Consider the following 55,277-nt stretch of genomic DNA (forward strand, 5'->3'; position numbering starts at 1 on the left):
CGCGGTGCGCTGGAGGTTCCGGGCACCGCGCGGATGGTCCCGCCCGCCGCCGATGCACGACAATGACCAGCGTGACCGTACCGACCAGACCGAGCCTCCGCGAGCGCAAGAAGATCCGGACCCGGCGGGCCATCCGCCGGGCCGCCTACCGGCTCTTCGAGGCGCAGGGGTACGACGGCACCACCGTCGAGCAGATCGCGGACGCGGCCGAGGTCTCGGCCAGCACGGTCTTCCGGTACTTCCCCACCAAGGAGGACATCGTCCTCTCCGACGAATACGACCCCGTCATGGTGGCCGAACTGCGCGCCCGTCCGGCACAGGAGCCCATCGTCGCCTCGCTGCGGCACGCCCTGCTGGGCCCGCTGCGCGAGATGCTCGCCGACGAGGGCGAGTTCGAGGAGATGCGGCAGCGGCTCCGGCTGGTGCGCTCGGTGCCCGCCGTCCGCGCCCGCATGGGCGAGAACATCCAGGAGTCCAGCCGGCTGCTGGCCTCCGTCACCGCCGAGCGCCTCGGGCGCCCCGAGGACGACTTCGAGATCCGGGTCGTCGTCGGGGCGCTGATCGGGGCCTGGTCCGAGGCCATCTTCCACTGGCTCGACGCGGACGGCGGCGCGGACCTCGCCGCCGTCCTCGACCGCTCGCTGGAACTGCTCGCGGCCAACCTCTGCCGTCCGCCCGCCTGACTCACCGGCGGCTCACCCCCTGGTCCCCGTGGACACAGGCCCGGCCGTCGTGGTCGGTGTCCAGCCGCAGCGGGTCCCGCGTCCGGTTCGCCCTCAGCGGCAACGGGTAGGCCCTGCGCGCCGAGCCGGCGGCCCGGGCGGCGCAGGAGGTGCGGGCGACCGCCCCCGGGAAGGCGGCCGGCACGCAGACGCCCGCCGTGCCGTAACCGGCCGCGCCCGGAGACGTTCACCGCGACCGGCGCCGACGACCACGCGGACGGGGCCCCGGCGGCGTGCACGCACCGTCCCCGCCGCCGGGGTCCGGAAGGCATCCGCCACCCCCGCACCGATCGGACGCGCGCAACGGCGCTCCCGACGGGGCCGCTTCACCGGCCGGCCGGCTCGCGCCGGACACGCGGCCGGGGGCAGCCCGGTGGCGTCGTGGCCGCCCCGGGCCGCGGGCGGCGAGCGCCCCTGCCGGAGTGCCTCAGCGCGTGCCGAGTCGCTCCGCCAGGGCCTGCGGGTCCGCGGTCGGGGCCGCGCACACGAAGTGCCGGCAGACGTAGGCCGCGGGGCGGCCGCCGAGCAGCGGGCGGTCGGCCAGGAGCACGAACTCCTCGGTGCCGGGCTCCCCCACCGCCACCACCGCGCCCGGGGCGGTGCCCAGCAGCGCGGCACGGTGCAGCGCCGCCGTACCCGCGTCGCCCGCCGGGCCGACCACGGCGACCTCGCGCGGGCCGTCGAGCGCCGCCTCCGCGACGGCCAGCCCCCAGCCGATGAACCGCGGCACCCGGCCGCCGAGGGCCCCCACGACGCCCAGCGCCCGCTCGGCGGCCTCGCGGTGGCGGGACGAGCCGGTGTACGCGGCGTACGACAGCAGCGCGCCGGCCGCGGCCGTCCAGCCCGAGGGGGCGGCGTTGTCGGTCGGGTCCTGGGGCCGGCGGATCAGCGTCTCGGCGTCGTCGGCGGTGTCGTAGAGGGCGCCGTCCTCCCCGGTGAAGTGCCGCAGCACGGAGTCGAGCAGGAGCCCCGCGAGGTCCAGCCACACGCCCTCGCCGGTCACCGCGCCGAGCGCGAGGAAGCCCTCCGCGACGTCGGCGTAGTCCTCCAGCACGCCGGCGTTGCCGCCCACCGTGCCCTCCCGCGAGGTCCGGGCGAGCCGACCGTGCTCGTCCATGTGGACCCGCACCAGCAGGTCGGCGGCCTCGACGGCGGCCGCGACCAGGTCCGGCCGCTCGAAGTACGCGCCGGTCTCGGCCAGCGCGGCGATCGCCAGGCCGTTCCAGGCGGCGACGACCTTGTCGTCCCGGCCGGGGCGGGGCCGCCCCTCCCGGGCGGCGAACAGCCGCTCGCGCACCGAGGCGATCCGCCCGGCATCCACCAGGCCCCCGTCGGCGGGCAGTTGGAGCACGGAGGCGCCCTCCTCGAAGGTGCCGTCCTCGGTCACCCCGAAGAACTCGGCCGCCAGCGCCGCGTCCTCCTTGCCGAGGACCTCCTCCAGTTCCGCCGGCGTCCAGACGTAGAAGGCGCCCTCACCGTGACCGCCGCCCGGCCTGTCGCTGTCGGCGTCGAGCGCGGAGGCGAAGCCGCCCTCGTGGGTGCGCAGCTCGCGGACGAGGAAGTCGGCGGTCTCCAGGGCGACCCGGCCGGCCAGGTCGGAGCCGGTGGCGCGCCACAGGTGGGCGTAGACCCGGCACAGCAGGGCGTTGTCGTAGAGCATCTTCTCGAAGTGCGGCACGACCCACTTGCGGTCCACGGAGTAGCGCGCGAAGCCGCCGCCGAGCTGGTCGTAGATGCCGCCGCGGGCCATCGCCTCGCAGGTGTCGCGCACCATCTGCAGCGCGCCCTCGGAGCCGGTGCGGGCGTGGTGCCGCAGCAGGAACTCCAGGGCCATCGACGGCGGGAACTTGGGCGCCCCGCCGAACCCGCCGTACGAGGGGTCGTAGTCCCGGGTCAGCCCCAGCAGTGCCGCCGCGAGCTGCTCCTTTCCGGGGGCGGCCGTACCGCCGAGGGCCGGCGAGCGTCCGCCCAGGTCCTTCACGATGCTCGCCGCGACCGCCCCGACCTCCTCCCGCCGCTCGCGCCAGGCCGCCTCCACGCCTTCCAGCACCTGCCGGAAGGAGGGCATGCCGTGCCGCGGGGCGGGCGGGAAGTAGGTGCCGAAGTAGAACGGCTCGCCCTCGGGCGTCAGGAAGACCGTCATCGGCCAGCCGCCGTGCCCGGTCGCCGCCTGCACGGCCTCCATGTAGACGGCGTCGACGTCGGGGCGCTCCTCGCGGTCGACCTTCACCGACACGAAGTGCTCGTTGAGGTACGCGGCGGTCGCCTCGTCCTCGAAGGACTCGCCGGCCATGACATGGCACCAGTGACAAGACGAATACCCGACGCTGAGCAGCACCGGCACGTCCCGCTGCCGCGCCTCCTCAAACGCCTCCGGCGACCATGGCCACCAGTCGACGGGGTTGTCGGCGTGCTGCAGCAGGTACGGCGACCGGGAACCAGCCAGTCGATTCATGCTTCCACTCTGCCATGCCGGTAGCGCCGGCCCGGCCACTGCCGCCCCGCTGCCCGGGTCCGGCGGGTGTCTCGTCAACGCGCCATGGCCCGGTCGATTTCCCGCACTCGTTCACGCAGCCGCCTGCCCTGCGCGTCGCCACGGTCGACCAGGTCGGGGAGCGCGGAGACCTGGACATCCCGCTCGCCTTGCGCCGCGACACCCGAATCCGTCCAGTCCAGTTCGATGGCTGCCCGTTCCGCGAGAGCGAGCACCGTGACGACAAAACGTCGGAAAGTGCCCGGATGACGGCGTGCCTGGTGCGCCGGTGCCGTGTCAGAAGAGCGGAGGCGAAGACCGCGAACGCTACGGGTTCGACCTGGCACTCATCGTTCTCCATCGGCCCGATCCCCGAGGCAAGACCCAGCTCCGCCTCAGCCCGCCGCCTCGAACTGTAATAGTTCTTGTCGTACACTGGCCTCATGCAGACGAACCGATCCGGGACGACCGAGAACATCTCCGTGTCCTTGCCTTCGGAACTGGTCGGAGCATTGCGCGAGCGCGCCGGCCGACGTGGCGTGTCCGCCTACATCACCGCAGCGGTCCGGCACCAGCTCGCCATGGACGGACTGGCCGAGATCGTCGCCGACCACGAGGCCGAGCACGGCGCCCTCACCGATCAGGAGATCGAGGCGGCACACCGTGAACTCTTCGGCGACGAAGAGCAGTCCCATGGAACCGGACAGAGCGCCGCGTGAAGGAACCCACGGCCCGATCCCTGGTGCTCGACTCCCAGGCGCTGTCCCTCCTGCTCGGCAATGACCGGCGGATGGTCACCCGCATCGAGGCATCCCGCCGGGCCGGTGTGCCGGTCCTCGTCTCCGTTCTCACCGTGGTCGAGGCTGTCCACGGCAAAACGGATGTCGCCCGGCTCAGCTGGGTCCTCTCCCGGCTCCAGGTCGAGCCGGTCAGCCAAGCCGACTCGATGACCGCCGTGCGCCTGCTGCTGGACGCGGGTGGTCTCCACGGACACAAGTACGCGATCGACGCTCTCGTCGCGGCGATGGCTCTGCGCTCCCCGACCCCCGTTCTGGTCCTCACCTCGGACCGTGACGACTGGTCGAAACTGTGCGGCGATCGCGTAGGCGTCGTCAATGTCTGAGGGGCCCGGACTACTGCCTTTACGCAGTCACTGGCACCAGTGACAAGACGAATACCCGACGCTGAGCAGCACCGGCACGTCCCGCTGCCGCGCCTCCTCGAACGCCTCCGGCGACCATGGCCACCAGTCGACGGGGTTGTCCGCGTGCTGGAGGAGGTACGGGGACGTGGCCTGCGCAGGTCGGTTCGGCATACCCGCATCCTTGCGCACCCGGCCTCCGCCCCGCCCATGCGCCACAGGGGCGGCGCACGTACGGGGCGGAAGGGCGTCGGCTCAGTGCTCGCGCGGCCGGACCGGCTGGCGAGTGGCCGCACTGACCGCCAGGCCGAGGAGGAAGAGACCGCCGCTCCCCCGCACCACGGCACCGCCTTGGGGCCGGCCCCCGTCAGGGGGTTCCCCATCGCCGTCACAGCGCGGCGAGCCCGGTTGCCCGCGGCAACGGACGTTGTCCAGGGCCGGTCATGCTGATGGAATCGACGGCTGGACGGTGCTGGGAGAGGGACAACATGCTGGAGACGGTCGGCCTCACGGCCCCCGAGGGCGACGTGTACCGCCTGCTGCTCGTCGCCGAGTCGGCGTCCGCCGGGGAGATCTCCGGCCGTACGGGCCTCGACGCCCCGGTGGTCCTGCGCCTGCTGGGCGCGCTGGAGGCCAAGGGGCTGGCGTACGCGGTGGAGGAGAGCCCGGGCTGGTACGCGGCCATCCCGCCGGAGGTCGCCCTCGTGCCGCGGCTCCAGCGCCACGCGGAGGCCCTGGACCAGACCCGGGCGGCCGTGTTCGACATGGTGGAGACGTACCGCCGCGTCGCACGGGCCCGGGGCGTGGGCCAGACCGTCGAGATCATCGACGGCGCCGCCGCGCTGCGGCAGCGCCTTCGTCAGCTCCAGGACGGCGCCCGCCGCGAGATGCTGTGCTTCTGCAAGGCCGGTTACGTGGCGATGTCCCCGGAGAGCAACCAGGAGCAGTTCGCCGCGCACGACCGGGGCGTGCTCTACCGGGTCCTGTACGAGCAGGCGTACTTCGACGACCCCGGCTCCGTCGACAACGTCGTCACGGGGGTGCGCGCCGGGGAGGTCGCCCGCGCGGTGCCCCGGCTGCCCCTGCGGTTGGCGATCGCCGACCGGTCGGTGGCCGTCCTGCCGCTGGCCCCCTCCGGCGCTCCCGGCGGCAGCCCCCGGGAGCTGAAGGCGGCGCTGGTACGGGACAGCAGCCTGCTGGAGGCGCTCATCGACCTGTTCGAGCACTACTGGGAGGTCGGCGCCCCGCTGCGGGTGACCGACGAGGGGCGGATCGGCGGCGCGGGGCCGGAGGACCCGGCGTCGCCGGCCGCGGAGGACCGGCACCTGCTCTCCCTGATGGTCGCCGGCATGACCGACGAGGCGATCGCCGGGCAGTTGCGGGTGAGCAAGCGCACCGTCCAACGGCGCATCCAGGGCCTGATGAACCTCGCGGGTGTCGTCACCCGCATGCAGCTGGGCTGGCACGCGGCGCGCCGCGACTGGCTCTGAGGCGGCGGAGACGACGGCGGGGCCCGCCGGGCTGATCCGGCGGGGCCCTGCCGTGCCGTTACGCGGCTACTTGAGGAGGTACGCCTTGAGGACGGTCTGCTCGAAGGAGTTGCCGGCGGCGTCCTTGACGTAGGTGCGCACGCTGACCGAGCCGCCCGAGGCGTTGCGCGGATGGCGCACGGTCACGGTGCGCTTGGTGCCGGAGCCGCGGACCTCGGCGGGGTGCCAGGTCCTGCCCTCGTCGTAGGAGACCTCGGTGGTGAAGGTGCGGATGGCCTGCTCGGAGGCGCCCTGGGCGCGCTGGATCAGCACCGGGATGTCGAGCCGGTGTCCGGCCCGGGCCCGGTTCCGGTCGTCGAGCTCCGGCGCCATGCGCACCGCGTACAGCGGCAGCGCCTGACGCGTCGCCGTGGTCGCGGACCGGAACCGCCATTCGGCGCGTGTGCTCGTGGACACGAGGCTGGGGCCGAGGTCGCGCTCCTGCTCGACCGTCAGACGGTAGTCGGCCGGGGTGGCGTCGGCCGGTACCTCGGTCCCGCTCATCTCCTGCGAGACCAGAACGCCGTTGCGCCGCAGTTCCGTCCTGGGCAGGCTGGCCTGGCTGTCGGCGAGGTAGTCGAGGTTCCCGTTGGCCGCGTACTGGAGGATGTACGTCATGGTGTCGCCCTCGCGGTGGATGTTCGTCTCACCGGGTACGAAGCCGATGGCCTGGACCGCGCCGTTCCAGCGCTCCTCGACCTTGGAGCCGGGGCGGTAGGTGTGCACGGTGCTCAGGTAGCTCTGGCCGCGGATGCTCTCCGGGTCGAGGAAGTTCCACTGGTCGAAGGCGGTCCGCCAGCGCACCCCGTCGCGCGCCGAGAAGTAGTCCACGCGGTGGCCGGGGACGGGGAGTCCCTGCATGTACATCCCGCCGAGCTCGTAGCCGTCGACCCATGTCCACACCAGGCGGACGGCGTCGAGTCCCGGTGCCGTGGCGGCGAAGGTGGTGTTCACCGTGGCCAGCTCGGACTTGCGGGGGTGGTAGCCGGGGTCCTCGGGGATGCCGCCGTGCACCGGCCGGGTGAGGTAGTACACCGAGGAGGGGTTGCCGTCGGCGGCGACGGGCTCGCCCCACACGCCGCTGACGATGTAGGTGAACGCCGAGTCCTTCACCCGTGCGGTCGGCGTGGCGTAGAGGTGCTCGATGTGGTCGTCGCCGACCGCGTCGTTCATGGTGACGGACAGGAGCTCGTCGGCCAGGCTCAGGGTGCCGATCTCGGCCGACATGATGCGGGCGGTGCGGCTGGGGGCGGAGATCGTGACGGGCCTGGCGGTGCGTGCGTCGATGGTGACCGACCGGTCGGCGGTGGTGACGACCTCCGGGGCACCGACCGCGACGGCCTCGGTGAAGTCGGCGTCGAAGAAGAAGCCGCTCACGGAGTAGGTGTCGTTCGGCAGTCGCAGGGTGGTGCCGTCCTTGCCGAGCAGTTCCTGCTCGTAGGTCCTGCCGCCGGCGGATTGGATCAGCAGGTAGGCGTACTCGGGGGCCTTGCCCGCGCGGTCCTTCAGGGTCAGGCGCAGCTCGTGGGAGGGCTGTTCCAGGTCCACGCCGAAGGGGACGCGGACCGAGACCTTCCCGTCGGTGGAGGTGGCCCTGACCACGCCGCTGTAGGCCGCGTACTGGGTGGTGGCCTGCGGGGCGACGGTGAGGGTGACGTCCGCGGAGCCGCCGGCGGGCACGGTGACCTGATCGGCGCCGAGCGTGAACAGGCCCTGGGGAGCGGGCTCGTCGAGCCTGCCTCGGCCGGCGGTGTGCGTCAGGCGCAGGGTGACCGGTGTGGTGCCGGGGTTGCGGTAGGTGAGGGTCTTGGTCACCGGGGGCCGGTTGCCGTCGGCCCACTGGATCAGCCCGAAGTCCAGGGCGGTGGGCTCGGCGGCCACCTGCTGGTCGACGGCGCGGGCGATGTCGACGCGTCCGGCGCCCTGGTAGTAGGCGCCGTGCTCCTTGGCGCCGGCCGTGGTCTGCATCAGCCGGCTCTTGACCTGCTCCGGGGTCCATTCAGGGTGCTGCTGGAACATGATGGCGGCGGCGCCGGCGACGTGCGGGGTGGCCATCGAGGTGCCGCTCATCGCGATGTAGCCGTCCTCGGCGGTGGTCCCGCCGGCCATGGCGGCGGTGACGTTCACGCCGGGTGCGATCAGGTCCGGCTTCAGGCCGGAGTCACCGATGCGCGGGCCGACCGAGCTGAAGTCGGCGCGGTCGTCGTCGGCCTCGGCGGCGCCGACGGCCAGTGCCCGGTCGGCGGAGGCCGGCGAGGAGACCCTGCTGCCGGACCCGTTGTTGCCGGCCGCGGCCACCACCAGGGTGCCGTAGTCACGGGTGACGGTGTCGACCATCGCCTCGATCGCGTCGGTCTCGGGGGTGTCGGTGTCACCCAGGCTCAGGTTGATCACCTTGGCGCCGTGCCGGGCGGCCCAGGCCAGCCCCTCGATGATCGCGGAGTTGTCGCAGTTGCCGTCCGCGGTGCACACCTTGCCCGCGAGGATCCGCGCGCCCGGCGCCACGCCCTTGTACCGGCCACCGGAGGCGGCGCCGGAACCGGCCACCGTCGAGGTCACATGGGTGCCGTGACCGTTGAGGTCGGCGGCGTCGGGTTCGCCGGTGAAGTTCGCCGACTCCACCACCAGGCCCTTCAGATCCGGGTGGTTCGGGTCGTAACCGGTGTCCAGCACCGCGACCTTGACCCCGTCCCCGGTCAGGCCCTTCTCCCACGCGTGCGGCGCGCCGATGCGCGGCACCGTCGTGTCCAGCTGCACCTTCGCCGTGCCGTCGAGCCACACCCGGCGCACACCGGCGCCGAAGGCCGTCGCGCCGGCCTTGCCGGGGGCGATGCCCTTCCAGAACGCGCCCGCGTCCTCGCGGCGTTCGGACAGCGTGGCGAAGGAGGTGCCGGCGACGGTGCCGACGTCGGCGGCGCCGGCCGCGGTCAGCCGGCGCTCGGCGGCACCCGCGTCACCGGCGTACTGGACGATCAGCGGCAGGGCCGACCGCTCCGCGTACTTCCCCTTCGCCAGGGCCGAGACGTTGAACAGCGCGCGGTCCACACGGTCCGCCGCGAGCAGCGGCAGCGCGTCGACGGGGATGACCGTCCACTGTCCGCCGTCCTGACGCTTGACGAACCTCATGCCCTCGCGGCCCTCGGCGGGCTCGACCGACACGCTCTGCTTGCCGGACGGGCCCGTCAGCAGCGTCACGCGGTCGCCCGTGACCAGGGTGACGTGCTGCCGGGTCAGGCCGTGCGTGCCGGACGCAGCCGTTCCCCGCGAGTCCGCGCCGGCCCGCCGGGTGTCCGGGCCGGTGCCCTGGGCGGCACCGGGGGTCGCGGTCAGACCGGCCAGAAGCGCGGCGAGGGCGGCGGCCGCCACGTACCGCGTCCGAGGGCTTCCGCCTTCCGGCCGCCATCTGCTGTTCATGTGTCTCATGACGCGACAGCGTGACGCCGGCGCCTCCCAGGGGTCAGCACTTTCGCCTGTCGGTCAGAGGACAAGTCACCTTTGCGCCACGGCACGGGAGCCGCAAAGGAGCCCAAACGGCGATGAAGCCGCGGCCCGGCGCGGCCCCTTCAGTGGTGCCCGGGCGTGCCCGTCCGCGGACGCGGTGTCGCGATGTGGCGCGTTCGGCAGGACACTTGGGGACCGGCGGCTACCGAGGGGGCCAGTGGTGACGAAGCAGACGCCGCAACGGCAGACGCAACTGAGCACGTCCGACCGGGCCGAGGTGTTACGGCTGCTGGAACGCGCCGTCGCCGGTGAGCTGCGGGACGGGCACTCCGGGGAGGAGGCGCTGCGGCAGGCACGGGCGGCGGTCGACGCGATCGCGGCCGAGACGTCGGCCGAGTACGCCGCCTACACCGCCGCGCTGGCGGCGGAACGCGCCGGCCGCCGGTCGTCGTTGGTCACCCCGGCGCTGGTGACCGCGGTCGCCGCCGTCGCGGCGTGCGTGGCGGACCTCGGCTGGGGCACGCCGACATCCACGGCGCTGGGCGTGGGCGGCGTGGTGGCGCTCGCCGGGGCGGCCGTGACGGCCGCGCTGACGACGGGCGGCGGCGGCGCCCGGCCGCAGGATCTGCGGCGGGCCTGGCTGGAGGCCGTGGAACAGCGCGGTGTACGGCCGTTCCTGGAACGCCGGCGCGCCGTACCGGCCCCGGCGAAGGTGCCGGCGCAGCGCCGCACCGACCGCAGCGCCGCCGCGCGGGGGCGCAGCGTCCTGGAGCAGTCCTTCGCCCAGCTCCCCGCCACCGAGGGGCCGTTCGCCGGCCGCCGGGACCAGCTGCGGCAGATCGCCCAGTGGGTGCACCAGGCGCGGGTCTCCCCCGCCTCGGAGCCCGTCGTGGTCGTCCTGCACGGCCAGGCCGGTTCGGGGCGCACCACGCTCGCGGTGCGCGCCGCCCAGCAGCTCAAGGACCAGTTCCGCGGCGCCTGCGTGGTCGACCTGCGCGGCGCCGCGCCCGGGGAGCGCCCGCTGCCCGTACGGGACGCGCTGCTGCACCTGCTCAACCGGCTGGGCGCGCCCCGCGAACAGCTCCTGTTCCGCGAACGCACCTCCCAGGAGCAGCATCTGCGGCGCCTGACCGACCAGTACCAGAAGCACCTCACCGACGTTCCGGTCGTCATCGTCCTCGACGACGCCGCCGGGCCCGAGCAGATCCGCGCCCTGGTCCCGGAGCGCTCCGACAGCCTCGTCCTGGTCACATCGGCCGAACCGATCGACCTCGACGTGCCGGCGGCCCGCGTGTACGCCCTCCCGGTCGATCCGCTCGGGGCGGCGGCGTCGCGGGAGCTGCTGGCCGGGCTGACGCCTGAGGCCGGCACGGCGGCGGACGGGGAGGGCGCAACCGACGCCGTACGGCGGCTGTGCGGTGGTCTGCCGCTCGCGCTGCGCATCGCGGGCAGTTCGCTGCCCGACCGGGGCGCGGAGCGGCTGGCGGCCGATCTGGCGGCGTACGGCCCGGTGGGCCCGGTCGACCGGGCGCTGGCACTGGGTTACCACGACCAGCCCGAGCCGGCCCGCCGGCTGCTGCGGCGGCTCGCGCTCGCCGGACGGACGAGCCTCGGCGCGGCGGCCGCCGCGGCCCTGCTGGGGGCGGAGGAGCAGGAGGCGGCCCGGCGGCTGGGCGAACTGGCCTCGGCCGGTCTGATCGAGCACGTGCGCGGCAGCCGCTACCGGTTGCACGACCTCGTACGGCGCTTCGCGCACGCGCGCCTGCTGGACGAGGAGGAGCCGGCCGAGCGGGCGGCCGCCCAGGAGCGCCTCATCCGCAGCTACTCCGAGCTGGCCGACGCGGTGATCCGGCTCGTCGACGGCCGGACCTCGACCCGCGCCGACCGCTTCGGCCCGCAGGGCTTCCCCTCCCTGGACCAGGCGCTGCGCTGGCTGGACGAGGAGTCGAGCTTCATCACCGCGGCGCTGCGGCACTCCGAAGGCGTCGACCAGCGGGTGGTGCAGCACCTGCTCGGCGCGCTGTGCGACTACTGCCTGCTCCGCGGCGACCTGTACCGGCTGGGCGAGATCAGCGAGCTGGCCCAGGCGCACCAGCGGGAGGCCGACCAGTCGGTGCTGGTCCGCTCGGTGCAGTGGCGCACCGGCATCGCCGCGCGGCAGCTCGGCGAGCTGGACAAGGCCCGCTCGACGCTGTCGTCGGTGGTCGACCTGTACTTCGAGGCGCAGCACCCGGCGGGCGCCGCCCGCGCCCTGTGCAGCCTGGGCATCACGCTCCACCAACAGGGCAGCCTGCGGGAGGCGGAGGTCAAGCTGCGGGAGGCCCTGGAGCTGCAGGCCGGCGACGAGCTGCGGGCCGACCGGGCCTGGACGCAGCACGCGCTGGCGGCGGTGCTGCGCGACGCGGGCCGGCCGGCGCAGGCGTACGAGCTGCTGACCGAGTCGCTGGCCCTGCACCGGGAGAGCGAGAGCGTGCACGGCGAGGCCTGGGCGCACCTGCAGCTGGGCCAGCTGCTGCTGCGGCTCGGCGACGCCGAGCGCGGCGAGACGGAGCTGCGGACCGCGGGCGAGTGCTACGCCGCGACCCGCGACCCCCGCGGCGAGGCCTGGACCACCACCCAGCTCGGCCGCGCCCGCCTGCTGCGCGGGGACGCCGGCGCCGCCCAGCACCTGCTGCGCGAGGCCCTGGCCCGCCACCGCGCGAACGAGGACGCCCGCGGCGAGGCGTGGTCGCTGTACTACCTCGGCCAGGCGCTGGAGGACGGCGGCGAGCTGGACGCCGCCCTGCGGGCCCTGGAGCGCTCCCGCACCATGTTCAGCCGGATGCGGGACGTCTACGGGCTGGCCTGCGCCCGCCACCATTCCGCCCGGGTCACCCGCGACCAGCGGGCGGCGCTCACCGGCAACCTGCGCAACAGCGGTTTCGCGCGCCAGCTCCTGCAGGACGCCCGGGCCGACTTCCACCGCGCCGGGGTGCCGCACGGCGAGGGCTGGTCCTGTGTGGAGCTCGCCGTCATCGACGCCGGCAACGGCCGCGTCCCGGCGGCCCTGGACCTGGTCCGGGAGGCGGAGCGGCTCTTCGCCGGTATGGGCGACCGGCGCGGCCTGGCGTGGGCACACTTCCTGCAGTGCACGCTGTTGCCGCTGCTCTCGCGCGAAGGGGCCGTCGAGGCCCGCGAGCGGCTCGCCCGGCTGACGGACGACCTGCACGAGGGCCGCGACCTGGACCTGCGGGAGTACGCGGAGACCTACGCCCTGCTGCTGGAGCGCGGTGTCGAGCCGGGCACGCCATGGGAGGCGTGGCGGCTGGGCATGGTGCCGTCGCGGGGTGCCCGGATGGTGATGGCCGTGCCGGTGGACCGGGCGGTGGAGGGCTGAGCGCCCGGCCCGGCGCGTCACCGGCTCCGCGGCGTCCCGCGGATGACCGTCGCGACGGGACCCGGCCGCCCAAGGACGAACCATGGGCCGGCTGCCCGCAGCGCTCCGGCCCATCCGCGACCGGGATCGGGCACTGCCGCGCGAGGCCGGCGTCCATCACGAGAGCCCGGAGCGGCACACGATCACCTTCGCGCGGGACGCGCCGGAGGGCGCCGACGACGGCCTCGCCGTGATCGTCTCCAGCGGCGCGCTGCCCGTGCCGGCCGTCGGCGGGCACGTCGCCGTGCACGACCACGAGGTGCGGGTGGTCGCGGTGCGGACCCCGTACACCCGCTCCGGCGACGAGGGCGTCCCGCTGCTCTTCACGCGGGTCACGGTCGCCGCGCCGGAGTGAGCGTGCCGGGCATCCCTCCCGGGCAGGGGAGCGGGTGCCCGGCGTGCCTCAGCCCTTTCGGCCGGGGCCCTCGGCGCCGGAGGCGGCGGATGCCTCGAGCGACTCCGACGGCTGCTCCGCCTGCTGCGGCTGGTCCTCGAAGTCGATCTTCTTGAACTGCTTGTTCATGTTCTTCATCAGCCACCACAGGGAGAGGCCGATGAGGGCGAAGATGACGAAGCCGAGGAGGCCGGGCGTCACCTTGTTCTCGTCCAGGTCCTTGACGGCGAGGGGGACGAGCTGGGCTGCGGCCGTGCCGAATGTCGCGTTCACGCGCTCAATTCTTCCGGATGCCCGCGAAGAGGTCGTCCTCGGGGAGGGAGGTGTCCACCCGGGACTTCGCGAGCTCGTAGTCCTCGGTGGGCCAGACCTCCCTCTGCAGCTCCATCGGGACGTGGAACCAGGCGCCGTCGGGGTCGATCTGGGTGGCGTGGGCGAGCAGGGCCTTGTCCCGGATCTCGAAGAAGTCGGCGCACGGCACGTGCGTGGTGATGTTGCGCTCCGGCCGGTCGGCGGTCTGCCAGCGCTCCAGCCACTCGCCGTACGGGGACTCCAGCCCACGGGCGAGCAGCGCCTCGTGCAGGGCGACGGTGCGCTGCCGGTTGAAGCCCTGGTTGTAGTAGAGCTTCAGCGGCGTCCACGGCTCGCCGGCCTCGGGGTAGCGCTCGGGGTCGCCGGCGGCTTCGAAGGCGACCATCGAGATCTTGTGGGTCATGATGTGGTCGGGGTGCGGGTAGCCACCGTTCTCGTCGTACGTGGTGATCACGTGCGGGCGGAACTCGCGGATGAGCTTCACCAGGGTGCCCGCGGCCTCGTCCACGTCCTGGAGGGCGAAGCAGCCCTCGGGCAGCGGGGGCAGCGGGTCGCCCTCGGGGAGCCCGGAGTCGACGTAGCCGAGCCAGGACTGCTCGACGCCGAGAATCTCTCGCGCCTCGTCCATCTCCTTGGCGCGGACCTCGTGGATGTGCTCCTCGATGTACTTGTCGCCCTGCAGTTTGGGGTTGAGCACGGAACCACGCTCGCCACCGGTGCAGGTGGCGACCAGGACGTCGACGCCCTCGGCTACGTACTTGGCCATGGTGGCCGCGCCCTTGCTGGACTCGTCGTCGGGGTGTGCGTGCACGGCCATCAGTCGCAGCTGCTCGGTCAAGGTCGGATCCTCAGTCATGGGTCGTAGGTAGCGGCTTCTATAGTGACCGAAGCGAGGGGCTGTTTGATTCCAAGGCGGGATTCCCCGGGCCCCGGGAGGACTGATTCATGAGCGCGGTGCGCGACGGACTGCCCGAGGGACGGTACGGGCGGGGTACCGACGACGACGCGCGCGCGGACCGAAGGCTGCGGCTCGTGGGCTCGGTGCTCGGTGTGGTCCTGCTGCTGTTCCTCGGCTGGATCGGCTGGGACAAGCTCGCCGGCACCGAGGTCAGCGCCGAGGTCATCAAGTTCCAGGTCGTCTCCGACCAGGAGGTCCAGGTCCACATCGAGGTACGCAAGGACGCCGGGGTCACGGCGGTGTGCACCCTGCGCTCGCTCGCCGAGGACCACAGCGAGGTCGGCCGTAAGGACGTTCGCCTCAAACAGCACACCGGTCGCATCGACACCGTCGTCACCATTCGCACCACGAGTCACGGCGCTTCTGCGGAACTGGTCGGCTGCCAGCCGGCCGGCTGATCCGACCTGCCCGGCCATTCACCCCTTGACCTGGGTCTATGGCTTCCCGATGATTTCCCTCTCGCCGTTTGTCGGGGGGAATTGTTACGCTCGTGGTTTCGCCCTCCCGCGAAGACGCATCTTTCTGGGTAGGGCGATCATTTGTAAGCAAGCGAGTTCGAGTACGACGAGGAGCACCTGTGACCCAGACCAGCGAGAACGTCACCTGGCTGACCCAGGAGGCGTACGACCAGCTCAAGGCCGAGCTGGAGCACCTGTCGGGTCCCGCACGCGCCGAGATCGTCGCCAAGATCGAGGAAGCCCGCCAGGAAGGCGATCTCAAGGAGAACGCCGGGTATCACGCGGCGCGTGAGGACCAGGGCAAGCTGGAGCTCCGGATCCGCCAGCTGACGCAGCTCCTGCAGCACGCGAAGGTGGGAGAGGCCCCGGCGGACAACGGCGTGGTGGCGCCCGGCATGGTCGTGACGATCGCCTTCGACGGCGACCCTGACGACACCCTGACCTTCCTGCTCGGCTCGCGTGAGTACGTGTCCTCCGAGCTGGAGACCTACTCGCCGCAGTCTCCGCTCGGCTCGGGCGTGAACGGCAAGAAGATCGGCGAGGACGCCTCGTACGAGCTCCCGAACGGCAAGAAGGCCTCGGTGAAGATCCTCGACGCCAAGCCGCACAGCGGCTGACGGCCGCCGCGCCCTGGAGCTCCAGGCTCCCGGCGTCGCCCCGCAGACGCAGGCGAGCCCCCGGCCTTCCGGCCGGGGGCTCGTCCGCGTCCCGCGGGAATGCGCCCGCGGGAGGGGGGTCAGGCGGTCGCCGAGCGGTACTTGCGCACCGCGAGGGTGCGGAAGATGGCGATGATGACGATCGACCACAGCACCGAGGCGAGCACCGGGTGCTGCATCGGCCAGACGTCCGGGGTCCGGTAGCCGGGCGGCAGGTTGCCGAACAGCTCCCGGCAGGCCAGCACGGTGGCGCTGAACGGGTTCCACTCGGCGATGTGCCGCAGCCAGGGGGTCATCTGGTTGGAGTCCACGAAGGCGTTCGAGATGAACGTCAGCGGGAACAGCCAGATCAGACCGCCGGAGGTGGCCGCCTCCGGGGTGCGGACGGACAGGCCGATCAGGGCGCCGATCCAGGAGAAGGCGTAGCCGAGCAGGAGCAGCAGGCCGAACGCCGCGAGCGCCTTGGGCAGGCCCTCGTGGACGCGCCAGCCGACGAGCACGGCGACGATCGCGAGCACCACGACCGTGAGGGCCGTCTGCACCAGGTCCGCCAGGGTGCGGCCGGTGAGCACCGCGCCGCGGGCCATGGGCAGCGAGCGGAAGCGGTCGATGAGGCCCTTGTGCATGTCGTCCGCGATGCCCGCGCCGGCGCCGGCGGTGGCGAAGGTCACGGTCTGGGCGAAGATGCCGGCCATCAGGAACTCGCGGTAGAGCGCGGGGCTGGTGGAGCCGCCGACGTTCATGGAGCCGCCGAAGACGTAGCTGAACAGCACCACGAACATGATCGGCTGCACGAGGCCGAAGATCACGACCTCGGGGATGCGCAGCATACGGATCAGGTTGCGCCGGGCGACCACCAGCGAGTCGCGTACGGACTGCACGATGGGGTTGGGGGTGCGCGGCGCGCTGGTGGAGACCGCGTCGGTCACCGTGGTCACTGGGACTCCTCTTCCTTCTCCTCGGCGGCGTGGCCGGTGAGGGACATGAACACGTCGTCGAGCGTGGGCCGGCGCAGACCGATGTCGTCGATCTCGATGCCGCGGGTGTCGAGCTCGCGGATGACCTCGGCGAGCAGCTTGGCGCCGCCCGTGACCGGAACGGTGATCCGCCGGGTGTGGTTGTCCACGGCGGTCTCGCCCTTGCCGAAGCCGTTCAGCACCTCGGTGGCGGTCACCAGGTGCTCGCGGTCGTGGACGACGACCTCGACGCGCTCGCCGCCGGTCCGCGCCTTCAGCTCGTCGGAGGTGCCGCGGGCGATGACCTTGCCGTGGTCGATCACGCAGATGTCGTGGGCGAGGTGGTCGGCCTCCTCCAGGTACTGCGTGGTGAGCAGCAGCGTGGTGCCGCCGGCGACCAGGTCCTGGATGACCTCCCACAGCGCGAGGCGGTTGCGGGGGTCGAGGCCGGTGGTCGGCTCGTCCATGAACATCACCGGCGGCCTGACGACCAGTGCGGCCGCCAGGTCGAGCCGGCGCCGCATGCCGCCGGAGTAGGTCTTGGCCGTGCGGTCGGCCGCCTCGGCGAGGTTGAAGCGGTCGAGCAGCTCCGTCGCGCGGGCCTTCGCGTCCCGAGCGCTCATCTGGTAGAGCTGGCCGACCATCTGCAGGTTCTCGCGGCCGGTGAGGTACTCGTCGACCGCCGCGAACTGACCGGAAAGGCCGATCTGCCGGCGCACTTCGTTGGGGTGCTTCAGCACGTCTATCCCGGCCACGACGGCCTTGCCGCTGTCGGGCTGCAGCAGGGTGGTCAGGACGCGCACGGCGGTCGTCTTCCCGGCCCCGTTGGGGCCGAGGAGGCCCAGGACGGTCCCCTCAGGGACGTCGAGGTCCACTCCGTCCAGTGCCCGTACGTCGCCGAAGGTCTTCACCAGACCTTCGGCATGGATGGCGCCTGGCATGCGATGTCTCCGATTCGGGGCTTGGGGTGCATGGGGACTGGGGCGCGCGGCCGCACGGCAGCGCACCACGATGTGTCGCGAGCATCCCAGACGCGATATATCGCGTCAAGCGGATTTACCGCACTCCGCCCTCGCGCGCCGTCCCGCGTCCACGACACCCGATTCCACCATGCCGCACGCCACTGACAATGCGGACCGAACGGGCTCAGAGCAGCGCGTATCCCGCCGTACGCAGCGCCTCCGCCACGGCGGCCCGGTGCTCGGGACCGCGGGTCTCCAGCTGCAGCTCGACCTCCGCCTCGGTCAGTCCCAGCCGAGGATCCGTGCGGACGTGCGCGATGTCCAGCACGTTCGCGTCACTCGCGGAAAGGATCTCCAGCAGGGCCGCCAGCGCTCCCGGCCGGTCCGTGAGCCGCAGCCGGAAGGACATGTAGCGCCCGGCGGCCGCCATGCCGTGCCGCAGGATGCGCTCCATCAGCAGCGGGTCGACGTTGCCGCCGGACAGCACGGCGACCACCGGCCCGTCGAAGGACTCCGGCCGCGACAGCAGCGCCGCCACCGGGCTCGCCCCGGCCGGCTCGACCACCAGCTTCGCCCGCTCCAGGCAGAGCAGCAGCGCGCTCGACAGCTCGTCCTCGCTGACCGTGCGCACCTCGTCCACCAGTTCCCGGACGATGGCGAACGGCACGTCCCCCGGGCAGCTCACCTTGATGCCGTCCGCCATGGTGGCCACCGAGTCCAGCCCCACCGGCCGCCCCGCCGCCAGCGACGGCGGGTACGCGGCCGCGCCCGCCGCCTGCACCCCGATGACCCGCACGTCCGGACGCACCGACTTCACCGCCACCGCCACACCGGCCGCGAGCCCGCCGCCGCCCATCCCCATGACGATCGTGCGCACCTCCGGGCACTGGTCCAGGATCTCCAGGCCCACCGTGCCCTGCCCGGCGACGATGTCCGCGTGGTCGAAGGGGTGGATGAAGACCGCCCCCGTCTCCTGCGCGTACTCCCGTGCGGCGCGCAGCGTCTCGTCCAACGCATGCCCGTGCAACCGCACCTCGGCCCCGTAGTCGCGGGTCGCCGCGACCTTCGGCAGCGGGGCCCCGGCCGGCATGAAGACGGTGGAGCGCACCCCGAGCAGCGACGCGGCCAGCGCCACGCCCTGCGCATGGTTGCCGGCGCTCGCCGCCACCACGCCCGCCGCACGCTCCTCCTGCCGCAGACCGGCGATCCGCACATAGGCGCCGCGCACCTTGAACGAGCCCGTGCGCTGCAGGTTCTCGCACTTCAGGTGCACCGGCGCGGCCACCAGACGGGACAGGTAACGGCTGCCCTCCATGGGTGTCACACGCGCGACACCCGACAGCATCTTGTGCGCGCCGCGCACATCGTCGATGGTGACGGGACACGGCCGCGCGGTCACCATCGCGCGACCCGTGGAACGTGCCGGACTTGCGGGGCTTTCCATGGTCCCCAGTCTTGCAGCAGTGGCCACCGCCCGGACGGACCGAGCAGTTTTCCGCGGCGGGGTCCCCGGGTGACGCTCTCCGCGTACTCTTCTCCCAACCTTCGCAGGACCGACAGAACGCGAGCTTCCGGCCATGCCCATTCCCCCCTCGGAGATCACGACCGACCTCCTGGAGCGCCTGCAGCACGAGGTGGCGCTCTTCGCCCGCCGCGCGGAACAGACGCGCCTCGGTGGCGTCGGCAAGGCCCGCAACTCCATGGACCGGGCCGCTTACCTGCTGCTCCACCGCCTGGACGACGAGGGCCCGATGGGCGTCAAGGCGCTCGCGGAGGGCATGGGCATCGACTCCTCCACCGTCACGCGGCAGGTCGCCCCGCTCGTGGACAGCGGACTGGTCAAGCGCACCTCCCACCCCGAGGACGGGCGGGCGGTCGTGCTCGCGCTCTCCCCCCGCGGGCGTTCGCGTCTGGAGGAGGTCCGCAGCTCGCGACAGCGGCTCATGGAGGTCGTGACGGAGGACTGGACGCCGCAGGAGCGCGAGTCCTTCACCGATCTCCTCGGCCGGTTCAACACCGCGCTCGCGCGGTACCACTCCTCCGTCACACAGGGAGACGAGCAGAACTCTTGACCTGAGGTCGCCGTCTGCCGTCCCATGTCGCTGTGGGAGAGCGCCGGGAGGCAGCGGAGCGCCTGCGCGAGGCCGAGTTCGAGGCGTTCGCGGCAGGCGCGGCAGGGCGTTTGCTGCATGTCGCCGTCCTGCTCACGGGGGACCGGACGGAGGGGACCGAGCTGCTCTGCGCCGCCCTGTCGCGCACCTACGCGGACTGGTTCCGGATGCGCGGCGAGGACCCGTACGCCTGCGCCCGCGCCGAGATGGTCCGCCGCTTCGCCCACCGGCCCTGGTGGCGCCGCCCGCGCGGCGGGGTGCTCGGGCCGCTCAACGTGCGGGAGCGGCTGGTGATCGTACTGCGGCTGTACGAGGGCATCGCCGAGGAACAGGCCGCCGCGCAGCTCGGCATGCCGTCGGAACGCGTACGGACGATCACCCTGCGGGCCACCGCGGTCCTGCGCAGCCGGCCCGTCCGCGGCGGCGCGGCCCCCCGGGTGCGGGAGGCCGCGTCGTGAGCGCGTACGACCGCAAGCAGGAGGAGGTCCGCCGGCTGCTCGACGGGCCGCACCCCGCCGTACCGGTGGACCTCGCCCCGCGCGCCGCCGAGCGCGGCCGCCGCGTCCTGGCCCGTCGCCGCGTGCTGCACGCGGCCCTGTGGACGCTGCTCGTCGTGGGGATCGCCGTCGGGCTCGTCCTGGCGGCACTGTGGTGGCCGTCCGCGGAACCGCTCGACACGACGCCGGGCATCGGCGACTGGTAGCGGCCGACCGGAGGGGGAACCCCCGCCCGTCGGCCGCGTGCGGCCCTACGCGCCCAGCGCCTGGCGCAGGTCCTCCAGCAGGTCGTCCACCGACTCGATGCCGACCGACAGCCGCACCAGATCCGCCGGCACCTCCAGCGCGGAACCCGCGACCGAGGCGTGCGTCATGCGGCCCGGGTGCTCGATGAGGGACTCGACGCCGCCCAGGGACTCGCCCAGCGTGAACAGCCGCGCCCGGTTGCACACCTCGACCGCCGCCTCCTCGCCGCCCGCGACGCGGAAGGAGACCATGCCGCCGAACCGCTTCATCTGCTTGGCAGCGACATCGTGCCCCGCGTGCTCGGGCAAGCCCGGGTAGAAGACCTGGGTGACCTTCGGGTGCAGCGACAGCAACTCCGCGACCCGGGCCGCGTTCTCGCTGTGCCGGTCCATGCGCACCGCCAGCGTCTTGATGCCCCGCATCACCAGCCACGCGTCGAACGGACCGGCGACCGCGCCCATCGCGTTCTGGTGGTACGCCAGTTCCTCGCCGAGCCCCGCGTCGGCCGCGACCAGCGCGCCGCCGACCACGTCCGAGTGCCCGCCCATGTACTTGGTGGTGGAGTGCACGACCACGTCGGCGCCGAGCGCCAGCGGCTGCTGCAGGTAGGGGCTGGCGAAGGTGTTGTCCACGACGAGCCGGGCGTCCGCGCCGCGCGCGATGTCCGCCAGCGCCGCGATGTCGGTGATCCCGAGCAGGGGGTTGCTGGGCGTCTCGACCCAGATCAGTCTGGTCTCCGGCCGCAGCGCGGCCCGGACCGCCGCCGGGTCGGAGGTGTCGGCGACCGACCACCGCACGCCCCAGCGCTCGACGACCTTCGCGAACAGCCGGAAGGTGCCGCCGTACGCGTCGTTGGGGATGACGACGTGGTCGCCGGGCTTCAGGACCGTGCGCAGCAGGCAGTCCTCGGCGGCCAGGCCGGACGCGAACGCCAGGCCGCGGCGGCCGCCCTCGAGCGCCGCGAGGTTCTCCTCCAGCGCGGTGCGGGTGGGGTTGGCGGAGCGGCTGTACTCGTAGCCGCCCCGCAGGCCGCCGACCCCGTCCTGCTTGTACGTGGAGACCTGGTAGATCGGCGTGACCACGGCCCCGGTCCGGGTGTCGGCCGGCTGACCCGCGTGGATCGCGAGGGTCTCGAAGTTCTGGTGCTGCTGCTCGCTCATACCGCCGAGCGTAGTGCGCGCCGCGGGCCGGGACGTGCCGGGCGGGCCCGCGTAGGCTTGCTCATCATGGAATTCCTGTGGGTGCTGTACGGCGTTCTGCTGATCTCCGCGATCGTGCTGGTGCCCCGCATGCTGCGCGGCCGCGGTGTGCGGGCCGTGGCCACGGTCGATCCCGCCCGGTACGGCCTCGTGCCGCGGGAGGAGATCGACATCCGGCTGCCGGGACCGGACGACGAGCTGACGCAGGCGCTGACCGTGACCCAGCGCACCCAGGACTGGCGCGCGGTCGCCGCCCTCCTCAAGGGCACCCCGGCCGAGGGCGAGCTCCGCTGGCAGCGGGTGCAGACCCTGGCCGGCGCCGCGGCGGTCGAGCTGGCGCAGGCCGCCGGTACGGGCGCGGCGTGGCTGCGCACCTGGCGGGTCGAGGACGCCAAGGACGCCGGCGGGGCGGCCGTCCACGCGGCGTTCCTGGTGCAGCGGGCCCGGCGCGAGCCGGCCGGCTCCCCGGACGTGGCGATGATCCTGGAGGAGGCCCGCACGGTCGCCGACCAGGCCGCGCTGCTCGCGCCGGGCGACCCCGTCCCGTACATCGTCGCGCTCGCCGCCGACGGGGACTTCGACCCGGCCTGGGAGAAGATCACCTCCCGCGCCCCGCACCACATGGGTGCCCACCTGGCCGCCCTCGCCCGCCTCCCGGAGGACGCCGCACGCGACTTCGCCGAGCGGGCCGCCTCCTCCGCTCCCGAGGGCAGCCTGCTGCCGGCGCTGCCGCTCTTCGAGGTCTTCGCGCACCAGCCGGACGTCATCCTCGTCCGCGGCTTCTACGAGAGCGAGGTCGTCTCCCGAGCCATCGGCGGCGCCCTCTACGCCACCGAGCACGCCTCCCCCTCCGACCCGGTGCTGCCCGTGGTTCGGCACCTGCTGGCGGCCTTCCTGCTGCGCGCGGAGCGCTTCTTCGAGGCGGTCGAGCAGTTCCGCGCCGTCGACGGCTACGCGGGCGCGGCCCCCTGGGCCTACGACCCCGACCCGGCCGCGGCGTACACCGCCCACCGCGCGCAGGCGCTCGCCGGGCTGGAGTGGAACTCCGAGCGCGGGCACACCCGTTGACGCACGCCACGCCTGCCCTCCCGTGAGGAGGCGATACTCAGGAGTTGTGGACTGGCCGGAGCGCTGATGCCGTCCTGCGCTCCAGCAGCGTGACCGAGACACCGGGCACGATCCGGCGCTCGACGACAGGGACGAATCCGCGCCGACGATAGAGCGCGAGTGCGGGCAGGTTGGCGGTTCCGGTGGAGACGACGGTCAGTTCCGCGGGCTCGATCGAGTCCAGGGCGTCGAGCAGTGCCGTTGCGACACCGCGACGGTGCGCGACGGGATGGACCACGAGCCGGCAGATGTCCAGAGCACCGTTCGGCAAGCGGGCCCAGGCGACCGCTCCGACAAGTCCCGACTCATCGCGAACGCCGAGGAAGGACTCGTCACATGCCCGCAACTGCTCAAGGGACTCGTGCAGGGGCGGGATGCCGTCGAAGCCGATGAGCCGGGCTTCGACCGCGTAGGAGGCCCGCTGAAGGTCCCACAGTTGACGCAGGGTGTCGGGATCGGACAGGTCGAGCCGGACCGCTTCGGCAAAGGGCCGGTGGGGTTCGGTGACGGCGTGGTGTTGGCCGGTCATGCCAAGATCCTCTCACCCCGCGGACGGCGCTGGGCCGCTGCTCGCGCGGGCGGTGAGTTCGGGGCCGAGGAGGCGTACCTCCTCCGTCGGGCTGCCGTTGAGCTTGGCGATGACGAGTTCGACCGCGTGCCGGCCCATCTGCTGCGCGGGGATGGCGACCGAGGTGAGCTGGGGGGCGGCCTGGGTGGCCACCTGGTCGGGGCAGACGGCGACGACGGAGAGGTCCTCCGGCACGGCGCGGCCCTGCTGGCGCAGGAGCGCGAGAAGGGGGGCGATGGCGGACTCGTTCTGGACGACGAGGGCGGTGGTGTCGGGCCGTTCCTCGAAGATGCGGGAGAGGGTGCCCGCGGTGGACTCGTAGCTTCCCTCGCAGGGGCGGTGGATGAGCCGCAGTCCGCGTTCGGCGGCGCGGGAGCGCAGGCCCTGGAGGGTGCGTTCGGCGAAGCCCGTGTGGCGCCGGTAGACCGCGGCGGCCTCGCCGACGACGGCGACGGAGCGGTGGCCGAGGTCCGCGAGGTGGTCGGCGCAGAGCGCGCCGGTGGCGACGAAGTCGAGGTCGACGCAGGTGAGTCCGGCGGTGTCGGCGGGCAGTCCGACGAGCACGGCGGGCCGTTTCCCGGCACGCAGCAGCGGGATGCGCTCGTCCTCCAGCTCGACGTCCATGAGGATCATCGCGTCGGCGAGTCCGCTGGCCGCGACCCGGCGGACGGCGGTGGGGCCCTCCTCGCCGGTGAGCAGGAGTACGTCGTGGCCGTGCTGACGGGCCGTCGTGGCGACCGCCATCGCGATCTCCATCATGACGGGGACGTACATGTCTGTACGGAGCGGCACCATGAGGGCGATGATGTTCGAGCGGCTGCTGGCCAGCGCCCGCGCGCCGGCGTGCGGGTGGTAGCCGAGTTCCTGGATGCTCCGTTCGACCCGCCGACGCGTGCCCTCGGAGATCGACCGCTTGCCGCTCAGGACGTACGAGACGGTGCTGGCGGAAACCCCGGCGTGCCGGGCTACCTCGGCGAGTGTGGCCATCGCGTGTCTCCGTCCCCCAAGAAGTGTCGAGGCGCGTGCCGAAAGCGTTGAAGCGCTTCGACACAGACGGTATCCGGACCCCCACATCCCTGTCCAGACAGGAGTCGAAGCGCTTCGACACCCTCATGGCCGAATCCGGCTTGGCGTTCGATGTGACGCTTGAGCTGTCCGCGACAGGCGGCACATACTGCGTATGCAAGGCGGGGGCTTCACCGGGGGGAACGCCGTGGGGGAACATCGCGTGCGCGCGCCCGGGAACGAGCGCTCCCGCGTGTCATGACGCAGACACAAGGGGATACGTTGCACCGACGATGGAAGAAGGCGCGCGCGGCAGCGCTCGCGACGGGGGTCGTGGCGGCGCTGACCGCCGGCGCCGCCGTACCGGCCTCGGCGGCCGGTCCGTCGGCCGCGGAGCCGGCCGGCTCCGCGTCCGCCACGGCGGTCAGGGACCGCGTGTGGATCACGCTGATCACGGGCGACCGGGTCGCCGTGGACTCGCAGGGCAGGCCTGTCGCCCTCAAACGCGCCAAGGGGCGCGAGAACATACCGGTGCAGATACGCCGGCAGCACGGCCATGTCTACGTCGTCCCGCAGGACGCGGTGCAGCTGATCGCGCAGGGCCGGGTCGACCGCCGGCTCTTCGACGTGACCACGCTGCGCCGGGCCGAGTACCGCAAGGCCGCCGAGCGGCACGGCCTCGGACTGATCGTCACCTACCGGGGCAGCAGGCCCGAGGCGCGGACCGAACTGCACCGCGCCCAGGGCACCGAGGTGACCCACACCTTCGCGCCGCTGGGCGGCGAGGCCGTCACCGCGCCCGAGGACTGCGCTTCCGGCGTCTGGACGGCGCTGACCGACGCCCCGCAGGGCTCCCCGTACGCCACCGCCGAGTCCGGCCTGCGCACGGTCTGGCTGAACGCGATCCAGAAGGCCGCGGCCGAACCGAGCTGGAACACCCGGCAGATCCACGCGCCGGACGCCTGGGACGCGGGCTACGACGGAACCGGCGTCACGATCGCGGTGCTGGACACCGGCGTCGACAAGAGCCACCCGGACCTGACCAGTCAGGTGGTCGCCGAGAAGAACTTCTCCACCGCGGACAACCTGCTCGACCACTTCGGCCACGGCACCCACGTCGCCTCCATCGCCGCCGGCACCGGCGAGAAGTCGGCCGGTGCCTACAAAGGCGTGGCCTCGGGCGCGCGGATCATCAGCGGCAAGGTGCTGGACGACGACGGCTTCGGCGACGACGCCGGGATCATCGCGGGCCTGGAGTGGGCCGCCGCCTCCGGCGCCAAGGTGGCCAACCTGAGCCTCGGCGGGACCGACACCCCGGGCGTCGACCCGATCGAGGAGGCGGTCAACCGCCTGTCGGCCGACACCGGCACGCTGTTCGTCATCGCGGCGGGCAACGAGGGCGACGGCGACTCCACCGTCGGCTCCCCCGGCAGCGCGGACGCCGCGCTGACCGTCGGCGCGGTCGACAAGGACTCCAAGCTCGCCGACTTCTCCTCACGCGGCCCGCGCGTGGGCGACGGAGCGATCAAGCCCGATGCCACCGCCCCCGGCGTGGACATCACCGCGGCCGCGGCCGCGGGCAGTGTCATCGACACCGACCCCGAGGTCCCGCACACCCCGGACGGGAGCTACCTGACCATCTCCGGCACCTCCATGGCCACTCCGCACGTGGCGGGCGCCGCGGCGATCCTCGCCCAGGAGCACCCGGACTGGACGGGCCGGCAGATCAAGGCCGCGCTGGTCGGCTCCACGACGGACGGCGGCTACACCGCCTTCCAGCAGGGTTCCGGCCAGATCGACCTGGCCGGGGCGATCCACCAGGACGTGGTCGCAGAACCGGTCTCGCTGAGCTTCGGCGTCGCCCGGTGGCCGCACGCCGACGACACCCAGCAGTCCAGGACGATCACGTACCGGAACTCCGGTGACTCCGACGTCACCTTGCACCTGTCGGTCACCGGCAAGGACCCGGCCGGTGCCGCGGCGCCGGCCGGCTTCTTCACCCTCGACAAGCAGCAGCTGACCGTGCCCGCCGGCGGCACCGCGCAGGCCACGCTGACCGTCGACACCACCCTCGGCGGCAGCCTCGACGGCGCCTACAGCGCGGCCGTGGTGGCCGGCGACGGGACGCGGTCGGTGCGCACCGCCGCGGGCGTGGTGCGCGAGGCCGAGTCGTACGACCTGCGGATCAACAACCTGGACCGCGACGGACGGCCGGCCGCGGCCTACGACACGCTCGTCCTCGGACTGGACGGCGACACCTTCGAGGAGGTCACCAACGACAGCGGCAGCACGGTGCTGCGCCTGCCCAAGGGCAGCTACGCCGTGGACAGCCTCATCGTGAGGCTCGCCGCCGACGGCCAGACGATCAAGAGCGCGAACTGGGTGAACCGCCCGCTGGTCAAGCTCACCAAGGACACCGAGCTGACGCTCGACGCGAGCAAGGCCAAGCCGTTCGTGTTCACGCTGCCGGACCGGGCGGCCAGGCAGTCGGACCTCATGGTCGGCTACAACCTGAACTACGGCGCCGCCGGCGCGGGCCTCAGCTTCAACGCCGGCACGCTGCGGGACTTCCGTACCGCGCACTCCGGCCCCGCGCTGACCGCCGCCCAGTATCAGGCGACCGTGGCCGGGCTGTTCGAGCACGGCTCGAAGGTCTACACGGTGGCGTACGGCCGCACGAAGTCGTTCTACACGGGCTACACCAGGACCGTGCGGAGCGCCGACCTGGCGAGGATCACCACCACCGGCGGCTCCTCGGTGAAGCGCAAGCTCGGCGCGGTCTTCACCACCCCGTTCGTGAACCGGGCCATGGTGACGCCGAGCGGCTTCCTCACCGGGCTGCCCTTCACCAAGGCCGTGTACGTCAACGCCTCCGGCGTCTCCTGGGCGCAGGACTTCCTGCAGACCGACGCCTCGGGCGAGATGTCCGAGGGGTACTACGAGGCGCCGGCCCGGACCTTCACCAAGGGCAAGAGCTACAGCCGCAGCTTCAACGTCGGCGTCTTCGGCCCGAAGCTGGACCGCCACTCCGGCATCGTGCGCTCCGGTGACGAGATCTCGGGCACGGTAGGCCTCTTCACCGACGGTCAGGGCCACAGCGGCTTCTCGTCGTACGACAGGGCCACCACGATCCTGTACCGGGGCGGGACGAAGGTCGGGAGTTACAACGGCACGCTCGACGACGGCGCCGTCTTCACCGTCCCGGGCGCCAAGGCCGGCTACCGGCTGACCACTTCGGTGACCCGCGCCTCGACCGCGGCGGTCAGCACCCGCATCACCGCGTCCTGGACGTTCTCCTCCAGGCACGTCGGCGGTGACGTCCCGGCCGCTCTGCCGGTCTCCGTGGTGCGCTTCACCCCGTCCCTGTCCGCCATGAGCACCTCCAAGGCGAAGGCCACGGTCAAGATGCCAGTGACCGTCCAGGGCGCGGCCGCGGGCCGCGACCTGAAGTCTTTGAAGGTGTACGTCTCCACCGACGGCGGCGCCCACTGGTCGAAGCTGACGGTCAGGAGCGGCAAGGTGACGCTGAAGAACCCCACGGCGGGCAGGGGTGTCTCCTTCAAGGCCCTGGTCAGCGACAAGAAGGGCAACACCCTGTCCCAGGTGATCTACAACGCGTATCTCGCGAAGTAGGTCGAAGCGTAGGACGGCAGGCGACCCGCCCGGAACGGAATCCGCCGTTCCGGGCGGGTCGACCGCCCTTGTGCCCTCCACGGGCCCGTGCCCGATCTCTGCCGCGCCCGCAACGGCCGCACGGCAGTCGGCGTCCTGCTCCGCAGCGGCTCGGAGGACGCGCGCAGCACCGACGCCACCAGGATGCCGAACCACGCGTTCGACGGGAGTAGTTGCTCCACCGCAGTCACCGTGACCCTGCGTGAGCTCCCGGCCGGCGCGCAGCGCCACTGACCGGCCGTCTCTTGCGCCGTCCCGCCGGGCGGGATAGGAAGCGAACCATGAATGCCACGCTCGGCGCGATGATCACTGCTGTCGTCGGAGTGCTCGGCACCCTGTTCGCCCCCGTGCTCGCCCAGCGCGGCACGGACCGGCGCCGCCTGGCGGAGGCCGCCGAGGCGGAGCGGCTGCGCCGGTTCGAGGAACGGCGGACGGCCTACACGGCGATGAACCGGGCCTCGCGGCAGTTCCACACGCTGCTCAAGGACGCCCTGCACCGGATCAGGGACGGGGTCTACTCCGCCGAGGAGCGGGACCAGGTCGAGGAATCCCGCCGTGAGTACCGGGACCGGTACGCCGAGGCGCAGATGATCGTCCCGGAACGCGTCCTGGCGGCCTCGCGAGACGTCAACCAAGTCCTCGCGGCGGCGGACGCCGCGGCCAAGCGGCTCGACCGCGGCCTCGCCCGGGACGGCGAGAGCCCGCACAGCGCGCTGGAGGCCCTGCGGGACGCGGAACCGCTGCTGCGGACGCTGCAGCGCCTGATGCGCGAGGACCTGGGCGTCACGGACTGAACGCCTCACGGCCCCCGGCGACGCGCGCCGGAGGCCGCGGGGCCGCGGGGCCGCGGGGCCGCAGGTGCGGCGGCGGCCTCAGGCCGCGGGGGTCCGCTCGGTGACGGTGACCCGGCCCTTCTCGATGGTGGCGACCCGAGTGGCGCGCCGGGCGATGGCGGAGTCGTGGGTGACCATGACGAAGGTCAGCCCGTACTCCTTCCACAACCCCTCCAGCAGGGCGAGGATCTCGTCGCGGGTGCCCTCGTCCAGGGCACCGGTGGGCTCGTCCGCGAGCAGCACCTTGGGGCGCTTCACCAGCGCCCGGGCGATCGCCACGCGCTGCTGCTGACCGCCCGACAACTCGCCGGGCAGGTGGTGCAGTCGGTCGCCGAGACCGACGGATGCGAGGGCCTCGGCGGCGCGGGTACGGCGTTCGGAGGCCTTCACGCCCAGCGGGACGAGGGCGGTCTCGACGTTCTCCTGGGCGGTCAGGGTCGGGATCAGGTTGAAACTCTGGAAGATGATGCCGATGTTCTGCGACCTGACCTTGGTCAGCCGGGCCTCGCTCAGCCGGGCCAGGTCGACGCCGTCCAGCTCCACCGAACCCTCCGTCGGGCGGTCGAGACCCCCGAGCATCTGCAGCAGCGTCGACTTGCCGCCGCCGGTCGGGCCCTGGACGACGAGCTGGTCACCGTCCTCGATCACCAGGTCGACGCCGCGCAGCGCGTCCACGACGTCCTTGCCACGCGAGTAGCGCTTGGTCACGCCGCTCAGCTTGTACATGAGGTGACTCCTGAAGTCCTGAAGGGGAAGGGCGGGGGCCGCGCCACGCCGGGGGGAAGGTGCGGAACGCGGCCCCCGGTCTCGTGGGGCGGGTACGGGCTACTCGACGCGGCGCAGGGCGTCCGCCGGGCGCAGCCGCGAGGCCCGCCAGCCGCCGAATAGTCCGGCGACCAGACCGCCCGCGACCGCCAGGACCACCGCGAGGACGATGGTGTCGACCTCGACCGGCGCCTCGAGGGCGATCTTCAGGGCGCCGGAGGCCGCGCGCCGGGCCGGCCCGCCCGGCCCGAAGCCGCCGCCCGGTCCCTCGGCACCGCCGCCGGCCCCGCCCACGGTCGCCTCCAGGGTGGGGCTGATCGCGGTGATGAGGTACGCGCAGCCGAGGCCCAGGGCGATGCCGAGCCCGCCGCCGACCAGGCCGTTGACGATCGCCTCGCCCATGACCTGCCGGGTCACCCGGCCGCTCTTCCAGCCCAGCGCCTTGAGGGTGCCGAACTCGCGCACCCTGCGGCTGACGGCGGAGGAGGTCAGCAGGCCCGCGACGAGGAAGGCCGCGACGAGCACCGCGATCGACAGCCACCTGCCCACGTTGGTCGCCAGGTCGGAGGCGGTGCTCAGCGAGCCGGAGACCGTGGATGCCAGGTCGGAGGAGGTGGTCACCGTCGTTCCGGAGATGTTCTTCTGGATCGCGGACTTGACGGAGTCGATCTTCTTGGAGTCACTGGCCTGGACGTAGATCGTGGTGACTTTGTCCTTGGCGTCCGCGAGCGTCTGCGCCTGCTTCAGCGGGATGTAGACGTTGGCGGAGGAGGAACCGCTGTCGGCGGTCGCGATGCCGATGACCTCGAACTTGGTGCCGGAGATGGTGAGCGTCTTGCCCACGGTCAGCTTCTTCTGCTTCGCGTAGGCGCTGTCGAGCACGGCCACCTTGGCGTTGCCCTGCGCGCTGGTGAAGGTCTTCCCCGAGGTGATCTTCGACGAGGTCAGCGGGCCGAGGTCGAGGTGGCCGACGTCCGTCCCGTAGACCGTGAAGTTGTTGATGTCGAAGTCGGCGCCGCCGCCGCGCACCGTGCCCTGCGGCTGGCCGCTGCCGCCTTGGCCGCGCGGCCGGGTGCCGCTGCCCGGCGCCTGCTGGAACTCGCCGCGCTGGAACTGGCCGTTGACCTTGATGACGACCAGGCTCAGCCCGCCGACCGCCGCCTTGACCCCGCTCTGCCCGGCGACCTGGTCGACGACCGACGACTGCAGCGACTCGAAGCCCTGCACCATGACGTGGTCGCTGCTCTGCTCCTTGTCGTCGCCGCGCGCGTCGAACCGGAAGCGCGGCCTTTCCGAGGAGGAGCCGGGGTCGGCGGCCTTGGTGACGGTCATGTCGGTGCCCAGGCCGTACAGCGACTCCAGCACCTTGCCCTGGGCCTGCTGCATGCCGGCCGACACCGAGTTGACGGTGATCACCAGGGCGATGCCCAGTGCGAGGCCCGTCGCGATGACGAGCGCCGCCTTTCTGCGGCGTCGGAGTTCGCGCCGAAGATACGTGAAGAACATGCGATTCCTCGCCGAGTCAGGAAAACGGGAAGCGGGGGGAGGTCAGTGCTCCTTCTCCGCTGCCGCGACGCTAGGAACCGGCCGTGATGAGAGCCTGAGCGGTGGATGAGAGGCGCATGAGAAACCCCTCCCCCAGGAGCCGCGCGGCGGCTGCAGTACCTTGCCCTGGCCCTCCCGCACCCCGCCGGGCCGGGCCGGCGGCGGATTCGCGGAAGGCCGGGCGGGAACGCGGACCGGATGAGAAGGTCGGCGCCTGACGGGACATCATGACGGGGAACGTCCCGACGGGGACATCGGTGGGGGCCCGGGTGGCCGCACGAGGTGGGGAGACGCGGAGATGACGGACGGAACGCCGTTGGGCGGCGGCGGTTGGGGCCCCGGTCACGGGACCGGCGGCGGCACGGGGGGCGGCGGCTTCGGACCGCCGCCCCCGCCGGCGCCGCCGTACCCGCCGCAGCCGCAGGCCCACCGCGGAGCGCCCTGGTACCCGCCGCACCCCGGTTACCCCACACCGCCGCCCCGGCGGCGCGGCCCCCTGCTGGCCGTGGCGGGCCTCGCCACCGCGGCCCTGGTCGCCGGCCTGCTCATCTGGGCGCCCTGGAGCGGTGACGGCTCCGGCGACGGCAAGGGCCCGTCGGCGACCGCGCGCAAGGACCCGGCGGCGGAGGCCGAGCGCATGCTCCGGGAGGCGGCGGACACCATGGACAACGCCCAAGTGGTTTCCTACCGCGGCGACTTCGCGCTCGACAGCGGGGCGAGCACCCCGTTCGACCTGCAGACCACGCCCGGCGGCTGGGGCCGCGGCTCGCTGCGGGACGAGGGTGCCACCGTACGGCTGCTCACCACCGACGACCACCGCCTGACCAAGGCCGGCCGTGCCTACTGGAAGGATCGCGGCTACGCGGGCGACCTCCTCGACCGGATCGACGGCCGCTGGCTGGACTCCTCCGCCGACCTGCCCGAGATCGACGATCTGACGACCCCGCTGGACCCGGCCAACGTCTCGGCCCTGCTCCGTGACGCCGCCGGCCGCGGCCGCCCGGACGCCGTCTCCTCCTCCACGGTCGCCGGACACCCCGTCAAGGTGCTGACCACGACCGGCGGCCGCTTCTGGATCAGCGACTCCACCCCGCGCACCCTGCTGCGCCTGGCCGCGGGCGACTCCCCCGCCGCCTCGGGGCCGCTGCCCCTGCCGGACGGTCTGGACACCACGGTGGCCGCCCTCACCGGCGCCGACCGCGAGACCTTCGCCACCGCCTACGACCGGGACCTCGCCGCCCTGAAGTCCGCCGTCGACCCCGCGGTCAGCTTCAGCAGCACCGGGAAGGCCCGCTTCTCGCCCTGCGGCAACAGCAGTTGCACCGCCCGATTCACCATCCAGAACTCCGTGTACGACGGCCTCGGCGACGAGGAGGCGTCCGACGACCCCGTCTACGCGGAGATCAGCATCGCCATCACCCTCGACGGCCGCAAGGTGAAGACCTGCGACTTCCACCGGAAGATGAAGCCCGCCGACACCGTGTCACTCACCTGCACGGCCACCTACAGTGCCGCGACCTCCCGGGACCACACCGTCCGCGGACTCCCCGACGCCTGGGCACGCGCGGTGCCGGACGACGAACTCTCCCGGCTGCGCGCGGACTTCGCCAAGGGCGTCGTGGACGGTCAGGCCGCCTGAGCGGGCCGGCTTCGCGAGAGCGGTGCGCGCTTAACGGCGCGGCCGCCGGTCCGTCTCGCCTGTGGGTGCGCCGCCGTAGAGCCGGGGCCGACTCCACCGGATGCCGGGGCACCGGGGGCCGGTGGTCCGGCACGGCGTGGTGATGGCCGGGGGCCGGTCGCGCAGCGGACCCCTCAAGGACCTTTCTCGTAAGGACGAAGACTCCCCCCTCCCCTCCCAACCCATCACGCGATCGGGTGATTTGAGCGGAAGCGGTGAGTACAGGGCGGTATGGTCGCCGCAGACAACACCACACAGACGACGGCCCCGGCGGGGACGGCAATCCCGGCCGGGGCCTGACCAATCAAGGAAGCAAGGCCCTTCCCCATGGCTGACACCCAGTCTAGTGCGCCCTCGCACGCCCGCGCCGGGACTCCGACGACCGGCGTCGTCCACGTACGCCGCCGCCTTACGGCGGACTTCACCATCCTCTCCAACCGCCTCGCCCAGCGCCCCGGCAGCGCGGTCACGGTGGGCGTCGGCGCGTATCTGCTCTCCGTCCCGGACGGCGTGCCCGTCAGCATCGACGCGCTGCGTGCGCACTTCACCGAGAGCCGGGAGCGGCTGGCCCGGGCGCTGAACGAGCTGGAGGCGGAGGGATTCCTGGAGCGGGTCGTGGTCCGCGAGGGCAACGGGCGAATCCGTACCCGGACCTATGCCCACGACGCGCCGCGGGCGGACGCGCCGACGGCGCCGGAAGCCCCCGCGCCCGAACCCACCCCGGCCGTGGACTGCGACAAAGCCCCCGACGAAGCTCCCGCCACCGTCCGGGAAGCCGCCCCGGGCGCCACCCTCGGTGCGGACGCCCTCGCCGGGGCCGCCGAGGCCGTCCTCGCGTCCCTCCGCGTACGCGACTCCCGCCTGCTGCTCTCCCAGCGCGACATCGCCCGCCTGGCGCCCGGTGTCGCCGCGTGGCTCCGCCTCGGTGCCGAGCCCCGGCGCATCGCCGAGGCCCTCGCCGCGGACCTGCCCTCCGTCCTGACCCACCGTCCGGCCGGCCTGCTCGCCCACCGCCTGCGCGTATGGGAGCCGCCCGCGGCCACGCCGCCGCCCCGAGCGGCCGTCCCCTGGCAGTCCTGCGACTCCTGCGAACGCCCCTTCCGCGGGCACGCCCCGGCCACCTGCCGGGAGTGCCTGGCCGAAGCGGCATGATGCCGTCACGCCCGGACCCCGGGGCGGCCCCGCCGGGGAACGCCCTTGCCGTGAGTCCACTCGAAGGCGTTCGCTGGTACCCCATGAGGTACACACAACTCGGCCGCACCGGCCTCAAGGTCAGCCGCATCGTGCTGGGCACGATGAACTTCGGCGGGCAGACGGACGAGGCCACCAGCCACATGATCATGGATGCCGCCCTGGACGCGGGCGTCAACTTCTTCGACACGGCGGACATCTACGGCGTCGCCGAGGAGAAGGGGCTCACGGAGAAGGTCATCGGCTCGTGGTTCGCGCGGGGCGGCGGCCGCCGCGACAAGGTGGTCCTGGCCACGAAGGTCTACGGGAACATGTCGGCGGACAAGAAGGCGTGGAACGAGGAGTCGTGGCCGAACCACGACCGGCTCAGCGCCCTCAACATCCGCCGGGCGGTCGAGGCCAGCCTGCGGCGGCTCGGCACGGACCACATCGACGTCTACCAGTTCCACCACGTCGACCGGCGCACCCCGTTCGAGGAGATCTGGCAGGCGGTCGACGTCCTCGTCCGCCAGGGCAAGATCCTTCACGCGGCGTCGTCGAACTTCCCCGGCTACAAGATCGCGCAGGCCAACGAGTCCGCCGCGAACCGTGGTTCGATGGGCCTGGTGAGCGAGCAGTGCCTGTACAACCTGGCGGAGCGCAGCGCCGAACTGGACGTGATCCCGGCGGCGCGGGAGTACGGGCTCGGCGTGATCCCGTGGTCGCCGCTGCACCAGGGGCTGCTGGGCGGCGCGCTGCGCAAGGAGCGGGAGGACAGCGGGGCCCGCACCAGGGTGGGCCGGTCGGCGGCGGGGCTGGCCGACCCGGTGGTCCGGGCGCGGGTGCGGGCGTACGAGAATCTGCTGGGCAAGTACGGGCTGGAGCCCGGCGAGGTCGCGCTCGCCTGGCTGCTGACCCGGCCCGGGGTCACCGGGCCGATCGTGGGGCCGCGCACGGTGGAGCAGTTCGCCTCGGCGTTGCGCGCGGTGGAGCTGGAGCTGGACGAGGAGCTGCTGGCGGGTCTCGACGAGATCTTCCCCGGACCGGGCGCCGCCCCGGAGGCCTTCGCCTGGTGACCCGCGGGAGCGTCGGACCGGGCGAACGGCTGGCCAGGCCGCCTCAGGCCCGGTCCACCCGGCGCGGCCCTACGCCGCCGCGATCGGCTTCGTCATGACGCGCTCCGCGCGCCCGTCCGGCATGACCTCGCCGGATTCGCCGGCGTCCACGAAGCCGTTGCGCGTGTAGAGCGCCGTCGCCGGCGCGTTGCCCTCCGCGACGGCGAGGTGGAGCGAGGCAGCGCCCGCCGTGCCCGCGGCCCACTCCTCGACGGCCCGGATCAGCAGGTCCGCGACGCCGCGGCCGCGGGCCTCGCCCGCAACCCACATCGAGATCAACCGGGCGGTGTCCGGGCGTTCGCCGGGGACGCCGCTCGCCATGCCGCGGGGCCTGCCGTCGACGAGGGCGACCAGGTTGTACGAGCCGGCCAGGGCGAGCCGGTCGCGCCAGCGTTCCTCGCGGTCGCCGTCGCCCTGCCAGTCGGCGAGCCGGGCGCCGAAGGCGTGCGGCGCGTCGGCGAGCGCGGCGAGCCGCAGCTCCCGCCAGAGCGGCCAGTCGTCGGGGGTGAGCACACGCAGTTCGATCACCCCCGCAGGGTGCCGCCGGGACGCGCCCGGCGGCAACCGTGTTTCCGGCGGTCTCAGCGGGTGCCGAGCAGGTGGTCCATCGCGAGCTGGTCGAGCTGCTCGAAGGCGGAGCCGCGGGTCGCGACGGCGTCGGCGTCGAACTCCTCGTAGGCGCCGCGGTCGGCGAGCAGGTCGGCCAGGGTCTCGCCCGCGCCGAGGGTCGGCTGCGCCAGCTGGTCCAGGCGGGCGGCCTTCAGCGCCTCCTGCACGGCCGGGTCGGCACGGAACGCGGCGGCGCGCTCCTTGAGGATGAGGTAGTTGCGCATGCCGCCGGCGGCGGAGGCCCACACGCCGTCCATGTCCTCGGTCCGCGGGGGCTTGAAGTCGAAGTGGCGCGGGCCCTCGTAGCCGGCCGACTCCAGCAGGTCGACCAGCCAGAACGCGGAGCGCAGGTCGCCGGCGCCGAAGCGCAGGTCCTGGTCGTACTTGATGCCGGTCTGACCGTTGAGGTCGATGTGGAAGAGCTTGCCGTGCCACAGCGCCTGGGCGATGCCGTGCGGGAAGTTCAGCCCGGCCATCTGCTCGTGGCCGACCTCGGGGTTGAGGCCGACGAGCTCGGGGTGGGCCAGCTCGTTGATGAACGCCAGCGCGTGACCGATGGTCGGCAGCAGGATGTCGCCGCGCGGCTCGTTCGGCTTGGGCTCGATGGCGAAGCGGATGTCGTAGCCCTGCTCGATGACGTACTCGCCGAGGAGGTCGAAGGCCTCCTTGAAACGGTCGAGGGCGACCCGCACGTCCTTGGCGGCGCCGGACTCGGCGCCCTCGCGGCCGCCCCAGGCGACGTAGACCTTGGCGCCCAGCTCGGCGGCGAGGTCGATGTTGCGGATGGTCTTGCGGAGCGCGAAGCGCCGCACCTCGCGGTCGTTGGCGGTGAAGCCGCCGTCCTTGAAGACCGGGTGCGTGAAGAGGTTGGTGGTGGCCATCGGCACCTTGAGGCCGGTGGCGTCCAGGGCCTGGCGGAAGCGCTTGATGTGGCCCTCGCGCGCGGTGTCGTCCGAGCCGAAGGGGATCAGGTCGTCGTCGTGGAAGGTCACGCCGTACGCGCCGAGCTCGGCCAGCCGGTTGACGCTCTCGACGGGGTCGAGGGCGGGGCGGGTCGCGTCGCCGAAGGGGTCGCGGCCCTGCCAGCCGACGGTCCAGAGACCGAAGGTGAACTTGTCCTCGGGGGTGGGGGTGAAACTCATCGCGGCGGCTCCTATTCGTAAGACCACTGAACAAATTAATATGCCATCGCCGCTTTGTGAAGGGAGCCGCAGGATGGGTAACGGACCGATCGCGCTGGGTGTGGACAGCTCCACCCAGTCGACCAAGGTGCTCGCCGTCGACGTGGAGACGGGCGAGGTACTGGCCAGGGGGCAGGCCCGGCACACGGTCAGCGAGGGCGCGGGCCGCGAGACCGACCCCGAGGTCTGGTGGCGCGCGCTCGGCGACGCGCTCGCCCAGCTCGGGCCGTACGCGGAGCGCGCCGACGCCATCTCCGTCGGCGGCCAGCAGCACGGCCTGGTCGTCCTCGACCCGGCCGGCAGGCCCCTGCGGCCCGCCCTGCTCTGGAACGACGTGCGGTCCGCCCCGCAGGCCGACGCCCTGGTGGAGCGGCACGGCGCCGAGCACTGGGCGCAGCGCTTCGGCAGCGTGCCCGGCACGAGCTTCACCGTGACCAAGTGGGCGTGGCTCACCGAGCACGAGCCCGAGACCGCCAAGGCCGCCGCGGCGGTACGCCTCCCGCACGACTTCCTCACCGAGCGGCTCGCCGGCGCCGGCGTCACCGACCGGGGCGACGCCTCCGGCACCGGCTGGTGGGCCACGGACACCGAGACGTACGACGAGGCGCTGCTCGCGGAGATCGGCCTCGACCCCGCCCTGCTGCCGAGGGTCCTGGGCCCCGGCGAGGCCGCCGGTGTCACCCTGCCCGGACTGCCGTTGCGCGAGGGCGTCCTGGTCGGCGCGGGCACCGGCGACAACGCCGCCGCGGCCCTCGGCCTCGGGCTCGTCCCCGGTCAGCCCGCGCTCAGCCTCGGCACCTCCGGCACGGTCTACACCGCCGCCACCACCCGTCCCACCGACCCCACCGGCATCGTCGCCGGCTTCGCGGGCGGGCACGGCGGCTGGCTGCCGCTGGCCTGCACCCTCAACTGCACCCTCGCCGTCGACAAGATCGCGGGGCTGCTGTCGCTGGACCGCGAGGCGGTCGAGGCGGGCGGCAGGACGGTGCTGCTGCCGTTCCTCGACGGCGAGCGCACGCCCAACCTGCCGTACGCCTCCGGGCTGCTCACCGGGCTGCGGCACGACACCACTGCGGGGCAGATCCTCCAGGCCGCGTACGACGGTGCGGCGTACGCCCTGCTCACCGCCCTCGACCAGGTGCTCGCGGTCGACGGCACCACCTCGGACGAGCCCCTGCTGCTCATCGGCGGCGGCGCCCGCGGGACGGCGTGGCGGGAGACCGTGCGGCGTCTGTCCGGGCGGGCCGTCCGGATCCCCGTCGCGGACGAACTCGTCGCGCTGGGCGCGGCCGCGCAGGCCGCGGGACTGCTCACCGGGCAGACCCCGCAGGACATGGCCCGCCGCTGGAACACCACGGCCGGTCCCTCCTACGACCCCGTCCCCCGGGACGACGCCGCTCTCGACCGCCTCGCCACGGCGCTGGCGGACGCCTTCGGCGTGCGGTGAGCCGGGGCGCCCCGCCCGGTGGCCCGGCCCCCGGCGGGGCGTGCGAGGGTGGCGGCAGGACGACGTTGACCAGGACGGATGACGGACGACAGCGGAAGGGGACCGGGGCGTGGCGGAAAGGCCGGGGTCGCAGGCGGGATTGCGACGGCGGAATCTGGCGCTGGTGATGCGAGCCGTGGCGGACCACGGCGAGGTCTCGCGCGCGGCCGTCGCCGCCGAGGTCGGCCTGACCCGGGCCACCGTGTCGACCCTCGTCGACGAACTGCTCGCCGCGGGCCTGCTCGTGGAGCTGGGCACCCAGCGCCCCGGGACGGTCGGCCGGCCCGGCACCGCCCTCGCGCTGAACGACACCGGCCCGGCGGGCCTCGGCGCCGAGGTCGGGGTGGACCACCTCGCCGCCATCGCGGTGGACCTGCGCGGCACCGTGCGCGCCCGGGCCCGCGTCGAGGCGGACAACCGCGGCCGTCCGGCGACGGAGACGCTGCGCGAACTCGCGGCGCTCGTCGCCGAGGTGCGGCGGGAGGCGCGGGCCGCGGGCCTGAGCCCGGCCGGACTGACGCTCGCCGTGCCGGGCCTGGTCGGCCGGGACCGGCAGGTCGTGATGCGGGCGCCGAACCTCGGCTGGGAGGACGTCGAGCCGGCGGGCTGGTTCGACCGGGCCGACGGCGACGGTCCGGCCGGAGCCCGCATCCCGGTCGCCGTCGAGAACGAGGCCAACCTCGGCGCCCTCGCCGAGCTCTGGCTGGGCGGCCACGAGGGCGTCACGGACTTCGTGCACGTCTCGGCGGAGATCGGCATCGGCGCGGCACTGGTCGTCGACGGCCGGCTGTTCCGCGGGGCGCGGGGCTTCGCCGGGGAGCTCGGCCACGTACCCGTGCACCCGACGGGCCCCCGCTGCTCCTGCGGGGCCCGCGGCTGCCTGGAGCAGTACGCGGGCGAGGAGGCCGTGCTGCGCGCCGCGGGCATCGCCCCGGAGCGGCCGGACGCGCTGAAGGCCCTCCAGGCGGCCGCCACGGAGCAGGACCCGGCGGCGCTGAAGGCGCTGGCGGCCGCCGGCCAGGCCTTCGGGATCGCGCTGAGCGGCGCGGTGAACCTGCTGGACCCGCAGGCCGTCGTGCTGGGCGGCACGCTGGCCTCGCTGGCGCCGTGGCTGCGGTCGGCCGTCGAACGCGAGCTGGACCGCCGCGTGACGGACCGTCAATGGCCCGCGGACGCCGTGCTGGTGTCCCGGCTGGGCCACGAGGGCGTGCTCCTCGGGGCTGCGTACAGCGTGGTGCGCGCCGTCCTGGACGACCCCCAGTCGCTGCGCACCCGGTAACCCCCCGTACAGCCCGGCGACACCCTCGCAACAGCTGGTCACGCAGCGCGCGGAGCCGTCACCCGCGGCCGTTACGATGCGCTGCGCGGCGCGGCCGGGGGCGGCGCCGGTCCGTGGTCCCGGAGGGGGATTTTTTGTGTTCGTGCTGTCCATCCTGCTGCTCATGGCGGCGGTCGCGCTGTTCTTCGTCGCCCGGGGCCAGAGCTCCGGCGGCTGGAGGCTGGGAGCGGCGCTCAGCGCCCTGGCGGGCGTGCTGGCGGGCGTCTTCGCCTGCGTCCACGTCGTGAGCGCCTACGAGGTCGGCGTCCCGGTGACCTTCGGCAAGGTCGGCTCGCCGCTGACCTCCGGTATCCACTTCAGGTCGCCGTTCACCGATGTCACGTCGTTCTCCACGCGCCCGGTCGACCTCGACCTGCACGACAAGGACGTGGTCGAGGTCCGCTCCTCGCAGGGCGGGGTGCTCTACGCCGACGTCACCATCAAGTGGGCCGTGGTGCCCGCCAAGGCCGTCGAGCTCTACCGGCTGGCCGGCAACGAGGAGGCCATCCAGTCGCGGCTGGTGATGCCCGACAGCCGTGAGATCATCCGCAACGTCTTCGCCGCGCACACCAGCGAGGAGGGGTACGCCTCCGCCCGCGAGCGGATCGGCTCGGAGATCGACTCCCTGATCAAGCAGCGCCTCGCCCCGCGCGGCATCGACGTCACCGCGGTGAACCTGCGCAATGTGCGGCCCTCCCGCCAGTTGCAGGAGCAGATCGACAAGAAGATCCAGCAGCAGCAGGCCACCGAGCGGGCCGTCGAGGCGGCAAGAACGGCCAAGGCAGAGGCGGAGCGCAAGCGGATCGAGGCGGAGGGCATCGCGAGCGCCAACCGGATCATCGCGCGGTCGCTGAGCGACAAGGTGCTCTACAACCAGTGCCTGGACGCCTACCGGGAGGCCGCCAAGTCCCATCCCGTGTACGCGGTGCCCTGCGGCACCGGCTCCGACGGCTCCCCGGTCATCGTGGACGGCACGAAGGACTGACGGCCCGGCGGCGGAGGGCGCCGCTCCCGCCCCCGAACGCCACAGGGGCCCGGAACCTCGCGGTTCCGGGCCCCTGTCGCCGTTCGGGGGCGGGAGCGGTCTCAGACCGCGCTGCCCGCCTTCCACGCGCTCCAGCTCATGTTCCAGCCGTTGAGGCCGTTGCCCGGGTCGACGGTCTTGTCCTTGGAGTTCTTCACGGTCACGACGTCCCCGACGATCGAGTTCGTGTAGAACCAGTAGGCGTCGGTGGAGGTGTCCTTGGCGCCCTTGGTGTCGTTCAGGCCCACGCAGCCGTGGCTGGTGTTGACGTTGCCGAACACCGAGTCGGCACCCCAGTAGTTGCCGTGGATGAAGGTGCCGGACGTGGTCAGGCGCATGGCGTGCGGCACGTCCTTGATGTCGTACTCGCCCTTGCCGTCGTCGTCGGTGAAGCCGACGGTGGCGCCGTTCATCCGGGTCTCGGTGAACTTCTCGGAGATCACCATCTGGCCGTTGTAGGTGGTGTTCTCGTCGGAGCCCGCCGAGATCGGGATGTCGCGGATGACCTTGCCGTCGCGGACGACCTTCATCCGGTGGCTGGCGGCGTCGACCGTGGAGACCTGGCTGCGGCCGATCTTGAAGGTGACGGTCTTCTCCTGGACCCCGTAGACGCCGCTGGAGCCCTCCACGCCGTCCAGGTTCAGCTTCAGGGTCACCGTGGAGCCGGCCTGCCAGTAGGACTGGGGACGGAAGTCCAGCCGGGTGGAGTTGAACCAGTGGCCGACGACCTCCTGGCCGCTGCTGGAGCTCACCGAGATCGCGGACTGGACGGCCTTCTTGTCCTCGATGGCCTTGGTGAAGTTGATCGAGACCGGCATGCCCACGCCGACGGTCTGGCCGTTCTCGGGCGTGTAGTAGCCGATGAAGCTGTGCTCGGGACTGACCGTGGTGAAGGTGGAGTTCTCGGCGGCCTTGCGGCCCTTGCTGTCCTCCGCCTTGGCGGAGATCTTGTACTGGGTGGCCCGCTCGAGCTGGGCGTTGGGGGACCAGCTCGTGCCGTCCGCGGAGATCGTGCCCGCGACCTCGGAGCCGTCGGCGACCGAGGTCATCACCACGCTGGTGAGCTCACCGTCGGCCACCTGCACCTTGGCGCCGGTGTTGATGCTGACGTTGTCGGCGCCGGTCTTGGGGGTGATCGATATTCGGGCGTCAGACGCGTCCTTGGCCGCCTGCTCGTCGACCGAGGCCTGCGACTTGACGTTGCTGTCGGAGCCGGCGGTGCCCGCCTTGTCTCCCCCGCAGGCGGTCAGCGTGATCGCCCCGACGGCCAGCAGCGCCAGAGCTGCCAGCCCGGCTCGCCGCTTGCGAGAGGGACTCGTGTCGGTGGCTGTGCCGGTCACGGCGCGCTTCACACAGATCTCCAATGTCTTGGTACGCGTTTCCCCCGGCCCGCGTGCGTCGCAGGCCACGGCCCTCGATCGAGCCTTACTCGTACGTCCAGGAACTGCCAGGGTCTTTGGTCCGTTCCCCAACACCTCGAAGTGTGGGGAAGAACACGTGCGTGACGCACGTGACATGGGCGCGGCCCCGCGGCCCGTGCGAAACCCCGGACCCTGAAGGGCCCGGGGCAGGTGAGTCACGCGGTGGCGAAGACGCGTTCAGCGTCCCCGCGGTTCCTCCTCGTCGATGTCGGCTTCGTCACCCGCGTCGTCGTCGGCCTCGTCGTCGTAGAGGTCCCACTCGTCGGAGTCGGGGTCGTACTCGGTGTGGGCGCAGGACCAGGACGCCTGCACCAGTTCGATCCCCGGCACGCTCGTGACCAGGTCGAAGGGATCGACCAGGTACGCCAGCGCCTCCGACTCGTCCTGCCGCACCGACGCCTCGGCGTGTTGCCGCTCGTCGTCCGGCATGTACTCGTCGCCGCCGATCTGCTCCAGCGCGGCGTCGGTCAGCTCGCCGGACCCGGTGATCTCCAGGACCAGCTCCACCTGGAGCCGCACGTAGCGCGGCCCGCTCTCCCCGGCGGGGATGTCAGTAGTGCTCATGTGACGGAGCGTATGCGGGGGAACGGCCCCCGTTGCGCAGGCAGCCCGCTTCCGGCGCGGAAGGATACCCGTGGCGGCCCTCCGGGAACCCGCGGAAGCCGCGGTTCCGGGACCGAACTTCCCTCAATGGCGCTTGTCTCACTACCATCGGCCTTCACGGTCAAGTCGCCGCAACCGCTGGGGGATCCGTTGACCTCGCACCGTCCACCCGCCTTCGTCGCCATCACGGCGGCCGCCGTCCTCGGCGCCCTGTACTTCGTGCCCAACGCGTCCGCCAGCGCCGAGCACACGGCGAACACGAGCGCGCAGTCGTCCGCTTCGACCACCGCCACCACCGGGCCGGGAACCGGCCAGGGGCAGCACCTGGCGGACACCGGAAGCGTCGACACCACGCCGTACCTCGTCGGCGGGACCGCCTTCCTCGGCCTGGGCGCGGCGCTCGTGATCAACGCGAGCCGCCGCGCCCGCGACGCGTACTAGGACCGCCCCCGGCCCCTTGGGGGCCGGGGTCAGGCGAGCGGGCCGGTCACCGACTCTGCCGCCGCCACCAGACCGCCGCCGCGCACGAAGTCGTACGCCGCCTCCAGGTCCGGGGACAGGAAGCGGTCAGGACCGGGGCCGCCCACTCCGGCCTCACGCGCCGCCTTGAGCACCGCCCGGGTCGCCGGGGCGGCCACCAGCACCTCGCTGCCCTGCACACGCAGCTCGACGGCGCGGGAGGCGGCCATCAGCTCGACCGCGATGATCCGGGCGAGGTTGTCCACCGCCTGCCGCAGCTTGCGGGCGGCCGACCAGCCCATCGACACATGGTCCTCCTGCATCGCCGAGGACGGGATGGAGTCCACCGACGCGGGCACGGCGAGCCGCTTGTTCTCGCTGACCAGCGCGGCCTGCGTGTACTGGGCGATCATCAGGCCGGAGTCCACGCCCGGGTCGTCGGCCAGGAAGGCCGGCAGTCCGTGCGAACGGCTCTTGTCCAGCAGCCGGTCGGTGCGCCGCTCCGCTATCGAGCCGAGGTCGGCGGCGGCGATGGCCAGAAAGTCCAGCACATAGGCGACGGGCGCGCCGTGGAAGTTGCCGTTGGACTCCACACGTCCCTCCCCGGCGGCACCCCCGAGGAGGACGACCGGGTTGTCGACGGCCGCGGCCAGTTCCCGGTCGGCCACCGTCATGGCGTGCGCCACGGTGTCCCGGCCGGCGCCGGCCACCTGCGGGGCGCAGCGGATCGAGTACGCGTCCTGCACCCGGGGGGCGTCGTCCTGGTGGTGCCCGGTGAGGCCGGAGCCGGCGAGCACGCGGCGCATGTTCTCGGCGCTGGCCGCCTGGCCGGGGTGCGGGCGGATCGCGTGCAGCTCGGGGGCGAGCACCTTGTCGGTGCCCAGCAGCGCCTCCAGCGACAGCGCGGCGGTGACGTCGGCGGCGGTGAACAGCCGCCGCAGGTCCTCGATGGCCATGACGAGCATGCCGAGCATGCCGTCGGTGCCGTTGATGAGGGCCAGGCCCTCCTTCTCGCGCAGCTCGACGGGCTCGATGCCGTGCTCGGCCAGCAGCTCCGGCACGGGGCGCACGACGCCGTCGGGGCCCTCGGCCTCGCCCTCGCCCATCAGGACCAGCGCGCAGTGCGACAGCGGCGCCAGGTCGCCGGAGCAGCCCAGGGAGCCGAACTCGTGGACGACCGGGGTGATGCCGGCGTTGAGCAGCGCGGCCATCGTCTCGGCGACGACGGGACGGACACCGGTACGGCCGGAGGCCAGCGTCTTCAGCCGCAGGAACATCAGGGCGCGCACCACCTCGCGCTCCACCCGCGGACCCATGCCGGCGGCGTGCGAGCGCACCAGGCTGCGCTGCAGCTGCGCGCGCAGCTCGGGGCTGATGTGCCGCACCGCGAGCGCGCCGAAGCCCGTCGAGACCCCGTACACCGGCTCTGGTTTCGCCGCCAGTGCGTCCACGACCTCGCGCGCCGCGGCGATCCCGGCCAGCGCCTCCGCAGACAGCTCGACCCGCGCACCGTCGCGGGCCACCGCCAACACGTCCTCCGCCGCGACCCCGTGGGCCCCGATCACCACGTTATGCATACTCATATTCACGAACCCTACGGACTGAATCGCTACCTGTCACGTGCCGGACGGACGTCTTCCACGCGGTCCTCGCCGCACCCGCCGGCCCGGTCCCATCGTCCGCTCCCCGGCCCGCCGGGCGGCGCTCAGTCCCGCCCCCGGAAGCGGCGCCGCTCCACGTCGTGGCCCGAGGGCTGGTCGGCGAGCCGGACCACCGGGTCCTCGGGCGCCCCGCGCCCGGCGACCACCGGCTCCACCGAGTGCAGGGCCTTCGCCCGGTACTGGGCCGCGTCCGCCAGCCGGAACAGCCGGCGCCCCGAGGTCACCGCGCCGATCTCGGCGTCCGTGGACGCCACCCCGACCGCGACCCCGTCGCCCAGCCCCAGCCACTTGGTGCGCACGCACAGCTCCTCGGCGACCGCCACGACCTCCTCCGCGCGGTGCCCGACCGAGAGCAGGCAGAACTCGTCGCCGCCCAGCCGGGCCACCAGGCTGCCCTCCAGGGCGGCCCCGCACAGCGACAGCACGGAACCGAATCCGACCAGCAGCCGGTCGCCGACAGCGTGCCCGAGCTGGTCGTTGACCCGCTTGAGCCCGTTGAGGTCGCAGACCACCAAACTCACCGGGGTCCCGTCGGCACGGTGCCGTTCCACCGCCTCCTCCAGCCGCTGGTCGACGGCCCGCCGGTTGGCCAGCCCGGTCAGCGGGTCGCTGAAGGCCAGCCGGCGCACCTCGGCCAGCCGCTCGGTCTGGGCGATCCCGGCCGCGGTGAGCGCCGCGAGCACGGTCGCGAACTCGGCGTCGTCCCGGTCGAAGACCGGTCGCCCGGCCCCCCTGGCCACGTACAGCTCGCCCCAGGCGAGCCCGTGCAGCATGATCGGCGCGACGACGCAGGAGGTCCGGCCGCGCCGCCGCAGCGTGGCCACCCGCTGGTGGCAGTAGGCGCCGGTACGGCCCTGCGCCGGGCCCTCGGCGGTCTCGATCCAGGCGTGCGGCTCGCCGCCCTCGGTCCACTTGGCGTGCAGGAACTCCACGATCTCCGGGAAGTCCGCGACCGAGTAGACCTCCTCGGCGGGCTGCGGCTCCTCGCCGGGTGCCAGGTCCCCGTCGTTGACCAGCACCCGCAGCCGTCCCCGGTCGCGTTCCCAGCGGGAGATCGCCGACATGGAACCGCCGAGCGCGGCCCGCGCCGAGGACGCGGCGGCGACGGCCGCCTCCATCGGCGACTTCGCCGCCGCCACCGCCCGCGCGAGTTCGGCGACGGCGCGCAGCCGAGCGTCCCCGCCGGTGCCGTTCATGCGCCCGTCTCCTGTCGCCCGCGGACTTTTTACCAGTTTGCGACGTTCGCACGGCCCCGCACGTTACGCGCCCGGCGGCGCGGACGTTTTACCCCCCGATCACTCACCCGGCCACACCGGGTCACGCTTCTCGTTGAACGCCGCGACGCCCTCGGCGCGGTCACCGGAGAAGGCGACCGTGCGCCACGCGGCGTCCTCGACGTCCAGCCCGGTCCGCAGGTCCGTGCCCTGGCCCAGCCGCAGCGCCCGCTTGGCCGCCCGCAGGCCGACCGGCGAGTTCGCAGCGATCCGGGTGGCCAGCGCGAGCGCCTCCACGCGGTCCTGGCCCTCCTCCGCGAGCACGTCGACCAGCCCCAGCGCCAGCGCCTCCGCCGCGGCCACCCGGCGCCCGGTGAAGATCAGCTGCGCCGCCCGCGCCGCGCCCACCCGGCGCGGCAGCAGCTGCGTGCCGCCACCGCCGGGGATGACACCCACCGTGACCTCCGGCAGCCCCACGACGGCCGTCGGGTCCGCGACGATCACGTCGCACGCCAGCGCCAGCTCGTACCCGCCGCCGAGGGCGAAGCCGTGCACCGAGGCCACCGTCGGCATCGGCAGCTCCAGCACCGCCGTGTAGGCGGCACGCGTGTACGGGCGCTGCCGCGCGAGGTCGGCGTCGGTGAAGGAGTTGCGCTCCTTCAGGTCGGCGCCCACGCAGAACGCCCGCTCGTGGGTCGAGGTGAGCACCACGCAGCTGACCGACCGGTCGCCGGACAGGGCCGCGCACGCCTCGGTGACCGTCCGGGCCATGTCCGTCGAGATGGCGTTCATCGCCTTGGGCCGGTCCAGCACCAGTTCCGCCACCCGCCCGGCGTCACCGTGCCTGCGTACTGCCACCCACTCGCCAAACCGCTGCTCGGCCATCGCGCCGCCACCTCCGGGTCGCTGTTAACGATCGTGAACCGTCGACCGCCAGCGTAGTGGGCGGACCCGATCAGCCGCCCCGGCGGTTCAGCAGCCAGGGCTCGACCACGCCGAGACCGCGCACCGGCCGCCGCCACATGGGCTGCAGCGCGAAGCGGTACTTCTCCTCCGACCCGGGCTCGATCTCCGCCTCCGACTCGGGAGCCTCGCCCGCCGCGACGAGCGCCTGCGCCAGCTCGCCGTCGACGAGCACCGCGTCCCGGGGCGCTATCGAGGTCAGCCGGCTCGCCAGGTTCACCGTGGTGCCGAAGACGTCGCCCATACGGGTCGTGACGGTGCCGAAGGCCATGCCGACGCGCAGCGCCGGCATCGTCTCGTCGCCGTTCATCGTCTCGATGAGCCGCATGCCGATCTCGGCGGCCGTCCCCGCGTCGTCGGCGATGAACAACACTTCGTCGCCGAGGGTCTTGACGAGCCGTCCGCCGTGCGCGGCCACCTGGTCGGCGGCCGTGGTCTCGAAGGCCTCGACCAGCTCGCCGAGTTCCTCCTCCTCCAGCCGGCGGGTGAGCCGGGTGAAGCCGACGAGGTCCGCGAAACCGACCGCGAGCCGGCGGTCGACGGCCTCTTCGTCGTCGGAGCGGACGACCCGGCTGGTGGCGGCGGCGAGCTGCCGGCGCCACACGTACGTCAGGAACTCCTCCAGCTCCGGCAGCAGCAGCTCGACCAGCGGATAGGCCACCTCGCCCCGGGTCATGCCGGGTTCGGGCGGCTCGGTGAGCTCCTCCAGGAAGGAGTCGGTCTGCCACTCGGCCAGCCGGGCCGTGGTCTGACCGGTGGACCGGGCGACCTGGATCGCCGTGCTCTCGCTGATCAGCCCGGCCTCGACCAGACCGGCGAGCCGCCGCAGCGCCAGGACGTCGGCCTCGGTCAGCGCGCGTGCCTGGCCGATGTCGGCGAAGCCCATCGCACGCCAGAACCGGGCGGCCAGGTCCATCGAGACACCGGCGCTGCGGGCCGCCTGGAAGGGTGTGTAGTGCCGTCCGGAACCGAGGATCAGCTGCTCCAGACGGAGCGCGATCGGGTCCTCCTCGATGCCGTGGGACCGGGCGGTTCCGCCCCGTTCCTCGGGCTCTTCGCGCTCCTCGCGTTCCGCCTGCTCGTCACGAGGCCCGCCCGGCTCTTCGTGCGGCGGGAGGTCGCTCGCGTCGTCCACGGTCACCGCCCGCCCCCTCCTGGGTCCCTGTGTACCGGCCCTTCCGATCACCGTGCCGGAGGCTGCCGCATCAACAATACGGCAGGTGTGGTCTGGCTCACTCTCCCGCCGGGCGCACGTGGACGACGTCGCCGGCGGCGACCGCCTGTTCGCCCTCGCCGGTCGCGACGACCAGTCGCCCGTCGTCGTCGACGGCCACCGCCCGCCCGGCCACCTGGCCCCCACCGGGGAGTTCGGCGCGCACGGCACGGCCGAGCGTCACGCAGCCGGCGGCGTACGCCTGCTGCAGGCGGGAGGCGGCCGGGTCGCCCTCGGCACGCAGCCACTCGCCGTACCAGTCGGCGAGGGAACGCAGCACGGCGCGCAGCAGCGGATCGCGGTCGGTGACCTTGGCCCCGGCGAGCGCGAGCGAGCCCGCGGCGGGAACCGGCAGCTCCTCCTGGCGGAGCGTGACGTTGAGGCCGATGCCGATCACCACGGCGTCGTCGCCGACGCGCTCGGCGAGGATGCCGCCGGTCTTGCGCTCCTCGCCACCGACCGTGACGAGCACGTCGTTGGGCCACTTCAGCCCCGTGTCCACGCCCGCCGTCCGCGCCACCGCGGTGGCCGTCGCCACGCCGGCCAGCAGCGGCAGCCAGCCCCAGCGCCGGGGCGGGACGGCGGTCGGCCGCAGCAGCACGGAGAGGAAGAGCCCGGAGCGGGCGGGGGCCTGCCACTGGCGGTCCAGGCGGCCGCGACCCGCGGACTGCTCCTCGGCGACCAGGACCGCGCCCTCGGCGGCGCCTTCCCGGGCCCGGGCGCCCAGGTCGCTGTTGGTGGAGCCGGTGGAGTCGACCACGACCAGGTCGGTCCACAGGCTGTCGGGGGTGACGATCGCGCGGCGCAGGGCGGCCGCGTTGAGCGGCGGCCGCTCGAGGTCGGACCAGCGGTTCGAGGTCATGTGTCCAGCCTAGGGTCTGCCCTCCGGATCGCCGCGGACGCGCCTGCCGGGTGCCGGGACGACGCGGCGCCCGGCAGGGCGGACCCTGGGAGTGGAGTGTGGCCAACGCCGCACTGACCGGGCAGCATCCGCGCGGTTACGCTACGAAAACAGCATTACTCGCCAGTCACGTCACACCCTCAGAACGACCCGACGAGAGCAGGAGAGCCGCCTCCCATGGCCGAGCCGGAGATCGACATCCACACCACCGCGGGGAAGCTCGCGGACCTGCGCCGCCGTATCGACGAGGCAACCCACGCCGGCTCGGCGCGCGCGGTGGAGAAGCAGCACGCCAAGGGCAAGCTGACCGCGCGTGAGCGCATCGAACTGCTGCTGGACGAGGGCTCCTTCGTCGAGCTGGACGAGCTGGCCCGGCACCGCTCGACCAACTTCGGCCTGGAGAGGAACCGCCCCTACGGCGACGGTGTCGTCACCGGCCACGGCACCGTGGACGGCCGCCCGGTGGCGGTGTTCTCCCAGGACTTCACCGTGTTCGGCGGCGCGCTCGGCGAGGTCTTCGGCGAGAAGATCGTCAAGGTCATGGACTGGGCGCTGAAGACCGGCTGCCCGGTCATCGGCATCAACGACTCCGGCGGCGCGCGCATCCAGGAGGGTGTCACCTCGCTCGGCCTGTACGGCGAGATCTTCCGCCGCAACACCCATGCCTCCGGTGTCATCCCGCAGATCTCGCTCATCCTGGGCCCCTGCGCGGGCGGCGCGGTCTACTCCCCCGCCATCACCGACTTCGTGGTGATGGTCGACCAGACCTCGCACATGTTCATCACCGGCCCTGACGTCATCAAGACCGTCACCGGTGAGGACGTCGGCTTCGAGGAGCTGGGCGGCGCCCGTTCGCACAACACCGTCTCCGGCAACGCGCACCACATGGCCGGAGACGAGAAGGACGCCATCGAGTACGTCAAGGCCCTGCTGTCCTACCTGCCGTCCAACAACCTCCAGGAAGCCCCGGCCTTCCCGCAGGAGGCGGAAATCGAGGTGTCGGCGGAGGACCTCGAGCTGGACACCCTGATCCCGGACTCGGCGAACCAGCCGTACGACATGCACCAGGTCATCGAGCACGTCCTGGACGACGGCGAGTTCCTGGAGACCCAGGCCCTGTTCGCGCCCAACATCGTCACCGGCTTCGGACGGATCGAGGGCCACCCGGTCGGCGTCGTCGCCAACCAGCCGATGCAGTTCGCCGGCTGCCTGGACATCAACGCCAGCGAGAAGGCCGCGCGCTTCGTCCGCACGTGCGACAGCTTCAACGTCCCGGTCGTCACCTTCGTCGACGTCCCCGGCTTCCTGCCCGGCACGGACCAGGAGTGGAACGGCATCATCCGGCGCGGCGCCAAGCTGATCTACGCGTACGCCGAGGCCACGGTCCCGCTGATCACGGTGATCACACGCAAGGCCTTCGGCGGGGCCTACGACGTCATGGGCTCCAAGCACCTCGGCGCCGACCTCAACCTGGCCTGGCCGACCGCCCAGATCGCGGTCATGGGCGCCCAGGGCGCGGTCAACATCCTGCACCGCCGCACCCTGGCCGAGGCGGGTTCCCCGGAGGAGGCGGAGGCGCTGCGCGCCCAGCTGATGCAGGAGTACGAGGACACCCTGCTCAACCCGTACGTCGCCGCGGAGCGCGGCTACGTCGACGCGGTCATCCTGCCCTCCGAGACCCGCACGCACCTGGTGAAGGCGCTGCGGACGCTGCGCAACAAGCGCGAGAGCCTGCCCCCAAAGAAGCACGGCAACATCCCCCTGTAAGGAGCGCGCCCAGCCATGGTGATCAAGGTCGAACGGGGCAACCCGACCCCCGAGGAGCTGGCGGCCGTCGTGGCCCTCGTCCAGGCCCGGGCCGCGGCGGCCGCGGGGCCCGCCGACGGCCCGCGAACGGCCGACGAGTGGGCCTCCCCGGCGCGCAACGTCCCCGGCCGGATGCCGCGCCCGGCGCCGGTGTCCTGGCGCGCCAGCTACTGGCCGCGCTGACCGCAGCGGACGGAAATGGTCCGCATGCCCGCCCGCGCCTGAGTATCCGTACTCAGGCGCGGGTGTTCTCCACGCCGCAACCTGGACGGCATGCTGTGGTCCGACCCGTCCGACGAACCCCCCGAGGAGATGCGGCAGGCGCAGGCGATGCTGCGCCGCGCGATGCTCGTGATCGCCGTCGCCGTCCCCCTGATCACAGCCCTGGTGGCCTGGCGCGGCTGACTACGATGACGGGCATGACCGACAGCAGCCGCAGCCCCCGCCCGCTCGTCCTCGCCTCCGCGTCCCCCGCGCGCCTGGGACTGCTGAGGCAGGCCGGGCTCGACCCGCGGGTCGTCGTCAGCGGTGTCGACGAGGACGCGATCAGCGCGGACAGTCCCGCCGAGCTGGCCCGGGTGCTGGCCGAGGCCAAGGCCTCCGCGGTCGCGGAGCGGCTCTCCGACGGCGAGGTGGTCGTCGGCTGCGACTCCGTCCTGGACCTGGACGGCCAGGCGCTGGGCAAGCCGGCCGACGACGAGGACGCCACGTCCCGCTGGAAGTCCATGCGCGGCCGCTCCGGTGTGCTGCGGACCGGCCACTGCGTGATCGACCTCGCCACCGGCCGCCGGGCCTCGGCCACCGCCTCCACCACGGTGCGGTTCGGCACCCCGGACGACTCCGAGATCGCCGCGTACGTCGCCTCGGGCGAGCCGTTGCACGTGGCCGGCGCCTTCACCCTCGACGGCCGCTCGGCGCCGTTCGTCGAGGGCATCGAGGGCGACCACGGCAACGTCATCGGCATCTCGCTGCCGCTGCTGCGCGGCCTCCTCGCCGAGCTGGACCTGCGCATCACCGACTTCTGGGTCTGACCACTCCGACCGGTCGGCCCGGTCAGACGGCGGCGGGGGCGACGGGCGGCGGGGGCGTGCTCCCGCCGGGCTCGTCGCCCGCGCCGGAGACCGGGGTCTCCCCCGCGTACAGCACGAGGGCGAGCACCACGAACCCCAGGACCACCATCATCCCCACGAACGCGGCCCAGCCCACCGGGGCCGCCAGACCCGCGCCCAGGACTCCGTGGGTCACCGCGCACACGATGAGCAGGATCCGGCCGAAGGGGCCCGCCGCCCGGTCGCGCCGCGCCATGCGGACGAGGACGACCGCGCACCCGATGAGGAAGAGCGCCATCACCACGCCGGCCGCCCACGCGCCCACCGCCATCGCGCCCGGGTCGAGCCCGGCCAGGGACATCTGCTGGTGGCGCACGGCGATACCCATGATCCAGTTGACGAAGGCGAAGCCGAACGCCTCCAGGATCAGCAATACGGCCGCCGCCACGGCGACACTTCTGCGCACTGTGCGCCCCCTGTCCAGAGCCCCTATTACCGGCGGTATGTCGTGCGCCGAACGCTACTAACGGGTAGGAGTTGCGGCAAGAGTCCGCGCGGCACCACCCGTATGGGGCGCCGGTCCGGCAAAGATTTACCCGGGCCTTCGTGGAGTTCCCACAAAAAAAGCGCCACGTCGGTCACGGTGGAGGACGGTGACCCGGCCCACACCCCAGGGCCACAAGCACCGGGATAAATGGGGCTTTACCGTAGGAAGCCAAGGCATCCGGGTCCTGATTGCGGGCCCGTATCACCCTCCGTGTGGGCAAGCTCACCCCCAGGGGTGCCTCGGCACGAAGTGTCGCCAGTACCTAAACTCTGCTTGTTTCAAGGAGGGAGCCATCGTGCGCAAGGTGCTCATCGCCAACCGCGGTGAAATCGCAGTCCGCGTCGCCCGCGCCTGCCGGGATGCCGGGATCGCCAGCGTGGCCGTCTACGCGGAGCCGGACCGGGACGCGCTGCATGTGCGCGTGGCCGACGAGGCGTACGCGCTGGGCGGTGACACCCCAGCCACCAGTTACCTGGACATCTCCAAGGTGCTGGCGGCCGCGGCCGAGTCCGGGGCCGACGCCGTCCACCCCGGCTACGGCTTCCTGTCGGAGAACGCCGACTTCGCCCAGGCCGTCCTGGACGCCGGGCTGACCTGGATCGGCCCGCCGCCGCAGGCCATCCGCGACCTCGGCGACAAGGTCGCCGCCCGGCACATCGCCCAGCGCGCCGGGGCCCCCCTGGTCGCCGGCACCCCCGACCCCGTGTCGGGCGCCGACGAGGTCGTGGCCTTCGCGCGCGAGCACGGCCTGCCGATCGCGATCAAGGCCGCCTTCGGTGGCGGCGGACGCGGCCTGAAGGTCGCCCGCACCCTGGACGAGGTCCCCGAGCTGTACGAGTCGGCCGTCCGCGAGGCCGTCGCCGCCTTCGGTCGCGGCGAGTGCTTCGTCGAGCGCTACCTCGACAAGCCCCGGCACGTGGAGACCCAGTGCCTGGCGGACACCCACGGCAACGTCGTGGTCGTCTCCACCCGCGACTGCTCCCTGCAGCGCCGCCACCAGAAGCTGGTCGAAGAGGCCCCGGCGCCGTTCCTGACCCCGGAGCAGAACGCCCAGCTGTACGCGGCGTCCAAGGCCATCCTCAAGGAGGCCGGCTACGCGGGCGCAGGCACCTGTGAGTTCCTGGTCGGCACCGACGGCACCATCTCCTTCCTGGAGGTGAACACCCGTCTGCAGGTCGAACACCCGGTCACCGAGGAGGTCACCGGCATCGACCTGGTCCGCGAGATGTTCCGCATCGCCGACGGCGAGGAACTCGGCTACGACGACCCGCCGCTGCGCGGCCACTCCTTCGAGTTCCGCATCAACGGCGAGGACCCGGGCCGGGGCTTCCTGCCCGCCCCGGGCACCGTCACCCGCTTCGACCCCCCGACCGGCCCTGGCGTCCGCCTGGACGCGGGCGTCGAGTCCGGCAGCGTCATCGGCCCGGCCTGGGACTCCCTGCTCGCCAAGCTCGTCGTCACCGGCGCCACCCGGCAGCAGGCCCTGCAGCGCGCCGCGCGCGCCCTGGCCGAGTTCCAGGTCGAGGGCATGGCCACCGCCATCCCGTTCCACCGCGCGGTGGTCGCCGACCCGGCGTTCGCCCCCGAGGTCCACGGCAAGACCGGTCCGTTCACCGTCCACACCCGGTGGATCGAGACCGAGTTCGTCAACGACATCAAGCCCTTCGCCGCCCCGGCAGACGCCGAGGAGGACACCGAGCCCGGCCGCGAGACCGTGGTGGTCGAGGTCGGCGGCAAGCGCCTGGAGGTCTCCCTGCCCGCCTCGCTGGGCATGACCCTGGCCCGCACCGCCGCCGCCGGCGGTGCCCGCCCCAAGCGCCGCGCCACCAAGAAGGCCGGCTCCGCGGCCTCCGGCGACTCCCTGACCTCCCCGATGCAGGGCACCATCGTCAAGATCGCCGTCGAGGAGGGCCAGCACGTCAACGAGGGCGACCTCGTGGTGGTGCTGGAGGCGATGAAGATGGAGCAGCCCATCAACGCCCACCGGGCCGGCACCATCAAGGGCCTCACCGCGGACGTCGGCTCCTCCGTCTCCTCGGGCGCCCTGCTCTGCGAGATCAAGGACTGACGTCCCGTCCGCGAACGGCAGCACCCATGCGCGGGCCCCGGCCGATCACTCGGCCGGGGCCCGCCGCATGTCGCCGGCGGGGCTAGTGTCTGCGCGGCGCCAGGTCGGCGATCCGGGCGGCCTGCTGCTCCCCGGCCAGTTGGGCGGTGCGCAGCGGCGACATGCCCGACACGCCGCCGCCCGACTGGCCGGCGGCCCTGGCGCGCGGCTCGCCGGGAGCCGCACCGCCCGGGTAGTTGCCGGAGGGGTGCTGATGGCGCCGGGGTCCCGGGACGGGCGGCATCTCCCGTCGCTGCCGCAGGGACATCCCGTTGTCCGCCCCGTCGGTCGACGCGACGGCAACCTGCACACCCCGGTCGGCCAGCGCCTGCAGCTCCGTCGCGGCGCGGTCGTCGCCCGTCGGTGGCTCGTCCGTGACCAGATGGGTGATCAGGTCCGTGGGCACGGTCTGGAACATCGTGTCCGTGCCCAGCTTGGTGTGGTCGGCCAGGACCACCACCTCCGCCGCCGCCTGGACCAGGGCCCGGTCGACGCTGGCGGAGAGCATGTTGGACGTGGACAGCCCCCGTTCGGCGGACAGTCCCGCCCCGGACAGGAAGGCCCGCGACACCCGCAGCCCCTGCAGGGACTGTTCGGCGCCGCTGCCGACCAGCGCGTAGTTGGAGCCGCGGAGCGTGCCGCCGGTCATGACGACCTCGACCCGGTTCGCATGCGCCAGTGCCTGCGCCACCAGCAGGGAGTTGGTGACGACGGTCAGCCCCGGCACCCGCGCGAGCCGGCGTGCCAGCTCCTGGGTGGTCGTGCCGGCGCCGACGACGATGGCCTC

53 protein-coding genes and 2 pseudogenes (2 of these 55 cut by a window edge) are annotated in these 55,277 nt (G+C 73.0%); 28 read left to right on the top strand and 27 right to left on the bottom strand.

Annotation, left to right across the window (positions count from 1 at the left end):
* On the top strand, positions 1 to 66 hold the final stretch of the coding sequence (locus AC3EUJ_RS06950) for an MFS transporter (protein WP_431960097.1). 1,476 nt of this gene lie to the left of the window's left edge; only the last 66 of its 1,542 coding nucleotides appear in the window; its start codon lies beyond the left edge, outside the window; it ends in the stop codon at positions 64 to 66.
* On the top strand, positions 63 to 683 hold the full coding sequence (locus AC3EUJ_RS06955) for an acyl-CoA-like ligand-binding transcription factor (protein ID WP_431960098.1): 621 nt from the start codon (positions 63 to 65) through the stop codon (positions 681 to 683). The genes AC3EUJ_RS06950 and AC3EUJ_RS06955 overlap by 4 nt, the downstream gene beginning before the upstream one ends.
* A gap of 1 nt (position 684) precedes the next feature.
* On the opposite strand, the gene AC3EUJ_RS06960 is transcribed toward AC3EUJ_RS06955, so the two are convergent.
* From AC3EUJ_RS06960 to AC3EUJ_RS06975, 4 genes and pseudogenes are all read right to left on the bottom strand, one after another.
* A complete protein-coding gene (locus tag AC3EUJ_RS06960) occupies positions 685 to 867 on the bottom strand; it encodes a hypothetical protein (RefSeq protein WP_431960099.1) in 183 nt (60 codons plus the stop codon).
* A gap of 282 nt (positions 868 to 1,149) precedes the next feature.
* Positions 1,150 to 3,177 carry a thioredoxin domain-containing protein gene (locus tag AC3EUJ_RS06965; RefSeq protein WP_431960101.1) on the bottom strand — a complete coding sequence of 676 codons (2,028 nt, stop codon included), beginning with the start codon at positions 3,175 to 3,177 and terminating at the stop codon, positions 1,150 to 1,152.
* Positions 3,178 to 3,251: 74 nt separating this feature from the next.
* Positions 3,252 to 3,431 (bottom strand): hypothetical protein, encoded by a 180-nt coding sequence (locus AC3EUJ_RS06970; RefSeq protein ID WP_431960257.1) that lies wholly within the window; start codon positions 3,429 to 3,431, stop codon positions 3,252 to 3,254.
* A gap of 74 nt (positions 3,432 to 3,505) precedes the next feature.
* Positions 3,506 to 3,673 (bottom strand): annotated as a pseudogene (locus AC3EUJ_RS06975) (DUF6086 family protein); the annotation flags it as partial.
* On the opposite strand from AC3EUJ_RS06975, the gene AC3EUJ_RS06980 reads away from it, so the two are divergent.
* Together AC3EUJ_RS06980 and AC3EUJ_RS06985 are read left to right on the top strand one after the other, a co-directional pair.
* Entirely contained in the window at positions 3,639 to 3,914 is a 276-nt protein-coding gene (locus tag AC3EUJ_RS06980) for a hypothetical protein (RefSeq protein WP_431960102.1), read from the top strand. The pseudogene AC3EUJ_RS06975 and the gene AC3EUJ_RS06980 overlap by 35 nt on opposite strands.
* The gene (locus AC3EUJ_RS06985; RefSeq protein ID WP_431960103.1) at positions 3,911 to 4,318 is read left to right on the top strand and encodes a PIN domain-containing protein; all 408 of its coding nucleotides are present in this window, start codon (positions 3,911 to 3,913) and stop codon (positions 4,316 to 4,318) included. The genes AC3EUJ_RS06980 and AC3EUJ_RS06985 overlap by 4 nt, the downstream gene beginning before the upstream one ends.
* A gap of 33 nt (positions 4,319 to 4,351) precedes the next feature.
* Here the strand turns inward: AC3EUJ_RS06985 and AC3EUJ_RS06990 are convergent.
* Positions 4,352 to 4,510, bottom strand: a pseudogene (locus tag AC3EUJ_RS06990) (DUF255 domain-containing protein); the annotation flags it as partial.
* Between the two features lie 314 nt (positions 4,511 to 4,824).
* Between AC3EUJ_RS06990 and AC3EUJ_RS06995 the strand changes: the two are divergent.
* The gene (locus AC3EUJ_RS06995) at positions 4,825 to 5,826 is read left to right on the top strand and encodes a helix-turn-helix domain-containing protein (protein WP_431960104.1); all 1,002 of its coding nucleotides are present in this window, start codon (positions 4,825 to 4,827) and stop codon (positions 5,824 to 5,826) included.
* A 66-nt stretch (positions 5,827 to 5,892) separates the two neighbouring features.
* On the opposite strand, the gene AC3EUJ_RS07000 is transcribed toward AC3EUJ_RS06995, so the two are convergent.
* The gene (locus AC3EUJ_RS07000; RefSeq protein WP_488180947.1) at positions 5,893 to 9,288 is read right to left on the bottom strand and encodes a S8 family serine peptidase; all 3,396 of its coding nucleotides are present in this window, start codon (positions 9,286 to 9,288) and stop codon (positions 5,893 to 5,895) included.
* Positions 9,289 to 9,523: 235 nt separating this feature from the next.
* Between AC3EUJ_RS07000 and AC3EUJ_RS07005 the strand changes: the two genes are divergently transcribed.
* Positions 9,524 to 12,682: a tetratricopeptide repeat protein gene (locus AC3EUJ_RS07005; RefSeq protein WP_431960106.1), complete on the top strand. Its 3,159-nt coding sequence runs from the start codon at positions 9,524 to 9,526 to the stop codon at positions 12,680 to 12,682.
* A gap of 82 nt (positions 12,683 to 12,764) precedes the next feature.
* Complete coding sequence (locus AC3EUJ_RS07010) at positions 12,765 to 13,076, top strand: hypothetical protein (protein ID WP_431960107.1); 312 nt, start codon at positions 12,765 to 12,767, stop codon at positions 13,074 to 13,076.
* Between the two features lie 48 nt (positions 13,077 to 13,124).
* Here AC3EUJ_RS07010 and AC3EUJ_RS07015 read toward each other — a convergent pair whose 3' ends face one another.
* Both AC3EUJ_RS07015 and mca read right to left on the bottom strand, forming a co-directional pair.
* Positions 13,125 to 13,388 carry a hypothetical protein gene (locus AC3EUJ_RS07015; protein WP_431960108.1) on the bottom strand — a complete coding sequence of 88 codons (264 nt, stop codon included), beginning with the start codon at positions 13,386 to 13,388 and terminating at the stop codon, positions 13,125 to 13,127.
* A gap of 4 nt (positions 13,389 to 13,392) precedes the next feature.
* Positions 13,393 to 14,265 carry a mycothiol conjugate amidase Mca gene (gene mca / locus AC3EUJ_RS07020; RefSeq protein WP_431960247.1) on the bottom strand — a complete coding sequence of 291 codons (873 nt, stop codon included), beginning with the start codon at positions 14,263 to 14,265 and terminating at the stop codon, positions 13,393 to 13,395.
* Positions 14,266 to 14,372: 107 nt separating this feature from the next.
* Here mca and AC3EUJ_RS07025 point away from each other — a divergent pair, with 107 nt between their 5' ends.
* Together AC3EUJ_RS07025 and greA are read left to right on the top strand one after the other, a co-directional pair.
* On the top strand, positions 14,373 to 14,783 hold the full coding sequence (locus tag AC3EUJ_RS07025) for a DUF4307 domain-containing protein (RefSeq protein ID WP_431960109.1): 411 nt from the start codon (positions 14,373 to 14,375) through the stop codon (positions 14,781 to 14,783).
* A gap of 179 nt (positions 14,784 to 14,962) precedes the next feature.
* Positions 14,963 to 15,460, top strand: coding sequence for a transcription elongation factor GreA (greA, locus tag AC3EUJ_RS07030; RefSeq protein WP_431960110.1), 498 nt, complete (start codon positions 14,963 to 14,965; stop codon positions 15,458 to 15,460).
* 119 nt (positions 15,461 to 15,579) lie between these two features.
* Here the strand turns inward: greA and AC3EUJ_RS07035 are convergent, their stop codons facing one another.
* From AC3EUJ_RS07035 to ilvA, 3 genes are all read right to left on the bottom strand, one after another.
* On the bottom strand, positions 15,580 to 16,437 hold the full coding sequence (locus AC3EUJ_RS07035; RefSeq protein WP_431960111.1) for an ABC transporter permease: 858 nt from the start codon (positions 16,435 to 16,437) through the stop codon (positions 15,580 to 15,582).
* Positions 16,434 to 17,396 carry an ATP-binding cassette domain-containing protein gene (locus AC3EUJ_RS07040; RefSeq protein WP_431960112.1) on the bottom strand — a complete coding sequence of 321 codons (963 nt, stop codon included), beginning with the start codon at positions 17,394 to 17,396 and terminating at the stop codon, positions 16,434 to 16,436. The genes AC3EUJ_RS07035 and AC3EUJ_RS07040 overlap by 4 nt, the downstream gene beginning before the upstream one ends.
* 205 nt (positions 17,397 to 17,601) lie before the next feature.
* Entirely contained in the window at positions 17,602 to 18,819 is a 1,218-nt protein-coding gene (gene ilvA / locus AC3EUJ_RS07045; RefSeq protein WP_431960248.1) for a threonine ammonia-lyase, read from the bottom strand.
* Positions 18,820 to 18,994: 175 nt separating this feature from the next.
* On the opposite strand from ilvA, the gene AC3EUJ_RS07050 reads away from it, so the two are divergent.
* Genes AC3EUJ_RS07050 through AC3EUJ_RS07060 form a run of 3 tightly spaced genes read left to right on the top strand, consistent with a single transcriptional unit; the run spans position 18,995 to position 20,231 of the window.
* On the top strand, positions 18,995 to 19,489 hold the full coding sequence (locus AC3EUJ_RS07050) for a MarR family winged helix-turn-helix transcriptional regulator (protein ID WP_431960113.1): 495 nt from the start codon (positions 18,995 to 18,997) through the stop codon (positions 19,487 to 19,489).
* Positions 19,490 to 19,521: 32 nt separating this feature from the next.
* Entirely contained in the window at positions 19,522 to 19,986 is a 465-nt protein-coding gene (locus AC3EUJ_RS07055) for a sigma factor-like helix-turn-helix DNA-binding protein (protein WP_431960114.1), read from the top strand.
* Entirely contained in the window at positions 19,983 to 20,231 is a 249-nt protein-coding gene (locus AC3EUJ_RS07060) for a hypothetical protein (RefSeq protein WP_431960115.1), read from the top strand. Before AC3EUJ_RS07055 ends, AC3EUJ_RS07060 begins: the two co-directional genes overlap by 4 nt.
* Before the next feature lie 45 nt (positions 20,232 to 20,276).
* Here AC3EUJ_RS07060 and AC3EUJ_RS07065 read toward each other — a convergent pair whose 3' ends face one another.
* Positions 20,277 to 21,431: a cystathionine gamma-synthase gene (locus AC3EUJ_RS07065; protein WP_431960116.1), complete on the bottom strand. Its 1,155-nt coding sequence runs from the start codon at positions 21,429 to 21,431 to the stop codon at positions 20,277 to 20,279.
* Positions 21,432 to 21,497: 66 nt separating this feature from the next.
* On the opposite strand from AC3EUJ_RS07065, the gene AC3EUJ_RS07070 reads away from it, so the two are divergent.
* Positions 21,498 to 22,538, top strand: a complete 1,041-nt coding sequence (locus tag AC3EUJ_RS07070) for a hypothetical protein (RefSeq protein ID WP_431960117.1) — start codon at positions 21,498 to 21,500, stop codon at positions 22,536 to 22,538.
* A gap of 37 nt (positions 22,539 to 22,575) precedes the next feature.
* On the opposite strand, the gene AC3EUJ_RS07075 is transcribed toward AC3EUJ_RS07070, so the two are convergent.
* Positions 22,576 to 23,106, bottom strand: coding sequence for a GNAT family N-acetyltransferase (locus AC3EUJ_RS07075; RefSeq protein ID WP_431960118.1), 531 nt, complete (start codon positions 23,104 to 23,106; stop codon positions 22,576 to 22,578).
* Positions 23,107 to 23,118: 12 nt separating this feature from the next.
* The gene (locus AC3EUJ_RS07080) at positions 23,119 to 24,132 is read right to left on the bottom strand and encodes a LacI family DNA-binding transcriptional regulator (protein ID WP_431960119.1); all 1,014 of its coding nucleotides are present in this window, start codon (positions 24,130 to 24,132) and stop codon (positions 23,119 to 23,121) included.
* A 300-nt stretch (positions 24,133 to 24,432) separates the two neighbouring features.
* Here AC3EUJ_RS07080 and AC3EUJ_RS07085 point away from each other — a divergent pair, with 300 nt between their 5' ends.
* From AC3EUJ_RS07085 to AC3EUJ_RS07095, 3 genes are all read left to right on the top strand, one after another.
* Entirely contained in the window at positions 24,433 to 27,783 is a 3,351-nt protein-coding gene (locus AC3EUJ_RS07085; RefSeq protein WP_431960120.1) for a S8 family peptidase, read from the top strand.
* An 87-nt stretch (positions 27,784 to 27,870) separates the two neighbouring features.
* Positions 27,871 to 28,056 (top strand): hypothetical protein, encoded by a 186-nt coding sequence (locus AC3EUJ_RS07090; protein WP_488180948.1) that lies wholly within the window; start codon positions 27,871 to 27,873, stop codon positions 28,054 to 28,056.
* A gap of 47 nt (positions 28,057 to 28,103) precedes the next feature.
* Positions 28,104 to 28,616 carry a hypothetical protein gene (locus AC3EUJ_RS07095; RefSeq protein ID WP_431960122.1) on the top strand — a complete coding sequence of 171 codons (513 nt, stop codon included), beginning with the start codon at positions 28,104 to 28,106 and terminating at the stop codon, positions 28,614 to 28,616.
* 78 nt (positions 28,617 to 28,694) lie between these two features.
* Here the strand turns inward: AC3EUJ_RS07095 and AC3EUJ_RS07100 are convergent, their stop codons facing one another.
* Positions 28,695 to 29,381 carry an ABC transporter ATP-binding protein gene (locus AC3EUJ_RS07100; RefSeq protein WP_431960123.1) on the bottom strand — a complete coding sequence of 229 codons (687 nt, stop codon included), beginning with the start codon at positions 29,379 to 29,381 and terminating at the stop codon, positions 28,695 to 28,697.
* A 99-nt stretch (positions 29,382 to 29,480) separates the two neighbouring features.
* Complete coding sequence (locus AC3EUJ_RS07105; RefSeq protein ID WP_431960124.1) at positions 29,481 to 30,926, bottom strand: ABC transporter permease; 1,446 nt, start codon at positions 30,924 to 30,926, stop codon at positions 29,481 to 29,483.
* Between the two features lie 337 nt (positions 30,927 to 31,263).
* On the opposite strand from AC3EUJ_RS07105, the gene AC3EUJ_RS07110 reads away from it, so the two are divergent.
* The 3 genes from AC3EUJ_RS07110 (at position 31,264) to AC3EUJ_RS07120 (ending at position 34,889) form a co-directional block, all read left to right on the top strand.
* A complete protein-coding gene (locus AC3EUJ_RS07110; protein ID WP_431960125.1) occupies positions 31,264 to 32,604 on the top strand; it encodes a hypothetical protein in 1,341 nt (446 codons plus the stop codon).
* 366 nt (positions 32,605 to 32,970) lie between these two features.
* Positions 32,971 to 33,795: a hypothetical protein gene (locus AC3EUJ_RS07115; protein WP_431960126.1), complete on the top strand. Its 825-nt coding sequence runs from the start codon at positions 32,971 to 32,973 to the stop codon at positions 33,793 to 33,795.
* An 83-nt stretch (positions 33,796 to 33,878) separates the two neighbouring features.
* Positions 33,879 to 34,889, top strand: coding sequence for an aldo/keto reductase (locus AC3EUJ_RS07120; RefSeq protein WP_431960127.1), 1,011 nt, complete (start codon positions 33,879 to 33,881; stop codon positions 34,887 to 34,889).
* Between the two features lie 69 nt (positions 34,890 to 34,958).
* Here the strand turns inward: AC3EUJ_RS07120 and AC3EUJ_RS07125 are convergent, their stop codons facing one another.
* A complete protein-coding gene (locus AC3EUJ_RS07125; protein WP_431960128.1) occupies positions 34,959 to 35,456 on the bottom strand; it encodes a GNAT family N-acetyltransferase in 498 nt (165 codons plus the stop codon).
* 53 nt (positions 35,457 to 35,509) lie between these two features.
* A complete protein-coding gene (gene xylA / locus AC3EUJ_RS07130; protein WP_431960129.1) occupies positions 35,510 to 36,679 on the bottom strand; it encodes a xylose isomerase in 1,170 nt (389 codons plus the stop codon).
* A 73-nt stretch (positions 36,680 to 36,752) separates the two neighbouring features.
* On the opposite strand from xylA, the gene xylB reads away from it, so the two are divergent.
* The 3 genes from xylB to AC3EUJ_RS07145 all read left to right on the top strand — a co-directional run bounded on the left by xylB (position 36,753) and on the right by AC3EUJ_RS07145 (position 40,507).
* Positions 36,753 to 38,165: a xylulokinase gene (gene xylB, locus AC3EUJ_RS07135; protein WP_431960130.1), complete on the top strand. Its 1,413-nt coding sequence runs from the start codon at positions 36,753 to 36,755 to the stop codon at positions 38,163 to 38,165.
* Positions 38,166 to 38,331: 166 nt separating this feature from the next.
* The gene (locus AC3EUJ_RS07140) at positions 38,332 to 39,483 is read left to right on the top strand and encodes an ROK family protein (protein ID WP_431960249.1); all 1,152 of its coding nucleotides are present in this window, start codon (positions 38,332 to 38,334) and stop codon (positions 39,481 to 39,483) included.
* 142 nt (positions 39,484 to 39,625) lie between these two features.
* Positions 39,626 to 40,507, top strand: coding sequence for a prohibitin family protein (locus AC3EUJ_RS07145; protein ID WP_431960131.1), 882 nt, complete (start codon positions 39,626 to 39,628; stop codon positions 40,505 to 40,507).
* A 101-nt stretch (positions 40,508 to 40,608) separates the two neighbouring features.
* Here the strand turns inward: AC3EUJ_RS07145 and AC3EUJ_RS07150 are convergent, their stop codons facing one another.
* Both AC3EUJ_RS07150 and AC3EUJ_RS07155 read right to left on the bottom strand, forming a co-directional pair.
* A complete protein-coding gene (locus tag AC3EUJ_RS07150) occupies positions 40,609 to 41,886 on the bottom strand; it encodes a L,D-transpeptidase (protein WP_431960132.1) in 1,278 nt (425 codons plus the stop codon).
* A gap of 258 nt (positions 41,887 to 42,144) precedes the next feature.
* The gene (locus AC3EUJ_RS07155) at positions 42,145 to 42,531 is read right to left on the bottom strand and encodes a hypothetical protein (protein WP_431960133.1); all 387 of its coding nucleotides are present in this window, start codon (positions 42,529 to 42,531) and stop codon (positions 42,145 to 42,147) included.
* Between the two features lie 189 nt (positions 42,532 to 42,720).
* Between AC3EUJ_RS07155 and AC3EUJ_RS07160 the strand changes: the two genes are divergently transcribed.
* Positions 42,721 to 43,011, top strand: coding sequence for a hypothetical protein (locus AC3EUJ_RS07160; protein ID WP_431960134.1), 291 nt, complete (start codon positions 42,721 to 42,723; stop codon positions 43,009 to 43,011).
* Between the two features lie 29 nt (positions 43,012 to 43,040).
* Here the strand turns inward: AC3EUJ_RS07160 and hutH are convergent, their stop codons facing one another.
* From hutH to AC3EUJ_RS07185, 5 genes are all read right to left on the bottom strand, one after another.
* The gene (gene hutH / locus AC3EUJ_RS07165) at positions 43,041 to 44,606 is read right to left on the bottom strand and encodes a histidine ammonia-lyase (RefSeq protein ID WP_431960250.1); all 1,566 of its coding nucleotides are present in this window, start codon (positions 44,604 to 44,606) and stop codon (positions 43,041 to 43,043) included.
* Positions 44,607 to 44,734: 128 nt separating this feature from the next.
* On the bottom strand, positions 44,735 to 45,886 hold the full coding sequence (locus AC3EUJ_RS07170; protein WP_431960135.1) for a GGDEF domain-containing protein: 1,152 nt from the start codon (positions 45,884 to 45,886) through the stop codon (positions 44,735 to 44,737).
* Between the two features lie 99 nt (positions 45,887 to 45,985).
* Positions 45,986 to 46,789 (bottom strand): enoyl-CoA hydratase/isomerase family protein, encoded by an 804-nt coding sequence (locus AC3EUJ_RS07175; protein WP_431960136.1) that lies wholly within the window; start codon positions 46,787 to 46,789, stop codon positions 45,986 to 45,988.
* Positions 46,790 to 46,859: 70 nt separating this feature from the next.
* Positions 46,860 to 48,008 (bottom strand): adenylate/guanylate cyclase domain-containing protein, encoded by a 1,149-nt coding sequence (locus AC3EUJ_RS07180; RefSeq protein ID WP_431960137.1) that lies wholly within the window; start codon positions 48,006 to 48,008, stop codon positions 46,860 to 46,862.
* Between the two features lie 91 nt (positions 48,009 to 48,099).
* Positions 48,100 to 48,942: a biotin--[acetyl-CoA-carboxylase] ligase gene (locus AC3EUJ_RS07185; RefSeq protein WP_431960138.1), complete on the bottom strand. Its 843-nt coding sequence runs from the start codon at positions 48,940 to 48,942 to the stop codon at positions 48,100 to 48,102.
* A 216-nt stretch (positions 48,943 to 49,158) separates the two neighbouring features.
* Here AC3EUJ_RS07185 and AC3EUJ_RS07190 point away from each other — a divergent pair, with 216 nt between their 5' ends.
* From AC3EUJ_RS07190 to AC3EUJ_RS07205, 4 genes are all read left to right on the top strand, one after another.
* Positions 49,159 to 50,748, top strand: a complete 1,590-nt coding sequence (locus AC3EUJ_RS07190) for an acyl-CoA carboxylase subunit beta (RefSeq protein ID WP_431960139.1) — start codon at positions 49,159 to 49,161, stop codon at positions 50,746 to 50,748.
* A 15-nt stretch (positions 50,749 to 50,763) separates the two neighbouring features.
* Positions 50,764 to 50,970 (top strand): acyl-CoA carboxylase subunit epsilon, encoded by a 207-nt coding sequence (locus tag AC3EUJ_RS07195; protein ID WP_431960140.1) that lies wholly within the window; start codon positions 50,764 to 50,766, stop codon positions 50,968 to 50,970.
* A gap of 90 nt (positions 50,971 to 51,060) precedes the next feature.
* Entirely contained in the window at positions 51,061 to 51,192 is a 132-nt protein-coding gene (gene mmpB, locus AC3EUJ_RS07200; RefSeq protein WP_319137499.1) for a morphogenic membrane protein MmpB, read from the top strand.
* Positions 51,193 to 51,197: 5 nt separating this feature from the next.
* On the top strand, positions 51,198 to 51,818 hold the full coding sequence (locus AC3EUJ_RS07205; RefSeq protein ID WP_431960142.1) for a Maf family protein: 621 nt from the start codon (positions 51,198 to 51,200) through the stop codon (positions 51,816 to 51,818).
* A gap of 22 nt (positions 51,819 to 51,840) precedes the next feature.
* Here the strand turns inward: AC3EUJ_RS07205 and AC3EUJ_RS07210 are convergent, their stop codons facing one another.
* Positions 51,841 to 52,302 (bottom strand): hypothetical protein, encoded by a 462-nt coding sequence (locus AC3EUJ_RS07210; protein WP_431960143.1) that lies wholly within the window; start codon positions 52,300 to 52,302, stop codon positions 51,841 to 51,843.
* Between the two features lie 376 nt (positions 52,303 to 52,678).
* Here AC3EUJ_RS07210 and AC3EUJ_RS07215 point away from each other — a divergent pair, with 376 nt between their 5' ends.
* Positions 52,679 to 54,451 carry an acetyl/propionyl/methylcrotonyl-CoA carboxylase subunit alpha gene (locus AC3EUJ_RS07215; RefSeq protein WP_431960145.1) on the top strand — a complete coding sequence of 591 codons (1,773 nt, stop codon included), beginning with the start codon at positions 52,679 to 52,681 and terminating at the stop codon, positions 54,449 to 54,451.
* An 82-nt stretch (positions 54,452 to 54,533) separates the two neighbouring features.
* Here AC3EUJ_RS07215 and AC3EUJ_RS07220 read toward each other — a convergent pair whose 3' ends face one another.
* A protein-coding gene (locus AC3EUJ_RS07220; protein ID WP_431960251.1) for a DeoR/GlpR family DNA-binding transcription regulator crosses the window boundary here: on the bottom strand, positions 54,534 to 55,277 show its 3' portion. The gene runs 243 nt beyond the window's last position; only the last 744 of its 987 coding nucleotides appear in the window; the start codon falls outside the window, past its right edge; the stop codon is at positions 54,534 to 54,536.

It is taken from the genome of Actinacidiphila sp. bgisy160, from assembly GCF_057707815.1.

Coding starts and splice junctions, on each gene's coding strand:
- AC3EUJ_RS07175 (WP_431960136.1), bottom strand. CDS start 46,789: ATGGCCGAGCAGCGGTTTGGCGAGTGGGTGGCAGTACGCAGGCACGGT.
- AC3EUJ_RS07040 (WP_431960112.1), bottom strand. CDS start 17,396: ATGCCAGGCGCCATCCATGCCGAAGGTCTGGTGAAGACCTTCGGCGAC.
- AC3EUJ_RS07110 (WP_431960125.1), top strand. CDS start 31,264: ATGACGGACGGAACGCCGTTGGGCGGCGGCGGTTGGGGCCCCGGTCAC.
- AC3EUJ_RS07105 (WP_431960124.1), bottom strand. CDS start 30,926: ATGTTCTTCACGTATCTTCGGCGCGAACTCCGACGCCGCAGAAAGGCG.
- AC3EUJ_RS07120 (WP_431960127.1), top strand. CDS start 33,879: ATGAGGTACACACAACTCGGCCGCACCGGCCTCAAGGTCAGCCGCATC.
- AC3EUJ_RS06955 (WP_431960098.1), top strand. CDS start 63: ATGACCAGCGTGACCGTACCGACCAGACCGAGCCTCCGCGAGCGCAAG.
- AC3EUJ_RS07115 (WP_431960126.1), top strand. CDS start 32,971: ATGGCTGACACCCAGTCTAGTGCGCCCTCGCACGCCCGCGCCGGGACT.
- hutH (WP_431960250.1), bottom strand. CDS start 44,606: ATGCATAACGTGGTGATCGGGGCCCACGGGGTCGCGGCGGAGGACGTG.
- AC3EUJ_RS07185 (WP_431960138.1), bottom strand. CDS start 48,942: ATGACCTCGAACCGCTGGTCCGACCTCGAGCGGCCGCCGCTCAACGCG.
- AC3EUJ_RS07170 (WP_431960135.1), bottom strand. CDS start 45,886: ATGAACGGCACCGGCGGGGACGCTCGGCTGCGCGCCGTCGCCGAACTC.
- AC3EUJ_RS07195 (WP_431960140.1), top strand. CDS start 50,764: ATGGTGATCAAGGTCGAACGGGGCAACCCGACCCCCGAGGAGCTGGCG.
- AC3EUJ_RS07010 (WP_431960107.1), top strand. CDS start 12,765: ATGGGCCGGCTGCCCGCAGCGCTCCGGCCCATCCGCGACCGGGATCGG.
- AC3EUJ_RS07155 (WP_431960133.1), bottom strand. CDS start 42,531: ATGAGCACTACTGACATCCCCGCCGGGGAGAGCGGGCCGCGCTACGTG.
- xylA (WP_431960129.1), bottom strand. CDS start 36,679: ATGAGTTTCACCCCCACCCCCGAGGACAAGTTCACCTTCGGTCTCTGG.
- AC3EUJ_RS07075 (WP_431960118.1), bottom strand. CDS start 23,106: ATGACCGGCCAACACCACGCCGTCACCGAACCCCACCGGCCCTTTGCC.
- AC3EUJ_RS07025 (WP_431960109.1), top strand. CDS start 14,373: ATGAGCGCGGTGCGCGACGGACTGCCCGAGGGACGGTACGGGCGGGGT.
- ilvA (WP_431960248.1), bottom strand. CDS start 18,819: ATGGTGACCGCGCGGCCGTGTCCCGTCACCATCGACGATGTGCGCGGC.
- AC3EUJ_RS06980 (WP_431960102.1), top strand. CDS start 3,639: ATGCAGACGAACCGATCCGGGACGACCGAGAACATCTCCGTGTCCTTG.
- AC3EUJ_RS07205 (WP_431960142.1), top strand. CDS start 51,198: ATGACGGGCATGACCGACAGCAGCCGCAGCCCCCGCCCGCTCGTCCTC.
- AC3EUJ_RS07140 (WP_431960249.1), top strand. CDS start 38,332: ATGCGAGCCGTGGCGGACCACGGCGAGGTCTCGCGCGCGGCCGTCGCC.
- AC3EUJ_RS06995 (WP_431960104.1), top strand. CDS start 4,825: ATGCTGGAGACGGTCGGCCTCACGGCCCCCGAGGGCGACGTGTACCGC.
- AC3EUJ_RS07070 (WP_431960117.1), top strand. CDS start 21,498: ATGGAATTCCTGTGGGTGCTGTACGGCGTTCTGCTGATCTCCGCGATC.
- xylB (WP_431960130.1), top strand. CDS start 36,753: ATGGGTAACGGACCGATCGCGCTGGGTGTGGACAGCTCCACCCAGTCG.
- AC3EUJ_RS07080 (WP_431960119.1), bottom strand. CDS start 24,132: ATGGCCACACTCGCCGAGGTAGCCCGGCACGCCGGGGTTTCCGCCAGC.
- AC3EUJ_RS07190 (WP_431960139.1), top strand. CDS start 49,159: ATGGCCGAGCCGGAGATCGACATCCACACCACCGCGGGGAAGCTCGCG.
- mmpB (WP_319137499.1), top strand. CDS start 51,061: ATGCTGTGGTCCGACCCGTCCGACGAACCCCCCGAGGAGATGCGGCAG.
- AC3EUJ_RS07065 (WP_431960116.1), bottom strand. CDS start 21,431: ATGAGCGAGCAGCAGCACCAGAACTTCGAGACCCTCGCGATCCACGCG.
- AC3EUJ_RS07050 (WP_431960113.1), top strand. CDS start 18,995: ATGCCCATTCCCCCCTCGGAGATCACGACCGACCTCCTGGAGCGCCTG.
- AC3EUJ_RS07095 (WP_431960122.1), top strand. CDS start 28,104: ATGAATGCCACGCTCGGCGCGATGATCACTGCTGTCGTCGGAGTGCTC.
- AC3EUJ_RS07000 (WP_488180947.1), bottom strand. CDS start 9,288: ATGAGACACATGAACAGCAGATGGCGGCCGGAAGGCGGAAGCCCTCGG.
- AC3EUJ_RS06965 (WP_431960101.1), bottom strand. CDS start 3,177: ATGAATCGACTGGCTGGTTCCCGGTCGCCGTACCTGCTGCAGCACGCC.
- AC3EUJ_RS07100 (WP_431960123.1), bottom strand. CDS start 29,381: ATGTACAAGCTGAGCGGCGTGACCAAGCGCTACTCGCGTGGCAAGGAC.